A 57,671-nucleotide genomic window follows, 5' to 3' on the forward strand; every position below is an offset into this window, starting at 1 on the left:
CTGCAGCCAGTCCTGCGTGATCGCGGCAACAAGACCGCCACGGAGCGCTGCAAAAACCCCGCCACCAAGCGAACGAAGTCACAAGCGCGATGAGGCCCCAGATGGTCAGCACCAGCGCCGCGAGGCCGAGGATGATCGGGAGCACGATGCCGACACCGAAGCTGACGGCGGTGCTCGTGAAGCCGAGCTCCGACAGGGCGACGGCGTCGGTGCCCTCGCAGTTCACCGAGACCTCCTGGGTCGAGCTCACCATGATCTCGTGCACCTCGTAGTAGGCGACGCCGTCGACGGTGCCCGGCGAATAGGTGCGGTCGCCGGCTTCGACGTCGACATCCGTTCCGTTGATCGTGCAGGAGACGGAGTCGAGATCGTCCGCGGGAACGGCAAGAGTGTACGAGGACCAGGAGGAGGCCTCGAAGGAGTCGCTGCCGGGATCGAGGGGAGTGAGCTCCATGGAGCCGATGCCGGAGACCATCAGCGCGATGAACCCCGCGACGAACGGCATGACGAACAGCCCGACCCCGTTCGCGAGGATGCCGAGTATCCCGAACACCAATCGCTTGACACCGCGGCGCTTGCGAGGCGGCGCTGCGTACCCGTAGGACGACTGGTACATCATGTTCTCCCCCGTGGCCTTCTGCTCCGCATGGTCGCGCGGAGATGTCCGATGGTGCCTCGACGTGCCCGAGGCAGGTCGGGGCCGCCCGGCCCCGTGGCGGGACCGGTGATGGTCAGGACCGCACGCGCGCGATGATCCCCCAGATCAGCAGCCCGAACGCGAGGATTCCGAGACCGATCGGGATCACGAGGCCGACGCCGACGCCGATGAGCGTCCCGATCAGGCCGATATCGGAGACTGCGATGTCGCTGGCGCCGTCGCAGGTGATCGTGACCTCCTGGTCGTCGAGGACCTGGAGGCTGCCCACCTCCGTGTACTCGACACCGTCGACGGTCGTGGTCACGGAGGAGACGTCAGGCTCCCATTCGACGTCCGAGCTGCCGTCGACCGAGCATGACACCGAGGCAGCCTCGGAGGTCGGAACGGACACGTAGTACAACGAGGTCACCGAGGCGTCGAGGGTGGCGGGCGATCCGCCCGTCGACACCGGAGTCGACGACATCACGGCGAAGGCCGCGACGATGGCGCCGGCGACCAAGGGCATCACGAGCAGGCCGATGCCGTTGGCGATGATCCCCAGGATCCCGAAGATGATCCTCTTCAGTCCACGTTTCTTGCGCGGTTCCTGATACATGCCATAGGACGCCTGATACGCCATCTGTTCCCCCTCGATACGTCGTGGTCGATGTCCAGAAGACTACGGGGAGCACGGCGATCTCGAGATGGGGAGCACTGCCCATGCGGAGAGGAGTGCAGGCGGACAGGCCTCAGGCGGCGCCGCGCGTCTCAGGCGGCGCCGCGCGTCTCAGGCGGCGTCGCGGGTCTCAGACTTTGCCGCGGGTCTCAGGCGTCGCTGCGGGCCACAGCGACGGCCTGCTGCGCGATGGACAGCTCCTCGTTCGTGGGCACGATCATCACGAGGGTCTTCGAGGCGGGCGTGGAGATGACCCGGGCCTCCTTGCTGCGGGTCGCGTTCGCCTCGAGGTCGAGCTCGATACCCAGATCCTCGAGACCGGTCAGCAGACGCTCACGCACCATCGGCACATTCTCGCCGATGCCGGCGGTGAACGTCAGCACATCCAGTCCGCCGAGCACGAAGGTGTAGGAGCCCAGGTACTTGCGCAGCCGGTGCACGTACACGTCGGTGGCGAGGATGGCCGCCTCATCACCCGCCTCGACCGCTGTGGTGATGTCGCGGAAGTCGCTCATCCCGCACATGCCCTGCATGCCCGAGCGCTTGTTGAGGATGTCGTCGATCTCGGCGGGGCCGATGCCTGCACGTCGGTGCAGGTGGAAGTAGATGGTCGGGTCGATGTCCCCGGTGCGGGTGCCCATCACGAGGCCCTCGAGCGGGGTGAGCCCCATGGAGGTCTCCACGGCTCGGTCGCCGAGGACGGCGGAGGCCGAGGCGCCGTTGCCCAGATGCATCACGATCTGCCGCAGCTCGCTCACGTCGCGGCCCTGAGAGGCCAGGCGTTCCGAGACGGCCCGGGAGACGTACTGGTGGCTGGTGCCGTGGGCGCCGTAGCGGCGCACCTTGTATTCGGCGGCGATCTCACGGTTCAGGGCGTAGTTCGCGGCGGCCTCGGGGAGCCCGGTGAAGAAGGCGGTATCGAACACGGCGATGTGGGGCACGTCGGGGAGCAGTTCCTTCGCCCCGTCGATTCCGGAGACCGCCGCATAGTTGTGCAGCGGCGCGAGCTTGCCGAGGTCCTCGATGTCCCAGCGCACCTGGTCATCGATGAGCACGGGCTCCGCGTAGCGGGCGCCGCCCTGGACCACCCGATGGCCGACGGCGCGGATCCTGTCGTCGGCCAGGGACAGGCCTACGTCCGCGAACAGCGACTCGACGATCTTCATGCCGGCGGCGTGATCGGGCACCGGCCCCTCGACGCTGGACTCCTTCGCGCCCGCCGCGATGGACGCGGTGCCCTGCTCCTGGCCGACGCGCTCGACGATGCCGGCGGCGTCGACCGTTCCCGTGTCCGGGTCCAGCAGCTGGAACTTCAGGGACGACGAGCCCGAGTTGATGACGAGGACCCGGGCGTCGGCGGTGGAGTCGGCGGCACCAACGGCAACAGCGGCATCGGTGGTGGGGGAGGAATCGGTCATAGGGCTGGGTCAGCTCCTCAGCGGTGAGGTCGGTGGTCGGCGTCGGTGATCAGCGGGTCGGTGACCAGCGGATGGGTGATCAGCCGGTGGGTGAAGCGTGGGAGGTGGAGGAGGCGTCGGGTGCGGAATCGGCCTGGGCCTGGATGGCGGTGATGACGACGGTGTTGATGATGTCGTCGACCAGGGCGCCGCGGGAGAGGTCGTTGACCGGCTTGTTCAGACCCTGCAGGACGGGGCCGATGGCGATCGCGCCGGCGGAGCGCTGCACCGCCTTGTAGGTGTTGTTGCCGGTGTTGAGGTCGGGGAACACGAACACCGTGGCGCGGCCGGCGACGGAGGAGTCCGGGAGCTTGGTCTTGGCGACCGAGGCGTCCACGGCGGCGTCGTACTGGATCGGTCCCTCGACGTCGAGCTGCGGGTTCGCCGAGCGGACCAGCTCGGTGGCCTCACGCACCTTGTCCACGTCGGCCCCGGTCCCGGAGGTGCCGGTCGAGTAGGAGAGCATCGCGATCCGCGGGACCACGCCGAACTGCTCGGCGGTCGCGGCGGACTGCGCGGCGATGTCGGCGAGCTGCGCGGCCGTCGGATCGGGGTTCACGGCGCAGTCGCCGTAGACCAGCACACGGTCCTCGAGAGCCATCAGGAACACCGAGGAGACGATCTGCGCACCCGGCTTGGTCTTGATGATCTCGAAGGAGGGCCGGATGGTGTGCGCGGTCGAGTGGGCCGCGCCGGAGACCATGCCGTCGGCCTCGCCGAGCTGCACCATCATGGTGCCGAAGTACGAGACGTCCTGGATCTTCTCGCGGGCCTGCTCGAGGGTGACGCCCTTCTTGGCCCGCAGCCGGGCGTACTCCGCGGCGTAGCGCTCGACGTGCTCCTCGGACTGCGGGGACACGATCGTCGCCTCGGAGATGTCATGGCCCAGCTGGGAGGCCTTGGCGCGGATCTGGTTCTCGTCGCCGAGGAGGATCAGATCGGCGACGCCTCGAGCCAGGATCGCCTCGGAGGCGGCGATGATGCGCGGATCCTCGCCCTCGGGCAGGACGATGGTCTTCTTCTCCCCGCGGGCGCGGGCCAGCAGCTCGAACTCGAACATCATCGGCGTCACCACCTCGCTGCGGCTCACCTCGAGCGCTGCCAGCACGTCGGCGGTGGGGAGGTGCTCGGCGACGGCGCGGCGCGCGGCGTCCATCTTCTGCGGGCTGCCGACGCTCAGGCGGCCCCGTGTGCGGGCGACCTTCACGGCGGTGTCGAAGGTGGACAGGTCGGTGGCGATCACGGGCAGGTCCTGCTGGACGCCGGAGATCAGGCGCCCCACCTCCTCGGGCACGTCGTAGCCACCGGTCAGCACGATCGAGGAGAGGGCGGGGAAGGTGCCGGACTGCTGCGCCATGATCAGGCCGGGCAGCAGGTCGTAGCGGTCACCGGGAGCGATCACGGTGCAGTTCTCGGTGAGCCGGCTCAGCACGTTGGGCAGGCTCATCGCCGCGATCACCGTGCCGATGGCCACGCGGTCCATCCATTCCGGGTTGCCCTGGAGGAGGGAGCCGTCCACGGCGTCCTTCACCTCCTGCACCGTCGGCGCCATGATCACTGGATTCTCAGGGATCACCGAGACGAGGGCGCCGTCGGCCAGGGCCGCGTCGGACTTCGCGGACACGGCGGTGCGGATCGCCTCGAGGGAATCGGCCTCGGCCCGGTTGACGACCACAGCGATGGGGGAGGCGTGGTGACCGGTGAACTCGCTGAGGGAGACCGCGGCGAGAGCGGCGATCTGATCCGGACTGCGGTCCAGGCCCGACAGCACGATGACGACGGGGGCGCCCATGTTGGCGGCCACCTCGGCGTTGAAGCCCAGCTCGGTGGGATTGGCGAGGTCGTCGTAGTCGCTGCCGAGGACCACGAGCATCGAGAACCGCTCGGCCAGCTCGCGATAGCGGCTGAGGATGCGCTCATGGGCGGTGTCGGGATCGGACAGCACCAGCTGGTGGTCCACGCCGATCGCGTCGTCGTACTCCTGGTCCACTGCTGGATGGCTGGTCAGGAGGTCGACGGCATAGTCGCGCGCACGGTCGGCCTTGACGACGGGGCGGTACACCCCGACGCGATCGGAACGGGAGGCGAGGGCTTCGAGCAGACCGAAAGCCACCATCGACTTCCCGGTCATTCCCTCTGGACTGGCGATATACACACTCTGAGTCACAGGTGCCAGCATAGGCGCGAGCAGCGACCCGGCGTCGGGACCTCCGGCCCAGCGCCCTGCGCATCGTGTCCGTGGGCGTCCGGGCCCTGCGCACCCGGGCGACGTCGCACAGATCTCGTTCCTGCGGCCCACTGTTCCAGGCCGCATCCCAGGTGCGGCTCGTACGATGGCCCGCATGCTCCGCGTCGCCCTCCGCCCCTATTTTCTGGGGCTGCTCGCCCTGATGGTGGTGGCGACCCTTGTGTGCGGTCTGCTCGCCACCTGGCAGTGGGACCGCGCGCACCGGGCGATGAGCGACCAGGCCGCCGGCGCTCAGGAGCTGGGCGACATCCGCGAGGTGGTCGATATCGGCGGCGCCGTCACGAACGAGATCGTCGGCGACATCGTCACCGCGACCGGGCAGTTCGACGCGGAGGAGCAGATCATCGTGCCCGGCCGGTCGATCGACGGCCAGGACGCCGTGATCATCGTCGCCGCGCTGCACGTCCCGCTCGAGGACGGCACCGACGCCCTGCTTCCGGTGGCGCGCGGCTGGGTCGCGGCCGACGCCGTCACCGGACCCGACGGCGAGCTGGATCCCTCGCTCGCCCCGCCGGTGCCGGAGGGCGACGTCGTGGTCTCCGGACGCCTGGAGGCCAGCGAGGCCGCAGCCGGCGGCATCGAGGACGGCGTCGCCGGGGAGATCGCCACGCCCCTGCTGGTCAACGTCTGGGGCTCACCGATGTACTCCGGCTATCTCGCCGATGTGGACCCGATCGACGGCCTGAACCCGATGCCGGAGGCGCAGTCCGCGTTCTCCAAGGGACTGAACTGGCAGAACATCGGCTACTCGATGCAGTGGGTCCTGTTCGGGGCGTTCTTCCTCTACCTGTGGTGGCGCAGCGTGCGCAGCGTGCACCTCGATGAGCTCGAGGACCAGCGCGAGGCCATGCTGGAGTCCCTGGAAGGTGGCCCCGCGGCTGCGTCCGACGAGACGTCGTCGGAGGGGACCTCGTCCGACGAGCCGTCTCTCACCGAGAACTCGTCTGCGGAAGGCGCCGCCCTCCGGGGACCCTCCGCGCTGAGCTCCGCCACTCTGGGGTCCTCCGCCTCGAGCTCGTCGAACCCGAGCTCTTCCACCCCGGCCTCCTCGCAGGCCGCCCCTGCTTCCGACAAGGACGTGTGACCCGTGCCCACTACCCGCCCCCTGGATGAGGTCGCCGTCAGGACCTCCTTCGCCCGCTTCCGCGTCGCCTCGATCGTGGAGGGCATCGCCCTGCTCGTGCTCGTGTCGATCATGATCATGAGGTACGTCGTGTTCGGTGGCGATGCCCCGTTCACCAGCACGTCCGATACCTGGACCTCGATCTCCAAGTCCTGGTCACCGATCCACGGCTTGATCTACATGATCTACGTGGTCCTCGGCTTCGACCTGTGGGTGAAGATGCGCTGGCGCCTGCCGCGCATGGCGCTGCTGATGTTCTTCGGGGTGATCCCCGTGCTGTCCTTCTTCGGGGAGCGCTGGACGCATCAGGCCGTGGAGTCCGACCTCACGCACCGCCCCACCGTGCAGGACGGCGAGGCCGCCACCAGGAACCGCGAGGGCTGAGACCTCCTCGCGTGCGTCGCCCGCGTCGGCCTGCCCCGCCCAGGGAGGGTGGGCGCGGCGTCGCGGAGAACGGTCGGGAGGACGAACACGATCTCGGGCTCGACGTCGGGCTCGACGTCGGGCGTGACGTCCCGCGTGACGTCGGGCGTGACGAGTATTGCCTCCACCATGGACGGGCAGAGATGCATCGGAGTCGTGCGCGCCCGTAGACTCAGCCAGGTGAATGACACCGACCAGCGCCCCGTCCTCGTCGTCGACTTCGGCGCCCAGTACGCACAGCTCATCGCCCGCCGCGTGCGGGAGGCCCGGGTCTACTCCGAGGTCGTCCCGCATTCGATGCCGGCGACGGAGATCCTGGCCAAGCAGCCGCGTGCGATCATCCTCTCCGGAGGGCCCAGCTCCGTCTATGCCGAGGGCGCCCCGCGCCTGGATCCGGCACTGCTCGAGGCCGGCGTCCCGGTGCTCGGGCTCTGCTACGGCTTCCAGTCGATGGCCGCGGCTCTCGACGGCACCGTCGCCCCGACCGGAGTGCGCGAGTACGGCGCCACGCGGCTCGAGGCGCTCGACGGCTCCTCGCAGCTGCTCAGCGCGCAGGACCTCCAGCAGAACGTGTGGATGAGCCACGGCGACTCCGTGACCGCAGCGCCTGAGGGCTTCGAGGTCATCGCGACGTCCTCCGGCAGCCCCGTCGCCGCCTTCGAGAACACCGAGAAGCAGCTCTACGGAGTGCAGTGGCACCCCGAGGTCGGTCACTCCGACCGCGGTCAGGAGGTCCTCGAGAACTTCCTGCACCGCGGCGCCGGCATCGCGCCGTCCTGGACCACCGGCAACGTCATCGAGGAGCAGCTCGAGCGGATCCGTGCCCAGGTGGGCGAGGGCTCCGCGATCTGCGGCCTCTCCGGCGGCGTCGACTCCGCCGTGGCCGCGGCTCTCGTGCAGCGTGCCATCGGCGATCGCCTCACCTGCGTGTACGTGAACCACGGCCTCATGCGCCAGGACGAGTCCGAGCAGATCGAGCAGGCCTTCGGCGACTCCACCGGCGGCGCGAAGCTCATCATGGTCGACGCCGAGGAGCAGTTCCTCACCGCGCTCGCCGGGGTCACCGATCCCGAGACCAAGCGCAAGATCATCGGGCGCGAGTTCATCCGCACCTTCGAGCAGGCCCAGGCGGAGATCCTGCGCGAGCAGGGCGTCGTCGAAGGCGAGGGCGCTGAGGCGCATGCCGAACAGAAGGCGTTCCTGGTGCAGGGCACCCTCTACCCGGACGTCGTGGAGTCCGGCGGGGGCGACGGCGCGGCGAACATCAAGAGCCACCACAATGTGGGCGGGCTGCCGGAGGACCTCTCCTTCGAGCTGGTCGAGCCGCTGCGGGCCCTGTTCAAGGATGAGGTGCGCGCCGTCGGCTCCGAGCTGGGCCTGCCCGATGAGATCGTCTGGCGCCAGCCGTTCCCGGGCCCCGGGCTGGGCATCCGGATCATCGGCGAGGTCACCAAGGAGCGCCTGGACATCCTGCGCGCGGCCGACGCGATCGCCCGCGCCGAGCTCACCGCCGCCAGCCTGGACCGCACCATCTGGCAGTGCCCCGTGGTGCTGCTGGCCGATGTGCGCTCCGTGGGCGTGCAGGGCGATGGCCGCACCTACGGTCACCCCGTCGTGCTGCGCCCCGTCACCAGCGACGACGCGATGACCGCCGACTGGGCCAAGGTGCCCTACGACGTGCTCTCGCGGATCTCCACCCGCATCACCAACGAGGTCAACGAGATCAACCGCGTCACCCTCGACATCACGAGCAAGCCCCCGGGCACCATCGAGTGGGAGTGACATCCTGCTGACGCCTTCCCGGCAGCCCCGCACAGGGCCGCTGGGACTGCAGGGCGTGTGAGCCCGAGCGTGACGGAGCGTGAGCCCGAGCTCGTGCGAGAGCGAGCGTGGCAAAGGTGGGGGAATCCGAATCGGATTCCCCCACCTTTGTTACGTCGGCTACGGCGACGGCAGTGGTGGGGCCGGGGCCGTCAGGCCGTCGGCGGCTCGAGGAGGCGCGAGGGGTGCGCGGCGGCGGAGGAGTGCCAGGACTGCGTGCGCTCGTAGGTCTCCCAGCCCATCGACTCGTAGAGGCCGTCGGCCCCGGTGGGAGAGTCGTCGTCGACCTCGAGGTCCACATGGGTGCGACCGCGCTCGGCCGCGTCGTGGGTCGCGGCGCGCAAAAGGGACTTCGCGATGCCGTGGCCGCGAGCGCTGCGATGCACCCCCAAGTACTCCAGGTAGGTGCCCTCGCCGAGGGTGGCCGTCGCGGGCATCTTCGCCGCGACGAGCCCGCCGGCGGGGAGCCACTGCCCCTCGTGCTCGGTCTCGGCGATCCACCAGTGGTCCCAGGCGGCTTCGTCGGGGCTCTCGATGAGCCGCTGGACGAACTCGGCGAAGGACTCCCGGTAGGAGTTGAAGTGGTCGGCGAAGGACTCCTCGAGCATCCGGTGCACGGTGCGCACGTCCTGGGCCACGGGCAGCCCGGAGCTGTGGCGGTGGACCGGGCGCACGCGGGTGCCCTCCCGCGGTGCCGGGGTGGAGTCCGCCTCCCCAGCGGCGACGGGCCGACGCATGTGCAGCCAGGTGCGCACCATGTCGTAGCCGGCGGCGGCGAGCAGGCGGCCGCGGTCGCTGTCCAGCTCGTTGGCGTCGCAGGAGAGCTGGGTCGACTCCAGCCCACGGTGGCGGGCGAAGGAGCCGCCGACCTCGACCGCCCAGTCGAGCAGGGCGGCGGCGAGGGCGTCGCGATCCGCGACCTCGGTGTCGATCACGAACTGCACGTTGGTGCGGCCCGACGCGCGATCCTCGAGGGCGATCCAGGCGACCGGGGCGCGATCCAGGTCGGGGGAGCCGTCGCCGGTTCTCTCGACCACCACCAGCTGGCGACGCGACCAGGACTTCAGCCCCACCATGCGTGAGCGCAGCCCCTCGAGGTCGGCCGCGCCGTCCGGGGTGTGGCGACGGATGCCCGCCGTCACGAGCGCGGCGACCGGTTCGACGTCCGTCTCGAGCGGCAATCGTGTGGTCAGCCGTCCCTGGAGGGAAGGAGGCATCGTGGGCGGGAAATGATCGACGAGGAGCACCGGTTCATGGTGCCACGCGGGGCCCCACCAGGTCAGGAAAAGGGGCCGGGATGGGGAGAAGGGATACACGATCGAGAGGTTCATACCGGATCCCGGGGTGCTAGATCCCGGGTGCTTGATCCCGGGTGCTGGACCCCGAGAAGCCCGCCTCGGCGAACCAGGGCGGGCTTCTCGGGTGTGCTGCCGGGGGTCGGCGGCGAGGTTCCGGCGTCAACGTCCTGTCGGAGCGGTCGCCGGCAGGCGTCAGCGGTCCGTGGACCGCACCAGACCACCGTCGGCGTCGCGGCGGGGAGCTTCGTCCGCAGGCTCGACGGCCGGGATCTGGCCGGTGTGCGGATGCTCCTCCTGCGGCTCCGTGCCGGTGCCGGCGAGGTCCGCCGCAGCGTCCGTGCCCGGCTGCGCAGCGGCCTCGTCGGCCGTGTGCAGGGTGTCCCGCAGGGGCACCTGCCTGACGAACAGCGACAGCACCAGGGCGATGGCCACGAAGGGCAGCGCGGTCAGGAACACCATGTGCATGGCGTCGCCCATGCCCATCCGGATCGGGTCCACGAGGAACGCGGGGAGCTTCTCGAGGGCGGCGGGGTCGAGCACTGCGGACTCCAGCGCCGAGCTGTCGATCTCTCCGCCGGACTGCTGGAGCGCGGCCATCTGCTCGGCGGGGATCTTCTCGAGCTGCGCCTGGATGGAGGTGGCCATCTGCGCGGTCATCACGGTGCCCAGCACAGCGGTGCCGATCGTGGAGCCGATGTTGCGGAAGAACTGGATCGCCGCGGTCGCGACACCCAGCTCGCGCTGGGCCACGACGTTCTGCACGACCAGCGTGTAGACCTGCATCGACAGGCCCAGACCCAGACCGATGACGATCATCGCCGCCGTCAGCTTCAGCTGCGAATCGCCGTACTGCATGCGGGACAGCAGCCAGTAGCCGGCCACCAGGACGATGCCGCCGAGGACCAGGAACTCCTTGTAGCGGCCGGTCTTCGAGATGAGCAGACCGACCAGGATGGAGGTGACGATCATGGCCACTGACAGCGGGATGAGGATCGCGCCGGAGTTGGTGGCGGAGACGCCCATGACGCCCTGGGCGTAGACGGGGATGTAGATGATCGCGCCGAACATGGCCACGGCGATGGCGAAGGACGCCGCCACGGACAGCGCCACGATCGGGCGCAGCAGCAGGTGCATCGGCAGCAGCGGCTCGGCGACCCTGGTCTCGATGACCACGAAGGCGATGAGGAAGACCGCGGCGATCGCATACATGCCGATGATGACCGAGGAGTCCCAGGCGTAGTCCCCGCCGCCCCAGGTGGTCGCGAGCAGGGCGATGACCATGCCGGGCGTCAGGGTGAGCATCCCCAGGAAGTCGACCTTGCCGTGCTGGGTCTCCGTGCTGAGGTGCAGGAACCGCAGGATGAACGCGAAGGCGACGACGCCCACGGGGAGCATCAGGTAGAACAGCCAGCGCCAGCCGAAGTTGTCGGTGACGGTGCCGCCGAGGAGCGGCCCCACCACGGAGCTCACACCGAAGACGGCGCCCATCATGCCCTGGTACTTGCCACGCTGGCGGGGCGGGATGATGTCACCGATGATCGTCTGGCTCAGCGGCATGAGCGTGCCCATGCCGAGCCCCTGCACGGCGCGGGCGAAGACCAGGAACCAGAAGTCCGTGGCCATGCCGGCCAGGATCGAGCCGATCATGAACACGGCGAGGCCGCCGAGGTAGAACCAGCGGCGTCCGTACAGGTCGGAGAGCTTGCCGACGATCGGCACCGCGACGGCGGAGACCAGCATCGCCGCGGTGGCGATCCAGCTGTAGTGCTCCACGCCGCCGAGCTCGGCCACGATGCGGGGCATCGCGGGGCCGACGATGGTCTGGGACATCGAGGCGACGAACATTCCGAGCATGAGGCCGACGAAGACGAGCTTGCCCTGTCGGTCGAGGCCGGTGAAGGCCTGGGGGTCGGGGGTGCCGGGGCCGGATGCGCCGGTGCTGGATCCGGTGGTGCCGGGCGCAGGGGTGCCGGACGCCGCCACAGGGGTCGATGCTGTGCTCACTGAGCTCCTCGGAGGAACGGACGGAAGGATGGGGGAGATTCTCGGGCGGGAAGATCTCGTCCGACGGCCGCAGCGCATCCTTGAGCCTCGACCGGGCCACTCTAGCGAACTGTTGCATTGACTGCACTATTTTATCGAGTGCAGATCCTGTGATGTGCCGGACCTACGATGGGGGCGTGAACGCCTCCTCGTACCCTTCCGTCCCTCCCGACCCGCTCGTGGAGGAATCCGATGACGCCGGCGACGACCGACTCGGACTGCGGGAGACGAAGAAGCGTCAGACCCGCCTCGCGATGCACCGGGCGGCGGTCGAGCTCGTCGCCGAGCACGGCTTCACCCCGGTGACGGTCGAGATGATCGCCCGGAGGGCCGGGGTCTCCACCCGCACCTTCTTCAACCACTGGGTCACCAAGGACGCCGCGGTGCTCGGCGTGGTTCCCGGGGAGTCGCGGGAGATCGCCGCGAGCCTCCGGGCCGAGCTCGAGGTGCACGGGCCGCGCGACGCCCTGCGGCACGTGCTGCGCGACGTGCTCGCCGGCATCCCGGCGGACCCGGAGCTGCGCGACCTCAAGAAGCAGGTGATGAGCAAGGAGCCGCGGCTGCACACGATCTCCTCCGGCAACCTCATCGAGGTGCAGTCGGAGCTGGTCGAGGTGCTCACCGAGGCCATGGACGGGGAGGACGCCCGCATGCGCGCGGTCATCGTCGTGCAGGTGGGCTTCGCCCTCACTCGCAGCGCCTTCGGCTTCTCCATGTCCACGGGTATGGATTTGCCCTCGGCCTACGACCGCGTGATCGAGCTCTACGACGCGGGTCTCCAGGACGACTGACCGCGCCCGGAGCCCGTGCGGGTTAGCGCACCAGGCGACCGAGCCCGCTGTCCCAGCCGCGACCGTCGGCCAGGCGCTCGCCGACGACCCGCTCGAGCCGGGTGGTGCGCGGCAGCGCGGCGGCGTCGTACGGGGGCAGCGCGTGGAAGACGAAGAAGGCGGCACCGTCCGCGCCCGGTGAGGTCGAGACGATCTCCCAGCGGTCCACGAAGGCGCCGATGTTGGACTCCGTGCCGAGCTCCTCGACGAGCGTGCGGTTCATGAGCCACGAATCGCAGAGGAACTCGTGGCCGAAGGCGGGGGCATCCTGCGGGCGGCTGCGGTCCGCGGTGTCCGCCAGATCCCCGAAGTTCTCCGTGAAGAAGGCGGTCGCCCGGTCGAAGGAGTCCTCGACCGCGGCCGGGCCGAGCGATCCTCGTGCAGGGATATGGGTACCGATCACCCAGCGCTCCCGCGCGGTGCCCTTCTCGGCGCGATGGAGGTCGAACTGCAGGCGGCCGAGGTGCACGAGGCGGCCGCGCCAGTTCAGCGCCATCCAGCCCAGCTGGTGCAGGCCGAGGCGTCCGGTGCTCAGGCGGTGCACGCGCATCTGCTGGCCGAGGTCCGCGAGCACCTCCCAGGACTGCTCCGCGGTCAGCCCGCGGGCCTCGTGCCAGGCGCGCACGGTGCTCGTGCTCACGGCCAGGGCGAGGATCGGGATCAGGCCCTCCCCGGGCGCCAGACGTGCTTGCAGCGCCGTGTGTGCGACCTTCACGGCCTCGAGGTCGACGGTCGGGACGTCCAGCCCGGCCGCGGCACGCAGCTGGTTCGCGGTGGTGGTGATCGCGGCGAGGATCTCCGCGTCGGCCGCCGCCCGCCCGAGCAGCGGAGCGAGATCCTCATGGTCCTGCCCGGTGATCCCGAGCCGCTCCAGCAGAGCGGGGGCCGACGGCGCGGTGAGCATCGTCGCGACCGCCTCGGGGGAGAGCTCGTCGGAGGCTCGGACGGAGGCCGGCGGATCGCCGATGATCTGGGGGCGCGCGTCGCGGCGATCTGTCATGTGCCCAGAGTATCGCCCAGCGGACTCCGACTGTGATCTGGGCCGCTACGATCTCAGGGTCGAGACCACGGACCTGTCGGGCAGAGCCGACGGGGGAGGAGCACCATGATGAACACCCAGGACGGCGAGCAGACGCAGGCCGACGGACAGCCCGCCGAGCAGGCGACGGCGGAGCTCAGCGCAGAGGCGACCGCGGTACGCGACGCCTACGCCTTCGAGGGCGGTCGGATCCACCTCGGCGCGATGATCGAGGGCGTGGAGCCGAACCCCGCCGTGGCCGTGAACCTGGCGGTGGGGATGCTGAACCGCCATGGGCTGATCGCCGGCGCCACGGGCACCGGCAAGACCCGCACCCTGCAGGTGATCGCCGAGCAGGCCGCGCACGCCGGGGCCTCCGTGTTCGTCGCCGACATGAAGGGCGATCTCTCCGGCATCGCCGTGCCGGGGGAGGCGTCGGAGAAGCTCTCCGCGCGCGCCACGGCACGCGGCCAGGAGTGGATATCCCGCGCCGCCCCCACCGAGTTCTTCAGCCTCGGCGGCCAGGGCGAGGGCGTGCCGATCCGCACCACGGTGAGCACCTTCGGCCCGGTGCTGATGGCCAAGGTGCTCGAGCTCAACGAGACCCAGGAGAGCTCGCTGGGACTGATCTTCCACTATGCCGACACCCAGGGCCTGGGCCTGCTGGACCTCAAGGACCTGCGGGCGCTGATCCAGTTCCTCACCTCGGACGAGGGCAAGGACGAGCTCAAGGGCATCGGTGGGATCTCCACCTCGACCGCCGGCGTGATCCTGCGCAGCCTGACCTCCTTCGAGGCCTCCGGAGCGGACGTCTTCTTCGGCGAGCCCGCCTTCGACACCGAGAAGCTGCTGCGCAAGGCCGAGGACGGCACCGGGATCATCTCCTGCCTCGAGCTGCCGGGCGTCGCCTCACGGCCGGCGCTGTTCTCCACCTTCATGATGTGGATGCTCGCCGAGCTGTACCAGGACCTGCCCGAGGTGGGCGATGCCGAGGTGCCCAAGCTGGTGTTCTTCTTCGATGAGGCGCACCTGCTGTTCAAGGATGCCTCCAAGGCGTTCCTCGACCAGGTCGTCCAGACGGTGCGACTGATCCGTTCCAAGGGCGTGGGCATCTTCTTCATCACCCAGACCCCGAAGGACGTCCCCGGCGACGTGCTCGCCCAGCTCGGCAACCGGGTCCAGCATGCGCTGCGCGCCTTCACGCCTGACGACGCGAAGGCCCTCAAGGCCACCGCCAGCACCTTCCCGACCTCCGAGCACGACCTGGTCGAGGTGATCCCGGCGCTTGGCACCGGCGAGGCCATCGTGACCGTGATGAGCGAGGACGGCACCCCCACGCCCGTCGCGATCACGGCCGTGCGCGCGCCGGAGTCCTCGATGGATCCGGCCGGGGCCGAGGCCATCTCCGCCGTGGTGACGGCCTCGCCGCTCGCCGAGGAGTACGGGACGCCGGTGGATCGCGAGTCCGCCTACGAGATCCTCGCCGCGCGGGCCGAGAAGGAGGCCGCCGCCGAGGAGGAGGCCCCTGAAGCGCCGGAGGCGAAGAGGTCCGGCGGCTCCTCGAAGGACTCCTCCCGTTCCGCGAAGAAGGATGAGGGAGGCCTGTTCGGCAGTCCTGCCGTGAAGTCGTTCCTGCGCTCAGCCGGCACCGTGCTGGGCCGCGAGGTCACGCGCAGCCTGTTCGGGACCAGGCGCCGCCGCTGACCCCGACCGCGCGCCGCTGACCCCGACCGGGCACCGTTGACCCCGACCGGGCGCTGCTGATCCCGGCTGCAGGCTCCGGCAGCTCTGCTCGCCGTCCACGCACGACAGCCCCCGAGGTGGATCCTCGGGGGCTGTCGCGGATCATCGTGCCCAGCTCACCAGAAGTAGCCGCGCCCCGCGCAGTAGGTCGCGACCTGCTTCGGCGAGAGCCAGTGATGGGACGGAAGGGATGCGGTGAGGGTCGATCCGGCCGGATCCGCCACGCGCAGGGTGCGGGCATCGGCGTCGTACCCGTCGATCGTGACGAAATGGTAGATGTCCGAGGTGTTCCCGCCCCAGTTCGGGTAGTCCCCGGCGACCACCCACCAGTTGCACACCGTGGCGAAGCCGTCGTCGACGTTGGTGGTGGCGCGGTCCCACAGGAGGTCCGCATCGGCATCGCTCGCCGAGGTCCCGGCCATCCACTGATCGCGATAGGTGGCTCCGGCCAGGCGGTTCGTGAGCACAGGGGAGACGGAGCCGAAGTTCGTGCCGTTATCGGTGGTGCCGAGCTCCGCGGCGAGCGTGTCCAGGCTCGGCGGCGTCACCTTCGCGCTCAGGGCGATGGAGACAGCGGTGGGCCCGCAGTAGAAGAAGTTCGGCTGCTCCCGGTAGGTCGTCGGCAGCACCGTCTCACCCGCGGCCGTGGCGGCGGGGGCGAGCGCGGCGGTGCCGAGCCCGGCGGCTGCGGTGAGTCCGACAGCTCGGAAGAATGTTCGGCGGTCAGGTGCGGAGGTGGTCATCGGTGGCCCTTTCCCTGTGCGTCGTCGCGGTGCATCGTCCTGCGGATCTGCCGGATGTGACCGGCACCACGACGCTATGAGACGTCGGCCCGGAAGGGAAGACCGATCGGTCACCTGGCCCGTCCCGGTACGCATCGGCCGGTGCACAGGAGACGGACGACGGGCCCACGATCTGCTGAGATCGTGGGCCCGTCGGGTCACCGGCTCGTGCGAACGGGGAGGACTACTTCTTGCCCTGGTTCGCGACGGCCTCGGCGGCGGCCTTCGCGGCGACCGGGTCGAGGTACCGGCCACCCTTCTCGACGGGCTGGAAGTCCTCGTCCAGCTCGTACACCAGCGGCTGGCCGGTGGGGATGTTCAGGCCGGAGATCTCCTCGTCGGAGATGCCGTCGAGGTACTTCACCAGCGCGCGCAGCGAGTTGCCGTGGGCGGCGATCAGCACGGTCTTGCCGTCGACGAGGTCGGGCTTGATGCCCTCCTCCCAGTACGGCAGGAAGCGCTCGACGACGTCCTTGAGGCACTCGGACTTGGGCAGCTGGTCGCCGAGGTCCGCGTACTGCGGGTCCTGGTCCTGGCTGAACTCGGTGCCGAACTCGATCTCGGGCGGCGGGGTGTCGTAGGAACGACGCCATGCCATGAACTTCTCCTCACCGTACTTCTCACGGATCTCGGACTTGTTCATCCCCTGCAGGGCGCCGTAGTGGCGCTCGTTCAGGCGCCAGTCGCGCTTGACGGGGATCCAGTGACGATCCGCGGCATCGAGGGAGAGGTTCGCCGTCATGATGGCGCGACGTTGCAGGGAGGTGTGCACGATATCGGGGAGGATGCCGGCCTCCTTCAGCAGTGCGCCGCCGTTGGCGGCCTCGTCCCGGCCCTTCTCGGTGAGGGCCACGTCGACCCAGCCGGTGAACAGGTTCTTCGCATTCCAGTCGCTCTCGCCGTGGCGGAGCAGCACGAGTGTGTAGGTCATGAGGCCAGGGTACGCGGGGCCGCTGACCCACGCATATCGTGCTCATCGGCGGGGTCGATAGTGTCGGGGCCATGACTGCTCTCGCGACCGGCCGCTTCGCCGATGTCCCTCTCGTGCTGCTCGACCTGGACGGCACGATCGTCGACTCCGGGCCGGGGATCCTCGAGGCGCTGAGCCATGCCTTCGCCCGGTGCGGCGAACCTCTGCCGCCGCCGGCCGTGCTGCGCACCTTCATCGGGCCTCCGCTGGAGGACTCCTTCTGCGGCACGCTCGGACTGGGCCGGGAGCGCGCGGAGCAGCTGCGGATCGCCTACAGCGCCTACTACCAGCAGCACGGCCTGCTTTCCGCCGTCCCGTACCCCGGCATGCCGGAGCTGATCGGCGCTCTGGTGGCCGAGGGGCGAACCGTCGCCGTCGCGACCAACAAACCGGAGACCAGCGCCCGCACGCTCCTCGCCCACCAGGGCCTCGCCGAAGCCTTCGCGCTCATCGGCGGCACCGACCGGGCGGCGGGCCGAGAGGGCAAAGCGGCGGTCATCGGGAGCGTCCTGGAGCGCCTCGGTGCCACCGCCGATCGCCGTACGCCGAGCGGGATCGACGTCGTCCCAGCGGTCATGATCGGGGATCGCCTCCACGATGCCGAGGGCGCTGCCGAGCACGCTCTGCCCACTGTGCTCGTGGACTGGGGCTACGGCGGAGTCGTGGAGCGAGCCGTCGATCTGCCGCGGGCCCACAGCGTCGAGGCCCTGGGCGCGATGCTGCGCGGGTGACGCGGGTGACGCGGGTGACGCGGGTGACGCGGGTGACGCGGTGGCGGTGGCGACGCGGTGGCGGTGGCGAGTCGGCGGAGCGTCAGGCCTCGACGATGATCGTCACCGGTCCGTCGCCCACCATGCCGACCCGCATGTGGGCGCCGAAGCGGCCGGTGGCCACCTGGACGCCGCGCTCCCGGACCGCTGCGACGACCTGCTCCACGAGGGGCTCGGCCACCCCGGCCGGGGCGGCGGCGCTCCAGGAGGGGCGGCGGCCCTTGCGCACGTCGGCGTAGAGGGTGAACTGAGAGACCACGAGCACCTGCGCGCCGGCGTCGAACACCGAACGCTCGCCCTCGAGGATCCGCAGCTCGCAGATCTTGCGGGCGATCGTGGCGACCTGCTCCGGACCATCCTCATGGGTCACGCCGACCAGGGCCACCAGACCTTCGCCCGTGATCGCTCCGACCACCTCGCCGTCCACCTCGACCTGGGCACCGTCGACTCTCTGAAGCACTGCACGCATGCCCCGATGGTGGCACAGCGGAGGGTGACTCAGCACTGTGCTCCGGAGCGCTGTGCTCCCGAACCGTGCTGCGGTACAGCGCCGCAGGTCAGCGCGGCAGGATCGTGTCGATCCGTCGTTCCTGAGTGGGAGAGTCGTCCCCGCTGTCGCCGCTGTCGCCGCTGTCGCCGCTGTCCCCGCTGTCGCCGCTGCGGGGGAGCGGGATCGGCTGTGTCGAGGGGGGCGAGGGCGGCGGGCCATCCTCGGGCCACGTCGCGGGTGGATCCTGCGGTGCGAGCGTCGGCGCCGGGTTGCTGTGGGGAGCCTGCGCCGGGCCGGACTCCGTCGGCTGCGGCTGCGGCTGCGTCTGCTGCGGGGCCGGAGTCGCCTGCTGCGAGGCCTGCTGCGGAGGAGCTGAGTGCGGCTGCGGTGACGACTGAGGCTGAGGCTGAACGTACGGCTGCTGGGCAGTTGACTGCTGGTGCGGGCGCTGATCGACCGCCTGCTGCAGGGCCTGCTGAGGAGTCCGCTGGGGAGCCCGCTGCGGATGCTGCTGGAGATCCTGCTGAGGATCCCGCTGCGGGGCCTGCTCGCGGGCCAGGTTCTGCGGTGGCTGATGCTGCGGTGGCTGGTGCTGTGCGGGAGCGGAGGTCCCCGCAGGAGGGGCATGGCGGGCACTCGTCGGCCCGTGCGCGGTCGTCGAGCCCTGGGGTGCCGGGCCGCTCGGAGCACTCATCGCCGAGGGTCGGGCCGGGGAGGCGGCCGGGTTCGCCTGCTGCTGGGCGGCCAGGCGCCGGGACTCGGCTGTGCGTGCCAGGCCCACCCACTCCTCGGCCACCCGCACGATCGCCTCGGTGGCGGCTTCCCAGGATGCCTCCTGCTGGCGGTGGGGTCCGGTGGCCAGGGAGAGCACGACTCCAGCGGAGCGCAGGGCGAGCTCGGTGGGATCGACCCGATCGGAGAAGGTCGCGTGCCAGGTGCGGATGGCCTCCTCGACCCGCTCCTGCATGGCGCGGTCGATGCGGCCGGCATTGCCGTAGTCGGCGAGCACGCTGAGATGGGCGAGCAGGCAGGCGAGGTCGTCGGCCCGTCGGCCCGGACCCACGGTGTCGATGTCGAGCACGCCCACCACCTTGCCGCCCGCCACGAAGACCTGGGCTTCGTAGAAGTCGCCGTGCACCACGTCGTGCGGGCGCATGTCCATGCGCTGCTCGAGAGCGGCCAGGCCGTCCCGGATGGTGCGCACGAGGGCATCCAGCCGAGGCCCCAGCGCTGGGACGGAGGAGCTGACGATCCCGGCGTAGAAGTCCACCGAATCGGTCCATGGCGGCCGTAGCTGCACGGTGTACATCGAGGCAGGCAGCCGGTCCAGCAGGGCCACCAGGTCCTCGGCGGTGCATGCCGCGACGCCCTCATCGATGACGGCACGGGACAACGGCCTGCCGGGCAGCTCCTCGAGCACCACGAGACCGTTGTGGTGGGCGATCACCGCGGGCACGGGGACTCCGGCGGCCAGCAGGCGCTGATGGCGGTCCACGATCTCCTCGCTGCGATGAGGCTGCATGACCTTGAGGAACACGGCGTGGCCGTCCTGGCTTGCGCGCAGCACGGCGCGACGGCCGGGGCGGTAGGAGACGACGTCGATGGCGATCGGCGTCGTGGGGTCGAGGCCCAGCGTGACGCCCAGGTCGTGCAGGGTGCGGCCCACGACATCGGGGTAGCAGACCAGGGGCAGCATCGGCAGCCAGGGATCGTGGGGATAGCGCCACACACGCACATTGATGTCGCCATCGGTCATCACGAGCGTCTGCTCGGCGACATAGAGGTTCTTCTCGCGCTCGCCGATGTGGGCGCTCGCCCCGAACAGCTCCTCGCGGGCCGGGGCCTGGGGCCCGTCGAGCTCCGGCCAGGAGACCATCGTCCGGTAGAGCGCCTTCGTGCTGCGACCCGGACGGTGATCGACATGGTCCAGCTGCCAGCTGTGCAGCACGCCGCCGGAGTTGCCGACGGCTGAGCGGAGCAGCCCTCCGGCGCCGGGCCCGGTGAGAAGCTCCGAGCCGTCCTGCGTGTGTGACATAGGTGGTTTCAATCTGGTCCGAGAGGTCATCAGGCGACAGCGCCTACGATGCGTGCATGGCTGATCGTACCGATAACCTCACCAGCGGGAACCTCCTGGGTATCCCGGAGACCCTGCTGCCCGACGATTTCATCGACGTCCAGGTGACCGCGGAGCTCGCCGACGAGGACCCCCGGGTCATCGCCGCCCGCCACCCGGAGTCCCCGATGGTCTGGGCGACCCTGTCCCAGGACGCGCTCTCGGACGGCGACGACGTCGGCGCCTACGCCTTCGCCCGCACCGGCTACCACCGCGGTCTGGACGCGCTGCGCCGCGCCGGCTGGCGAGGCCAGGGGCCGATCCCCGCCTCCCACGCCCCCAACCGCGGATTCCTCCGCGCCCTGGCGATGCTGGGGGAGACCTCCCGCCGGCTCGGCGACGAGGAGGAGGCGGACAGGGTCACGGCCTTCCTGCGCGAGGCGGACCCCAGCCTGCTGGGCTGAGCATCCACAATGCCGAGCATCCGCGGAGCCGAGCATCCTGGGCGCTGAACGCTCCGCCGAGCTGAGCACTCCACGGATCCGACGGGCCGGATGAACCGGCTCGGACCATGCCGGGCCGCCCCACCGGGGCCGCCCGGCATGGCACAGCTCACCGTGCGGGACGTGTCCAGGCGATGCCCTGCCCACGCTTGGTACGATCCACGCGTCCAGATACCGCTCGCCCAGGAGTTGCCATGCCCGCCGTCGTGATCGTCGGAGCCCAGTGGGGAGACGAGGGGAAGGGCAAGGCCACCGATCTCCTCGGGGAGAACGTGGACTATGTCGTCAAGCCCAACGGCGGCAACAACGCCGGCCACACCGTGGTGGTGGACGGTGAGAAGTTCGAGCTGAAGCTCCTTCCCGCCGGCATCCTCTCGCCGCAGGTCACCCCGGTGATCGGCAACGGAGTGGTGGTCAACCTCGAGGCGCTGTTCGAGGAGATCGGCATGCTCAAGGCGCGCGGGGTGGACACCTCCCGCCTGCGCATCAGCGCCAACGCCCACATCGTCGCGTCGTACCACCAGACCCTCGACAAGGTCGCCGAGAGATTCCTCGGCAAGCGCGCCATCGGGACCACCGGCCGGGGCATCGGCCCGGCGTACATGGACAAGATCGGCCGCCTCGGCATCCGTGTCCAGGACCTCTACGACGAGTCGATCCTGCGCCAGAAGATCGAGGGCGCCCTGCGCCAGAAGAACGAGCTGCTGGTCAAGCTGTACAACCGGCGCGCCGTCGAGGTCGACCTGATCATGGAGGAGCTGCTCCAGTACGCCGAGCGCGTGCGCCCCATGGTCGTGGACACCACCGAGCTGCTGAACTCGGCTCTGGATCGCGATGAGGTCGTGCTCATGGAGGGCGGCCAGGCCACGTACCTGGACGTCGACCATGGCACATACCCCTTCGTCACCAGCTCGAACCCGACCGCCGGCGGTGCCTGCATCGGAACCGGTGTGGGTCCCACCCGCATCGACCGGGTGATCGGCATCGTCAAGGCGTACACCACCCGCGTGGGCGCCGGTCCGTTCCCCACCGAGCTCGAGGACAAGTGGGGCGAGTACCTGCAGACCACCGGGGGCGAGGTCGGCGTGAACACCGGCCGCCCCCGTCGCTGCGGCTGGTACGACGCGCTGATGATCCGCCACGCGGTGCGCATCAACGGCTTCACCGACATCGTGCTCACCAAGCTCGACGTGCTCACCGGGATCGATGAGGTCCCGATCTGCACCGGGTACGACGTCGACGGCGTGATCCACCGCGACATGCCGATGACCCAGACCGAGTTCCACCACGCCGTGCCGGTCTACGAGACCCTCCCTGGCTGGAGCGAGGACCTCTCGGAGGCGCGCACCTTCGAGGAGCTGCCGGAGAACGCGCGCAATTACGTGCTGCGCCTCGAAGAGCTGGCCGGGTGCCGCATCAGTGCCATCGGCGTGGGTCCGGATCGGGCCGCCACCATCGTCGTCCACGACCTGCTGCCGGCGACGACCCGCTGACGTGGCGACTCGTCGTACCGATCCGGAGGCCGGACGCGCCGCCCTCGCCTCGTGGGCCGCTGCGCCGGAGGCTCCGCGCTCCGTGCTCGCCCCGGCCGTGAGGCACACCCTCGAGCTCTTCGCCGAGGAGCACCCGGGCGGGGCCGTCGAGCTGCGGGTGCCGCCCTTCGCCGCGGTCCAGGCGATCCCCGGTACCCGGCACACCCGGGGCACCCCGCCAGCCGTCGTCGAAACCGATGCCGGGACCTGGCTCGCCCTCGTGACCGGAGATCTGACCTGGGCTGATGCCGTCAACGGCGGTCGGGTCCGAGCGAGCGGGGAGCGCAGTGATCTCACCGAGCTGCTGCCCCTGATCGGCCCCCGTCGTACTGTGCGCGCCGCCCGTGATCAGGAGTCCCGATGAGCATCCAGGTGGAGATCGCCGTGCAGGACCTCGCCGGACTCGAGGTCGCCGCACTCGGCGGAGCCGACCGCGTCGAGCTCTGCGTGGACCTCGCCCGGGGCGGGCTGACCCCGCCGCCCGAGCTCGTGGAGGACTGCGTCCGACGCGCCACGGCGCTGGTCGCCGCCCGCGATGCGAAGCCTCATTTCGAGGTCCATGTGCTGATCCGCTGCCGCGCCGGGGAGGACGACTTCCTGGGTCGGCCGGCGGAGTTCGCCTTCTCGCCCGATGAGGTCGAGCTGATGGCCCGCCAGGCGGAGGAGTCGATCACCGCCGGAGCCGCCGGAGTCGTGATCGGCGCCCTCACCCCGCAGGGTGCCCTCGACGTCCCCGCCCTCGAGACGATCCGCGACGCCGCGCTGCAGGCCGGGCAGTCCGCGGTGCGGGGCGTGACCCTCACCTTCCATCGTGCGGCCGACGCCCTGGCCGGGCGCGAGGAGCGCGCCGAGGCCGTGCGCACCCTGCTCGGTCTCGGGTTCCATCGCGTGCTGACCTCGGGCGGGGCTGCGAAGGCCCTCGGCGGCGCGGACGACATCGCCGCCATGGTCGAGGCCGCCGACGGCATCCTCGACATCTGCGCCGGGGGCGGGGTGCGCCCGGCGGACATCGCCGACCTCGCCCAGCGCAGCGGCGTCGCCGACGTGCACCTCTCGGCCCGCCGCCGCTCCGGCTCCCCGGTCGAAGCCGGAGCCCCCGATACCCCGACGGACCCGGCGATCATCGCCGCCGCGGTCGACGCTGCAGGAGGATTGTGAACGACACCCAGGACCCGCCGAACGACACCACCGACACCAGCGCCGACGACGGCGCCGGGGCCACCTCGGCGAGCATCGCCGCGGAGAGCACTGCTGGTGCCGCTCATGGTGCGGACACCGCTCATGCCGCTGGTACGGCTGACGCCGCTCGTGCGACTGATGCGGCTGATGCCGCTGACGCTGCTCCTGCGGATGACCCGACTGATGCCGCTGACGCTGCTCCTGCGGATGACCCGGCTGATGCCGCTGACACGGCCGACGAGAGCGAGGGGAGCACCAGCTTCTACGTCCGTCGCAGCCGGGTGCCCACACTCGGGTTCTGGGTGGCGCTCGCGATCGCCATCCCGATCGTGGTGGCCCTCGTGGTCTCACCCTTCCTGAACTTCGGCGACCTGACCGCGGTGGCCAACTTCGTCCTGGTCGCCGCAGTCTTCGTGGGGATCCCGCTGGCCGCCGTCGCTGCCGCGGTCGACGCATTCCGGCACCGTTCCTCGCGGCGAAGAGGTCGCTGAGCAGGGCATGCATCGCTCCTGACCGGCAGCTCGCCCGCAACCGGCCCGAGAGCCCGGACGAGAGATCGTGGGGAGCCCTCGCTGTGGCATCATGTCCACGTGGCACGCGGCGACGGAAAACTTTCCCATGACCTGCTCCCCGGGGAGAAGGGCCCACAGGATTCCTGTGGGGTCTTCGGCGTATTCGCCCCCGGCGAGGACGTCTCCAAACTGACCTACTACGGTCTCTACGCCCTGCAGCACAGGGGACAGGAATCGGCGGGCATCGCGACCAGCGACGGCTCCCAGATCCTCGTCTACAAGGACATGGGGCTCGTCTCGCAGGTGTTCGACGAGGCCTCGCTCGAGGCGCTCCAGGGGCATATCGCGATCGGGCACACCCGGTATTCCACGACCGGCGGCTCCGTCTGGTCCAATGCCCAGCCCACCCTCGGTCCACGACCCGAGGGCACGGTCGCCCTCGCGCACAACGGGAACCTCGTCAACACCGAGGAGCTCCTGACCCTGGTCGAGGAGCGCCAGGGCAAGCCGCGCAACGGCGAGCTCGCCCGCGGCAACACCACGGATACTGCGCTGGTCACCGCCCTCCTCGACACCGAGGGCAGTCTCGAGGACGCGCTGCGCGAGCTCATGCCGCGCCTCGTCGGCGCCTACTGCTTCACCCTGATGACCGAGACCACCCTCTATGCGGCGCGCGACCCCCAGGGGATCCGCCCGCTCGTGCTGGGTCGCCTGGACCGCGGCTGGGTCGTCGCCTCCGAGACCGCGGCCCTCGACATCTGCGGCGCGAGCTTCGTGCGCGAGGTCAAGCCCGGCGAGATGATCGTGATCGACGAGCAGGGTCTGCACAGCGTGCAGGTCATGGAGTCCAAGCCCAAGGGATGCGTCTTCGAGTACGCGTACCTCGCCCGCCCGGACACGAACATCGCCGGCCGCAGCGTCAACGAGGCCCGCACCGAGATGGGTCGACAGCTGGCCCGGGAGCACCCCATCGAGGCGGATCTCGTGATCCCGACGCCCGAGTCCGGCACGCCCGCCGCGATCGGATACGCCCAGGAATCGGGCATCCCCTACGGCCAGGGGATGGTCAAGAACGCCTACGTCGGCCGGACGTTCATTCAGCCCAGCCAGACCATCCGCCAGCTCGGCATCCGCCTGAAGCTCAACCCGCTGCGCGAGGTCATCCAGGGCAAGCGGCTGGTCGTCGTCGACGACTCGATCGTGCGCGGCAACACCCAGCGCGCCGTGGTGAGGATGCTGCGGGAGGCCGGCGCCGCCGAGGTCCACGTCCGGATCTCCTCGCCGCCGGTGCGATGGCCCTGCTTCTACGGGATCGACTTCGCCTCCCGCGCCGAGCTGATCGCCAACGGGCTCGGCCCCGAGGAGATCGCCCGCTCGCTCGGTGCGGACTCCCTCGGCTACATCTCCGAGAAGGGGATGGTCGACGCGACCGAGCAGCCCGCCTCGGCGCTGTGCACCGCCTGCTTCTCCGGGACCTACCCGGTGGCGCTGCCCGATCCCGTCGCCCGCGCGCAGGGGATCCTCTCATCGGGCGAGAACCACACCACCGCCGTCGGGAAGGACGCATGAACACCACGGACCCCACCGCCCCCGCCATCACCTATGCCGACTCCGGGGTGGACACTGCCGCCGGGGATCGCGCGGTGGAGCTGATGAAGGAGGCCGTCGCCGCCACGCACGGCCCCCAGGTGCTGGGCGGGATCGGAGCCTTCGCCGGCCTCGTGGACGTCAGCGCGCTGAAGGACTACCAGCGGCCGCTGCTGGCCTCCTCGACCGACGGGGTCGGCACGAAGATCGCCATCGCCCGCGAGATGGACATCCACGACACGATCGGCCGCGACCTCGTGGGCATGGTCGTCGACGACATCATCGTGGTCGGGGCGGCGCCCCTGGCCATGACCGACTACATCGCCTGCGGCCAGGTCGTGCCCGAGCGGGTCGCGGACATCGTGCGCGGCATCGCCGAGGGCTGCCAGCTCGCCGGCTGCGCGCTCGTGGGCGGCGAGACCGCCGAGCATCCCGGGCTGATGGCCCCCGAGGATTACGACGTGGCCGGTGCCGCCGTCGGTGTCGTCGAAGCGGATCAGCTGCTGGGCCCCGACCGCGTGCGGCATGGTGACGTCGTGATCGGGATGGACGCCTCCGGCCTCCACTCCAACGGTTTCTCGCTCGTGCGGGCCGTGATCGCCGCGCAGGGTCTCGCCCTGGACACGCATGTCGACGATTTCGGCCGCTCGCTGGGCCAGGAGCTCCTCGAGCCCACCCGTATCTATACAGCCGACCTCCTCGCCGTGCTCGGCGATGAGCGGAGCCAGGGCGCGATCCATGCGCTCAGCCATGTCACCGGCGGCGGGCTCGCCGCCAACCTGGCGCGGGTCATGCCGCGCGGACTCGCGGCACGGGTCGACCGTTCGACCTGGGAGCCGGCATCGGTGTTCGCCCAGATGTCCCGCTGGGGCTCGGTGCCCCAGCTCGATCTCGAGGGCACGCTGAACATGGGAATCGGCATGGTGGCGCTGGTCGGCGCCGACCAGGCGGACTCCGTCCTCGCGGTGCTGGCCGAGCGCGGTCTCGGCGCACGGGTCATCGGCGAGGTCATCGGCGAGGATGCGCTGCCCGAGCCGGGGACCCCGCTGGAGCAGGTCATCACGGGCGCCAAGGGCGTCGAGGGCGGCGCCGTGCTGCTGGCCTCCCAGCACCCCGGCTGGGCCTGAGCCCCTCCGTCCCGTCGAGTGGCGGGGACCCGTCATGCTGCCGGCCCTGCCGTGTAGCCGGGTCCCGCCACGTCGCGGGGCCCTGGCCGCTGTCTCCCGGGTCCGTCAGCACAAGAGCCCGCACCACGATCGAGGGCCGACCCCATGGGGTCGGCCCTCGATCGTGGTCACGGTTCCAGCTGCTGCCGTCCGAACCGGAAGCGGTCTCGGTGCTCTCGGCCCGCTGCCGGGTGGACATGCTCCGGATGCTGCAGGGTCGTCGCTCGCCGAAATGCTGTCAGCGTCGGTACGCGGACGGGGCGTCGTCGGCCCAGTCGTCGCTCTCCTCAGCCCGGTCCTCGCCGTCGGTGGAGCTTCCGCTCCGCTCGGACTGCAGCTCACGCTGCAGTGCCGTCAGGTCCGTCGGCGGGCTGTAGTACTTAAGGTCCCGTGCCACCTTGGTGTGCTTGGCTTTCTGTCGGCCGCGACCCATGGATCTGACCCCCTGTGCGTCGGCTGCCGGGTGTTCTTGTCGACCCGGAAGATGGCATTCATTCGGAATCCAAGAGTACATGCATGCACTCGCTTCCGGCGAACCCTGAGGTCCCGGACGTGCCCGACATCCCTTCTGAGGCGCCCGTCGGGCAGGTTCCACGGCTCCACATCGTGGTCACGCGGAGGGCAAGATTTTGCAATTGCCCTATAGTCACCGTCTAAGCTGACGACCTAGTGCCTGGGACGAGAGATCGAGACCCATCGGACCTCCTGCGGGAGTACGGATGAGATCGTCGAGGCCCTGAGGTGCGATTTGCTCGACGTTCCGCTGAAAGGCCGCCCGCACATGAATGGATCCCCGGATCAGCCGCACGAGGGTTCCGCCCCGAGCGCTGAGCTGTTGACGCCAGCGCAAGTCGCCAAGATGTTCCATGTCGACCCCAAGACGGTCACGCGCTGGGCACAGGCCGGCAAGCTCACGTACATGCGCACCCTGGGCGGGCATCGCCGATACAGCCGTGACGAGGTCGTCGAGCTGCTGCGGGAGAGCACCGAGGGCGAGTGACCCCGGACCGGGTCCTGGGCGACGGCTACACAGCTCAACAGCTCGACCTGGGAGCGGACTCCGAGGGACCGGTCATCGCCACCCTGATCCATCGCGAGCGGGCCGCGGCGGACACTGCGGAGCGCGACATCGACTCGGCGTCCAGACCGCCGATACTCGTGATGCACGGCTGGTCGGACTACGTCTTCGACCGCGGCCTGCTCGAGCACCTCGGCACCCGGGGGCACGACGTCTGGGCGTTGGACCTGCGCAAGTACGGCAGGAGCCTGCTGCCAGGGCAGACCCCCACCTCGATCGACCATCTCAGCCGCTATGACCGCGAGATCGGTCAGGCGCTGCGGATCATCGGGCCGGGCACGCCGCCCGTGCTCCTGGCCCATTCCACCGGCGGGCTCATCGCCGCCCTGTGGGCGCAGCGTCGGCCGGGCACGGTCCGGGCCCTCGCACTGAACTCCCCCTGGCTCGAGATGCACCTGGGGCCGGGCGCGCGGACGCTCGCCGACGGCCCCGTCAGGCTGCTCGCGGACAGGCTGCAGCACCGGCCGATCCTGCCGCCCGGATCCACCCACTTCGCCCGCACCACCCACCGCAAGTACGGCGGCCAGTACGAGTACGACCTCGACTGGAAGCCGGAGCGTGGTCATCGGTTCCCGGCGGACACGTTCGCGGCGGTGATCGACGGGCAGAAGCGGCTGCGCGCCGCAGGTCCGCTGCCGATCCCGGTGCTCGTGCTGCATTCCGCACGCACCCGGATCGGTGCGAAGTTCACCGAGGAGATGCGCCGCGCCGATTCGGTGCTGGACGTCCGCTCCCTCGTGCACGCCGCGCGCGGGCTCGGGCCCGACGTGAGGATCGAAGCGGTCGACGGGGCCCGGCACGACGTCTTCCTCTCCGACGCCGACGCCCGGGCCCGCTCCCTCCACTTCCTGGAGGACTGGCTGGAGACGATCAGCTCCTGAGCGCCTACGATGAGGTCGCTCCTGGGCACCGGGTGGACGGTGCCGTCGGCACCGGGAGTCGCAGGGGAGGAGCTGCCGGATGACCTCGGACCCACGACTGCTGCGCGATCAGGCGGGCGCACTGCGCCATGGAGCCGATCGGCTCACCCTGCTCCGTCTCCGGCTCGCGACGGTGATCGTCGAGACCACCCGGGCGGAGGACGTCCGCGTGCGGCGCATCGGGGGCGGGATCCACGAGCAGTGGTCGCGGCGGGAGTACGTGGAGCTCGGGCGCCTGGCGACCTCTCTGCGCGGGGCGGCGAAGCTGCTCGATGCGGTCGCCGTGGAGGGGGAGCGCACCAGCGGCCGCCGGCTGGGCGGGTACTCCGGGGCGGGCTTCCTGGGCCGCGGGGACGACGCGCATCGGCACGTCGGGGCGGTGTCCGGATTCGTGGGGACGACGCATGGCGCCAGCATCGGCGGCTTCCCCCTGGTGCCGGGGCTCGCCGGGGCGGAACCGGTGCATCCTTCGCACACCCTCGGGATCGCGACCCCGGACTACGACGACGAGGACTGATGGCGGGTACCTGAGCGCGCCGGTCAGCGTGCGGGGCGAGCGGCCTCGGGGAGCAGGAAGGACAGGACGGTGGACACGGCGCCGGCGAGCAGCGGCACCACCAGGGTGGTCACCAGCATCAGGAGCATCGTCGCGGCAGCGTCCGCCGCGCCGACACCGAACGCCACCAGCGCCGCCGCCCCGACAGCCTCCGAAATCCCCGCACCTCCCGGCGTGATCGGCACCAGGGCGATCAGCCGGCCCAGCGCGAACACCGCGACGCTCAGCAGCAGCGGCACCTCGGCACCGACGGCCCGGATCGCCAGCAGCAGGGCAGCCCACTGCAGCACGCGCGCCGCGCACGTCGGCGCCAGCAGCGCGACCGGGTGGCGGCGCAGCATCGTCACCAAGGCATCGCGCTGCACGAGGATCACGGTGGCGATCCGCTCCGGCACGAGATCACCGAGCCGAGCGATGATCCGGGCGAGGACCGACCTGCGCAGCAGGATCGTCAGGAGTGCCAGGGCGATCACGGCGCCCAGCAGCGCGATCACGGCCGCCGTGATCGCGCCGGGCAGCGCGATCCCTGCCGGGCCGCTCGCGGATCCGGCGGCATAGGCGCCGAGCCCGACCAGCGGGACGAGGAGCGAGGTGATGACCATCTCGACGAGCGAGGCCGCGACGATTCCGGTGAGGATCACGGGGATCGCGAGACCCGCACGGCGCATGATCCACCCCAGCAGTCCCAGGCCCAGGACGGAGCCGCCCGGCAGGGCGAGCCCGAGCCCGCTCGAGGCCGTGTGGCCGAGCAGCGCGGAGGGGTAGCGGGAGCCAGTCACCGCCGTGCGCACCGTGAGCGCCTCGAGGGCGAGGACGCCGAGGCCCAGCAGGGTGACGGCGGGGAGCGCCCAGGCGGGGGCCGCGGTGAGCGTGCGCACGATCTGCGACCAGCTCGCACCGCTGGCCCAGGGGAGGGCGAGGGCGAGCACGACGACGACCAGCAGCAGCGACAGGGAACCGGTGACGATCTTCCCGACCGGGATGCGGGGCCGGACGTCGAGGTCGACGTCCGCGGGGATCCAGTCGGGCGAGTCGCCGGAGCTTGGGTCCGGGGACCTATCGGGGACAGGTTCCGGGGTGGTCGGGGAGCCGTCGGAAGCCGCTGACATGCGGTGATTCTCGCATGCTTCCCGGAGCGATCTCCCAGGCCCCTCCACGTATCGTGGAGCCATGTCCTTCGTGATCTCGCTCCTTGTCGTCCTGCACCTCCTCTGCTGGGCCGTGGCGCTCGGCACCTGGGTCGCGGCCGCCCGCACGCGCGTCCCGAACCCGGGGATGCCCCACGCCGTCGCCGGAGCCCTGGTGCTCGGCATCGTCCTGGCCGTCCTGGTCTCGATCGACGGCGATGCGAACCACATGAAGCTCGGCATCAAGCTGCTGGTCGCCGTGGTCGCCACCGTCTTCGCCTACATCGCGAAGAAGAAGGGGCCGGAGACCTCGTCCCTCGTCTGGTTCGGCATCCCGACCGCGATCGTCGCGAACGTCATCATCGCCGTCCTCGTCTGATCCACCTCCCGGTCGAGGCAGGGCGGTGCACGTCGCCGAGCCTCCTCCCCATCCTGATCCGTTGTCCACACGGGGCCCGGCGGCGTTCGCGCTGTCGGGTCCCGTGCCTATCCTGGGGACCTCATGAGTTCACTCTTCGACGACCTCTCGCTGCCCGACTCCTTCCGCCGCCTCGACGGCGTGACGGTCACGCCGTCGACCCCCGGCGCGGGGCCGACGGGCACGGACCGCGATGCGCAGCGCCCGCCGCTGGACGAGGCGCCGTCGCCGGAGGATGCACCGCTCGACGACGACGCACCGCCGGAGGAGGACATCCCCCCGGAGGACGACGCCCCGCCCGAGGAGGAGCCGCTCTCCGGAGCGGCACGGTCAGCGGGCGATGAGCGGCGGATGTCGCAGGCGCCGGCAGACCTCGACGAGGTGCCGCATCCTGCCGACCGGGTCGAGCCTCCCGTCGCGCCGCGTCGCACCGGGGGATGGGGTGCCGCGGATCCGGCGGTCCTCAGCGAGCTGACCGAGGGGCTCAATCCTGCCCAGCGGGAGGCCGTGGAGCACCGCGGCAGCCCGCTGCTGATCGTCGCGGGCGCCGGATCGGGGAAGACCCGGGTGCTCACCCGCCGCATCGCCCATCTGCTGCGCGCCGGTGAGGCGATGCCCGGCGAGATCCTCGCGATCACCTTCACCAACAAGGCGGCCGCCGAGATGCGCGAACGCGTGGAGGAGCTCGTGGGGCCCGTGGCCCGCAGCATGTGGGTCTCCACCTTCCACAGCGCCTGCGTGCGGATCCTGCGCCGCGACGCCCAGGCCGCCGGGCTGAAGAGCTCGTTCACGATCTACGACAGCGCCGACTCGCTGCGGCTGATCACCACGATCGCCAAGGACCTCGAGCTCGATACGAAGAAGCACGCCCCCCGCGGGATCGCCTCGCGCATCTCCTCGCTGAAGAACGACCTCACCGATCCGATCGACTTCGCCGACCAGGCGGAGAGCTCGAAGAACCCCTTCGAGAAGACGCTCTCGCGGATCTACACGAACTACACCGAGCGTCTGCGCCAGGCCAACGCCGTCGACTTCGACGACCTGATCGGCCTGACCGTGACGCTGCTGCGCGAGAATCCGGGGATCCGTGAGGGCTACCGGCGCCGATTCCGCCACCTCCTGGTCGACGAGTACCAGGACACCAACACGGCGCAGTACCAGCTGGTGCGGGAGCTCATCGGGGAGGACCCGCGGGCGGATCTCACCGTGGTCGGCGACTCCGACCAGTCGATCTATGCGTTCCGCGGAGCGACGATCCGCAACATCGTCGAGTTCGAGAAGGACTTCCCCTCGGCGGCGACGATCGTGCTCGAGCAGAACTACCGCTCCACCCAGAACATCCTCAGCGCGGCGAACTCCGTGATCGAGGAGAACGAGGGGCGGCGCAAGAAGAACCTGTGGACCGATCAGGGGGCGGGCGACAAGATCACCCTCTACGTCGCCGACGACGAGCAGGCCGAGGCCAGGTACATCGGCCGGCAGATCGATGCCCTGGTCGACGACGGCCGCTCCGCGGGGGACATCGCGATCTTCTACCGCGCCAACGCCCAGTCCCGGGCGCTCGAGGATCAGCTGATCCGGATCGGGCTGCCCTATCGGGTGGTGGGCGGCACGCGCTTCTACGAGCGCCGCGAGATCAAGGACGCGATGGCGTACCTGCGGGTGCTCGCCAATCCGGCCGACGAGATCAACCTGCGCCGGATCCTCAACGTCCCGAAGCGGGGCATCGGCGACCGGGCCGAGGCCGCGATCGCCATGCTCGCCGAGCGCGACCGCCTCAGCTTCGGCGAGGCGCTGCGCCGGGCGGACGACGCCCCGGGCATCGCCACCCGCTCTCTGAACGCGGTGCGCACCTTCGTCGCGATGCTCGATGATCTGCAGGAGATGGCCCGGCGCGGCGACGGGCCGGCGGAGCTCCTCGAAGCGATCCTGCAGAGCTCGGGCTATTACGCCGAGCTGCAGGGGAGCGATGACCCGCAGGACGAGTCCCGGCTGGAGAACCTCGCCGAGCTGGTCAGCGTCGCCGCCGAGTTCGAGGCGCAGACCGAGGCGGCCGACGCCGCGGCCAGCGAGTTCGAGGCTCTCTCCGAGGATGCGGACGACGCTGAGGGCTTGGAGGGTGCGAAAGACGCAGACGACGCGGACGACGCGGACGACGCAGAGTCTGCGGAGGATCCAGCAGGCACGTCGGGCGAGGATGCCACGGCTCCTGAGACCGATCCGGCGCCCCCCGGCTGGGACATCGCCCCGGACGCGGCACTCACCGCCCCGGAGGATCCTGAGGCGACCCTCGTGGATCGGTTCCTGGAGAAGGTCGCCCTGGTGGCTGATGCCGATCAGATCCCCGGCTCCGAGGACCAGTTCGTCACGCTGATGACCCTGCACACGGCGAAGGGACTGGAGTTCCCGGTCGTCTTCCTCACCGGCATGGAGGACGGCACCTTCCCCCACAACCGCACCCTGGGGGACCCGGATGAGCTGCAGGAGGAGCGACGCCTGGCCTACGTGGGCATCACCCGTGCCCGCGAACGGCTCTACCTGACACGGGCCCAGATGCGCGCCATGTGGGGCCAGTCCCAGTTCATGCCCGGGAGTCGTTTCCTCGACGAGATCCCCGAGGAGGTGCTCGACGTGGCCCGCGCGGGATCCAGCCTCAGCGGTGCGGGTCTGGGCGGATACGGACACGGCGCCGGATCCGGCGGGAGCAGCTTCGGGGGCGGCTACCGCTCCGGGAGCCAGCGCGGTCCGTCGTTCAGCGGTGGCATCGGCGGAGGCCGCAGCGATGTGAAACGGCCCAGCCTCGGATCCGGCCGCAAGCCCACCGCGGTATCGGACCTCCCGCAGCTCACCGTCGGGGACCGCGTCACGCATGACTCCTTCGGAATGGGCTCAGTCACGGAGATCGCCGGCCAGGGGGAGAAGACCCAGGTGGAGGTGCAGTTCAAACCGCCCCACGGCACGAAGAGGCTGCTGCTGCGCTACGCCCCGCTCACGAAGCTCTAGGCGGGGCTCACAGGCCTCCCAGGCCTCCCAGGCCTCCCGGGCCTCCCAGGGCTTCCGGGGCCACCGGGGCCACCGCGCTGCCTTGGGGGTCAGGGGAGTCCGACGAGCTCGGAGGCGCGGACGGCGCGACCAGCTCGACCTCGATCCCCTCCGGGTCCTCGGCGTACCAGGCCGCGTGGTCCGGACCTCCGGCATGCGGGAAGGCGTCGCTGAACAGCTCGCGCCAGCCGTGCTCCGCCGCGCTGTCCCGGATCGCCTCGAGCGCGGCCCGGGTCTGCACGGAGAGCGCGATGTGGTTCATCCCCGGGGCACGGCGCTCGGAGCGCTCTCCCACCACATCCGGGGACTGCTCGAGCACGATGTACGAGCCGTCGCCGTGGCGCCAGATGCGACCGGTCTCCCACCCCTCCACGTGCTCCGCCGCCCAGCCGAGAGTCGTCAGCAGCCAGTGCCAGGCGGGCTCGGCAGCAATGAGGTCCGCGGTCCACAGCTCCAGATGATGCACGCCGGCACCAGCGGCAGCGCCAGTGCCAGTGCCAGGCCCGGCGTCGGCGCGGGTGTCGGCAACGGCGACCGGGGCGAGGGCGTGGGGTGACTGCGACGCCTCGGCCACCAGGTCACGGGCCAGGATCTCGGTGGTGGATTCGATGGTTCCCGCAGAGTACGCAGCGGTGACGCCCGTCGGACGGTAGCCGAGGTGTTCCCAGAATCCACCCGCCCTGTCCGCGTTCGTGGCGACCACACCGGCTCGCAGGCGTCGGATCCCGCCGTCGGCGCGAAGCTGGGCGAGGGCGCTGTCGTGCAGCAGGCGGCCCAGCCCGCGCCCGTGCGCCGTGGAATCCACGAGCAGCAGCCCGATATGGGCAGTCGCCGGCTCCGGCCAGTGGACGATCACGTCGCACAGCCCGCGCACCGTGCCCTCCCCGTCGCACAGACCCAGTACCCACTTCGCCAGGGGATCCACCTGGGGCGGCCGGGCCGTGAGGATCTCTCGCGCATCGCCCTCCGCCACCTCCCGTCCCCGCACCGCACGGGCGTACTCGGGGGAGCGGAGCAGCAGCGCGTGCACAGCGTCGGCATCATCCACGGTCAGCTGTCGGATCGTGAAGGGCATGCGGGCAGTCTAGAGCGGAGCGGCGGATAGGCAGCCGGGCCGCTCGACGGGAGAGGCCTACGCGGAGACCCGGATCAGTGCCCGTGCGCCGCGCTCCATCTCCACCACGGAGTGGTTGACGGCCGTGTAGGTGCCGGGCTCCTCGAAGACCATCTCCACGAACCCGCCCTGGGCGGCCGAGAGGTCCAGCACCTGGGAGCCGCCAGCGGTCTCGGAGTCCGGGCGCAGCAGGTACTCGCCCTCCGCGAACACGGTGTCGAACACCGCGCCGACCACATGGAACGAGATCCCCCGGGACGGGCCGCCGGCCACCACCCACAGTCGTACCCGTTCGCCGACCTTCGCGACGAGCGGCTCCTGCACGTACTGGGTCGCGTGCCCGTTGAACACGGTCGCATCGGGACGCTCCGCCGCGATCTTCGCCGAGCTCACCGGGAGGGCACCCTCATGCATCGCCGCCTCGGCTCCCGGGGCTCCGGGAGGAACCAGATAGTGCTCGGACTGCACGAGCACGTACTCGCGGTCCGCGGCCGCGAGATCCGACGGCGGCACGATGAGCGCGCCCATCATGCCGGCGGCCATGTGCACACTCATCGGCATCGTCGCGCAGTGGTAGAGCCAGGCCCCGGCATGATCGGTGGTGATCGCGTACTCCAGGCTCTCGCCCGGCAGGATCGTGCGCATCACCCCATCCGGGGAGACCCGACCGGCGTGCAGATCCAGCGAATGCCCCATCGACCCCCGGTTGACCAGGTCGACCGTGAGGCCGGCACCGAGCTCCGAACGGATCACCGGACCCGGCACCGTGCCGCCGAAGGTCATGGCATCCATGACGACGCCGGGGGCGATCTCGGCCGCGACCTCGGTGATCTCGAGGGTGAGCCGCTGCGCGGCGCCGCTGCTCTCCGGAAGGCGGGCATCGCACACCGCATGCTCGGCGCCGGAGAATGCCTGCAGATCGAGGGGAACCCGGGTGAGGTCGTCGACCGCGGCGGCCGGAGCCCCGGCATCACCCGGCGACGACGAGCCGCCGATCACGGTGACCTGCAGGACCATGCCCATCGCCCGATGCCCGACGATCGAGCACCAGCCGTCGACGTCATGGCCGATCACCCCGGCGTCAACCGTGGCCGTCTCGCCCGGGAGCAGGCGGCCGGAACCGACTCCCGAGGCGAGCACCAGATCATGCACGTCGTGCTCATCGTCGTTGTGCAGCTCGATCACCAGGGAGTTCCCGGCCGGGACCTCGAGCACGTCGGGCGTGAAGCGCATCTCCGCCATGCTCACGGCGATCGTCGTGGTCTCGCCGGTCGGCGCGACGGGCCCCTGCGGTGCCCGTGGTGTCCCGGTCTCCGCATCGACTGCTGCGTCGCGTCGATCCAGGGAGCCGCCGAGCGCCGTGACGCCGAGCACCGAGCCGAGCCCGATCAACGCACCGGTCAGGGCCCGGCGATCCACCGGTCGGGCGGCCGCGGCCCCACCGGAACCGGTCGCGCTCGAGCGGCCGACGGGGACCGACCCCGCAGAGGCTCCCGTCGGTGCGCTTCCCGTGGTGGGCGGGCCGACGGGGACCGCGCCGCCCGTCGGTGCCCCGATGCCCGGCGTCGGCAGCGGCTCGTGGCGCAGCCGGAGGCTGCTGCGCACCATCAGGATCATGAGCACCACGAAGCAGACCAGCACCGCGAAGGACAGCAGCGCGACCAGCACCCGGGACAGCGACCCGAAGTCCGCGGCCCGGGCGGTGCCCAGGGTCAGGGCGGAGAAGAGGGCGTCGGCGCCCGCACCGCCCGCCGGGGCGAGCACGAGCAGCGCCACCGCCAGGTTGTAGGCGGCCACGCGCGGCACCGCGAACCTGCTCATGATGGCGAGCGAGGCCTTCAGCACGCGCGGTCCGCCGCCCATGGTCACCGGCAGCAGATAGCTCATCGCCCCCAGCAGCACCTGCAGCAGGAATCCCGCCACGAAGGGCACGGTGAACTGCTGGATGTCGGCGGCGAGCAGCGAGCTCGGCAGCAGCTCGCCGCCGGATCTCCACCACGTGGCCAGCAGGGCGAGCAGGGTCAGAGCGAACCAGAGCACGCCGGCGGCGATCGAGAGCATCGGGAACCGAGGGAGGGGCACCTGCCGCTCCTGCCGCGCCGAGCGCACGGCCACCCGCACCAGCGCGGCGGCGAGCCAGAGGAACGAGACGAGGTAGACCCCCAGGAACGAGACCCCCAGGAGCGTCGAGCCGACGAGCGCCCCGGCGACCGCACCCAGGACGCCGCCGAACATCCCCAGCAGACCCGCGGCTGCTCGGCGGGCGAGGGGCAGCTCGATGCGCGTGCGCAGCACCGTCGGCCACAGGGTCAGCAGCGTCCCGGACACCGTGATCCCCACGAAGCCGAGCACGTTGACGACCTGATGGGCGAGCAGCAGACGACCCTGCCAGGGCTCGCCGGGACCGAACGCTAGCGCCACCCCGATCCCCGCCCCCACCGGCAGCAGGGAGGCGGCCCCGATGTACGCCTTCACCGTGAACTCGAAGCGCGGGGCGATGGCCGCCTTGACCTGCAGACCCAGGGAGGCGGCGTACCAGACCAGCGTCGCCGAGACCATCACGGCACCGAGGAGCACGAGCCACGGCCAGCCCGGCAGCATCCCGGCGATCGTCACCACCACGCCGGTGGTGAGCAGGTAGCTCCGCGCCACCTGCCGAGCCCGGGACTCAGCCGCCATCCGGGTCTTCAGCAGCGCCTCGGTGAAGTGCTGTCCCCACACCATGATCGAGGTGGTGATCAGGCCCAGGGTCACCATGTGCACCAGGAGCCACCGCGCCTGCGGGATCCACTGATGGACGAGCACCACCACGATCAGGGCGAGCATCCACCACATGATCGGTCGGCTCGCTCGGCGATGCCATGCGCTGCGTCCCGTCGCAGGCCGCTGGGGCCGCGATGTCACGGAGGGGAGAGAGGAATCAGGCACCCGTTCAGGCTACGACGAGGTGGAGGTCCGCAGCAGGGCCGAGGTCCCGGCGACATGACGCGGGCACGGGATGTCCGCAGGGCAGAGCGCCCCGTGTCCGGCCGTCAGCGGGGCAGCCGCTCCTCGGGCAGGTCCGGGTCCTCGAGATCGTCTGCCGCAGAGTGCTGCCGGTCCCGGGCGAACTGGGCGTAGAGGCCGCTCGCCAGAGCGATCAGCACGATGATGCCCACGACGATGAGGACGGCGCTGAAGGGGATCGGCAGGCCAGCCGCGTACAGGACGCCCCAGATGACGAGCAGCGAACCGCCGATGAGCAGGGCGTCGCGGACGGCGCGCGCGATACGGCCGCCGACGCCGGCCTTCTTGGCGCGGGCGCCGGCACGCTCGGCGGTGCGGCTGGCGACGACGGCGTAGATCTTGGCCTCGTCGCGGAAGGATCGGGTGGGGGTCTCGGTCCGAGGTGCGGGACGAGGCGCGGACGGGGAGGACGAGCGCGTCGCCGTCGACGGCTGGCGACGCTCCTCGTCGCGTGGCCGGTCATCGGCTCGGGAACGGTGGTCACCGAGACCGTCGTCCCGGGGCCGGTCGTCGCGAGATCGATCATCAGGAGACCGGTCATCACGGTGCCGGTCGTCGGCCCGTCGTGCGGCGGGCTGTAACGTGTCGTCGCTGCTGCGCCCCTGATCCAGAGCCCTGCTCGCGGCCCGGGCATAGCCGCCGGCGCGGGATGTGGCCCGCTGCGCGGCCTCCCGCGCACCGGGGGCCTGCTTCTTCGCGGTGTTCCGAGCGGCCTTCGCGTAGGTCTTCCAATCGGCCATGGCGTCTCCTCGCCTCAGCGGTCGTCGCGCGGACGATCGTCCTCGCGCCAACGTATGTCCCCGCCGCCTCGCGGAGCGGCCTGCGGGCGGGAGCTGCGAGCACGCCGGTCGTTGTAGTACGACAGACCCACGTTCAGAGCCAGGGTGATCCCGACCGACAGCATGAAGCCGGCGAACGTGGATCGCACCCCGAGCAGACGCAGCACGATGAACAGCACCCCGATCGCGATGACGCTGAAACCAATGTGCTCACGCACTCGCGTGGCCAGGCTGCGGGATCGTCGGTTCATCCCGACATCCTATCCGTGTGAGCTGAACAACCCGTGGGATGTCGCATCGCCCCGGTCTGCGACGTGAGACAGCGCGCACCCGGGTCGCCAGGTGACGACAACGGTGGCGGACGGGATACCCTGACTGCGTTCCCAGGGGTGGCATCGTGGCCGCAACGGCCTGCCGCCCTCTGCCGATATCGAGAGGAATGCAACCCCGTGGACCTGTATGAGTACCAGGCCCGCGATCTCTTCGAGAAGCACGGCGTGCCCGTGCTCGGAGGAGTCGTCGCGGAGGACCCTGCCACTGCCAAGGCCGGAGCCGAGAAGCTCGGCACCCCGGTCGTCGTCGTCAAGGCCCAGGTGAAGACCGGTGGCCGCGGCAAGGCCGGTGGCGTGAAGATCGCCAAGTCCCCTGAGGAGGCGGAGCAGAAGGCCTCCGAGATCCTCGGCATGGACATCAAGGGCCACACTGTGCATCGCGTCATGGTCGCCGCCGGCGCCGACATCGCCGAGGAGTACTACTTCTCGCTGCTGCTGGACCGGGCCAACCGCAACTACCTGGCCATGTGCTCGGTCGAGGGCGGCATGGAGATCGAGCAGCTCGCCGTCGAGCGCCCCGAGGCGCTCGCCCGCGTGGCTGTCGACCCCAACGTCGGGATCGACGAGGCCAAGGCGAAGGAGATCGTCGACGCGGCGAAGTTCGACGCCGAGACCGGTGCGAAGGTCGCCCCCGTGCTGCAGAAGCTCTGGGACGTCTACCGCGAGGAGGACGCCTCCCTGGTCGAGGTCAACCCGCTGGTCAAGACCGGCGCCGGAGACATCGTCGCGCTGGACGGCAAGATCACGATCGACGAGAACGCCGGTTTCCGTCACGAGGACCACGCGGCCCTCGTGGACACCGCCTCCGAGGACCCGCTGGAGACCAAGGCGAAGGCCCTGGACCTCAACTACGTGAAGCTCGACGGCGAGGTCGGCATCATCGGCAACGGCGCGGGACTGGTCATGTCCACGCTCGACGTCGTCGCCTACGCCGGTGAGTCGCACGGCGTGAAGCCCGCCAACTTCCTGGACATCGGTGGTGGCGCCTCGGCCGAGGTGATGGCCAACGGCCTCGACGTGATCCTCGGCGACGAGCAGGTCGCCGCAGTGTTCGTGAACGTCTTCGGCGGAATCACCGCATGCGATGCGGTCGCCAACGGCATCGTCGGCGCGCTGAAGAAGCTCGGCGACTCCGCGACCAAGCCGCTCGTGGTCCGTCTCGACGGCAACAACGTCGAGGAGGGTCGCAAGATCCTCGCCGACTTCGCCCACCCCCTCGTCACCCAGGCCGACACCATGGACGGCGGCGCCGCGAAGGTTGCCGAGCTCGCCGCCGCAGGAAAGTGAGCAGGACCCGACATGTCTATCTTTCTCGATGAGAACAGCAAGGTCATCGTCCAGGGCATGACGGGCTCGGAGGGCATGAAGCACTCCCAGCGCATGCTCGACTCCGGCACCGCCATCGTGGGCGGCGTGAACCCCCGCAAGGCCGGCCAGTCGGTCTCCTTCGAGGGTGGCACCGACGTGCCCGTCTTCGGCTCTGTCAAGGAGGCCATGGAGGCCACCGGCGCGAACGTCTCGGTGGTCTTCGTGCCGCCGAAGTTCGCCAAGGATGCCGCCCTCGAGGCCATCGACGCCGCGATCGAGCTCCTGGTGATCATCACCGAGGGCATCCCGGTCAAGGATGCCGCGGAGTTCTTCAACTACGCGCAGTCCACGGGCACGACCCGCATCATCGGGCCGAACTGCCCGGGCGTCATCACCCCCGGTGTCTCGAACGCGGGCATCACTCCGTCGAACATCACGGGCACCGGCAAGCTGGGCCTGGTCTCCAAGTCCGGCACGCTGACCTACCAGATGATGTACGAGCTGGCCGACATCGGCTTCACCACGGCCATCGGCATCGGTGGCGACCCGGTCATCGGCACCACGCACATCGATGCGCTCGAGGCGTTCGAGAACGACCCCGAGACCGTCGGCGTCGTGATGATCGGCGAGATCGGCGGCGACGCCGAGGAGCGTGCAGCGGCGTACATCAAGGAGAACATGACGAAGCCGGTCGTCGGCTACGTCGCGGGCTTCACCGCTCCCGAGGGCAAGACCATGGGCCACGCCGGCGCCATCGTCTCCGGCTCCGCGGGCACCGCGCAGGCGAAGAAGGAGGCCCTCGAGGCCGCCGGCGTCAAGGTCGGCAAGACGCCGACCGAGACCGCCGACCTGATGCGCGAGATCGTCAAGGGTCTGGCCTGAGGGTCCGCCCCCTGGACGATGTCGGCTGAGACCGTCGCGTCCGCCACCAGAGCCTGAGCGCAGGGCTCGATCGCAGTGCCCCGGATCCTCCCCAGGATCCGGGGCACTGCGCATTCCACCCCGCAGACTAAGCTGGTGGGAGTCTGCCGTACGCCTACGAAGGAGGGGACCCGTGAGTGGAGATCTCATCGACACCACCGAGATGTATCTGAAGACGGTGTTCGAGCTCCATGAGGCGGGGATCGCGCCGATGCGGGCCCGGATCGCCGAGCGGCTCGGCCACTCCGGTCCCACGGTGTCCCAGACGGTGGCCCGCATGGAGCGCGACGGGCTGCTCCACCTCGACGGCCAGCGCCGCATCCGGCTCACCGCGGAGGGCACCGACGTCGCGACCGATGTGATGCGCAAGCACCGATTGGCCGAGCGGCATCTGCTGGACGTGATCGGGCTCGACTACGCCCTGGTCCATGAGGAGGCCTGCCGGTGGGAGCACGTGATGAGCCTCGAGGTGGAGCGCCGGCTCGCGGAGAAGCTCGAGCCTCCTTATGTCGACCCGTACGGGAACCCGATCCCCGGTCTCGCTGCGCTCGGCATCACCGAGACGCAGGACACCCTGGACGGTAAAGACCCTGTCAATCCTCCCCGCGAGCTGCTCGAGTCCGTGGCTGACGGGGAGACGATCGAGGTGACCCTGCGCCAGATCGGTGAACGGGTGCAGAGCGACGTCGAGCTCCTCGGTGAACTTGCACGTCACGGCGTGATTCCGGGAGCTCAGATCCACGCCGAGCGCCTCGCGGCGACCGTGGTGCTGCGGGGCCCGTCCGGAGGCGAGGTGGCCGTCTCCGAGATCGTGGCAGGTCAGCTCCGCGTGACACCGATCCAGGCCGGGTAAAGGGCGCGTCAAGCTCTTCCCCAGACCTTTCTGTCGAGCTGACCGGGACGCCGGGTGCCCCCTAGTCTCATAGGCGTGCCGAGGCGTCCGAGCCGCGGCATTCCTCCTGGAGAGCCCCACCGCGCACCAGGTTCGGAGTGGGACGCTGCTGAGCGCGGGGGCATCTGCCCAGGGGCTGGGAGCCGAAACGTGTCGAACACTGTGAACAACACCCACCGCCGCAGCATGCGGACGGTGACCCCTGTGGTCCGCGCCGGTCGCGCGACCGCCGGTGCTGCGATGGCCGCCGCGATGCTCTTCGGCGGCGCAGCTGCAGCCACCGCTGAGCCGCAGGCCGAGGCCCCCGCCGCACCGCAGGCCGGCCCCGCCGTCATCGCTCCCGTGGCCGCCCCGGCCGTCGCGATCCCCGTCGCCGGCGTCGCAGCGGACGTGCAGTCCGCCGATGCCGCTGCGGACGTCGAGACCGCGGACTCCACGACCGAGGCCAAGACCGCAGCCCCTTCCTTCGCTCCCGCCGGTGGGTCGATCTCCGTCGAGGTCGGTCCCACGGAAGAGGAGATCGCCGCCGCTGAGGCAGCTGCTGAGGAGGAGCGCGCCGCGGAAGAGGCCGCCCAGGCCGAGGCCGAAGCCGAAGCCGCCGCCGAGGCCGAAGCCGAAGCCGCCGCCGAGGCCGAGGAGCAGGACCAGCAGCAGGCCGAGACCCGCGACGAGGACGACGGCGCCGATCGCTCGAACGAGCGCTCCAGCACGTCGAACGACTCGGACGAGTCCAGCAGCTCTGACGAGTCCACCGAGTCCAGCAGCTCCGACGAGTCCACCGAGTCCAGCAGCTCGAACGACTCCAGCAGCTCGAATGACTCCGACAGCTCCGACCAGTCGAACGACTCGAGCGACAGCTCCTCCGAGCAGAAGAAGGAGGAGAAGTCCGCTCCGGCACCGTCCGCCAGCAAGGGCAGCTCCATCCTCGCCACCGCCCGTTCGGGCATCGGCACGCCGTATGTCTTCGGTGGCACGTCGACGTCGGGCTGGGACTGCTCCGGCTTCGTGCAGTGGGTCTACGCGCAGCACGGCATCGACCTGCCGCGCGGCGCGAACGCCCAGGGCGCATCGGGCACCGTCATCCCGCGCTCCGAGGCCCGCCCCGGCGACCTCGTGTACAAGCCGGGCCACATCGGCATCTACGCCGGCGGCAACAACTTCGTCGATGCCGGGAACTCCCGCGTCGACACCACCGAGCGCAACATCTACTCGGGCAGCTGGACCTTCGTCCGCATCGGCAGCTGACCCGTTCAGCGCTGATCGCGACCCCGTGCCACTGAAGTGGTGCGGGGTCGCTCCCATTCTCGGGCCATGTGCTGGGCGCTCCCATGGCGCACCGGTACCGTGTCGGGGTGTCCTCCGCCCGTGATCTCCTCGCCGCCCTCCTGCTGACCGGAGCCCTGCTCCTGGGTGCCCTCTGGCTCCCGGGGGTCTGGATCGACCGGAACGTCGTCGAGCAGAGCGGCTTCCTCGCCGTCACCGAGCCGCTCGCCGCCGATGAGGCCATCCAACGCGATATCTCCGACAGCGCCGTGGAGACTGTTCTGGACGACGACAGGATCCCCGGCTGGGCCGCGGATCAGCTCGCGCCGCTGATCCAGGACCAGGCCCCGCGGCTCACCGGCACGGAGATGTACGCGACGCTGTGGGACGACACCATGCGGGACCTGCACGAAGGACTGTTCTTCGACGGGGCGAGCGCGCTCGAGGTGGACCTCTCCCCGGTCATCGAGGAGATGCTCAGCGCCGTCGACGGGTCGCTGCCGATCCAGATCCCTCGCCCCGAGAACGCCACCATCACCCTGGCCACGATCCCCGACGTCCCTCTGCTCACGACCTTGCAGCTCGTCGCGCCCTGGTTCTCCTGGGCGGGTCCTGCGGCGCTCGTCCTCGCGGCGCTGGCGCTGCTCATCGCCGCCCATCGGCGGGCCCTGCTCGCGCTGGCCGGCGTGGCCGGGATCATCGCCGGTGCACTCACCTGCCTGCTCGCCGGCGAGATCGACACGCTGGTGCCGAACTCGATCGATCAGGCGGCCTTCCTCGGCCCGATCGTGCAGGCCTTCGAGACGCAGTTCGCGGCCGATGTGATGCCCCAGGGCGTGATCGTCCTCGGCGCCGGCGCACTGGTCGCGACCGTCGGGCTCGTGCTGGTGGGCGTGCATCGCCGGGACTGACGGCGGTCACCATCGCCGAGGAAGCGCGCCGGCAGCGATGCAGGCGCCTGCACCGTCGGCGCTCGGCTCAGCAACGTCCAGCAATTTTCGTGGTCCTGCGGTCCTGCGGTCCTGCGGTCCCGCGTTCCCTCAGCCCCGCGTTCGCTCAGCCGCTCGTTCCCGTGGTCGGGTCAGAGGAGGCCGAGCCGCTGGAACGCCGTGACGACGCCGTGCTCCGAGGGGCCGGGCACCTCGAAGCGGGCGGCCTCGCGGACCTCGTCGCGGGCGCCCTCGATCGAGATCCCGGTCCCGGCCGCACGCAGCATGCCGAGGTCGTTCAGCCCGTCGCCGATCGCGACCGTCGCCGAGACGTCCAGGCCGACGTGCTCGGCCGTGCGGAGCAGCCCGTCGGCCTTGTCGACCGTGCGCAGATGCAGCTCCCCGGAGCTGGTGTCCTCGGTGGTGATCGAGTTGGGCAGGGCGCCGACCTCCGGGCCGATCTCCGCCGCCAGCTGCTCGACGGGCACACGGGACTCCCATAGCGAGATCTTCGCGAAGGAGCAGGCTCCGAGATCCTCGGGGACGCGGACGGCGTCGACGATGTCGCGGGGCCCGTTCCCGATGCCGGCGCGGGAACCGGCACCGGCACCGGGGTCGGCACCGGGCCCGGCCTCGGAGCCGGAACCAGGCGCAGGAGCCTCCACCCGGGCACGGATGCGCTTCGCGGCCGACGCCGAGCACCACAGCGCGTCGGGAGCCTCGAGCGCGAAGGCCACGTCGTGGCGCAGGAGAACCTCGACAGCGCGCCGGCCCAGAGCGGCCGGGAAGCGCTCGTCGTGCAGCACCTCCTCCCCGATCCGGACGTGGCCGCCGGCGGACGAGATCACGCCGTCGAAGAGGGCGGCGACCTCGGGGGCGACGATCGAGGCGGGTCGGCCCGTGCTGAGCAGGATCAGGTGCCCGTTCGCGCGTGCCTCGGCCACCGCCTCGGCATGTTCGGCGGGGGCGACGCCGTGCTGGGCGAAGGTGCCGTCGAAATCGATGAACACGCAGCGGCGGTCGGCCACAGAGGTCTCCTCAGGAACGTCGTGATGCGGAGGGGCCAGCCTAGTCGGTGCCCTGCCGGATCAGAGCCGACGGTGTGCGCTGACCAGCACGGAGATGGTGACCGGGAACACGGCGGAGGCCTGGTCGCCGTGGGGCTCGTCGGGGCGTCCATCGACGCCTCCATCCAGGGCTCCGTCGAGGTCTCCATCAAGTGCTCCGTCGAGGGGCCCGCCGAGAGCCGTGGCCAGTGCTGCGGTCAGGGGTTCCTGCTCCACGTGGCGGGCGCTCGGCGTCATGGCGATCAGGTCGCGGATCCGGGCCTCGTCCACGCTCACGCGGTAGGTCAGCTCCCGCTGGGCAGTGGTGGCGAAGAACGGATCCAGAGCGGCGTGCAGGCGCTCCTCCTTGCGCGGGTCCACGCTCACCATCTGCGGGACGATCTCGCGCAGCTCGGCGAGATGTGCGCCTGTGGGGCGGACGACGACGAGCCGGCCCTGCGGGCGCAGCACCCGGGCGAACTCGGCGGGGTTGCGGGGGGCGAAGACGTCCAGGAGGAGGTCCGCGCTCTCATCGGCCAAGGGGAAGGGGGCGAACACGTCTCCGGTGTACACGGCGGCGCGCTGGTGGGCGCGGGCGGCGAAGCGCAGCGATCTCGCGGAGGTGTCGAAACCGAGGCCGCGGGCGGCGGGGAAGCGGTCCAGCAGCCCGGCGAGGTAGTAGCCCGGCCCGCACCCCGCGTCGAGGATCGTCGGGGCCGGGGCCGGGGCCGACAGGTCGGCCGGTGCAGGGTCCTCACCCAGGGCGGGCACCTCCTGCTGCGCGAGGTCGCCGATCCCGTCGAGGAGCGGCTCGTAGGTCCCGGTGCCCAGGAAGCGGTCGCGCGCGCGGGCCATCTCGTCGTCGTCGCCGCTGACCGCGCCGCCACCGCCCAGCAGCGACACGTAACCGGCGCGGGCGAGGTCGAAGGAGTGCCGGCGGGGACACTGCAGCGCGCGTCCGTCCGCGACCAGAGCACCCTCGCAGGCGGGGCAGCGCAGGACGTCGAGGAGCGAGATCAGAGCGCTCGGAGCGGCAGGAGAAGTGGTGGGCACGCCGTCAGGGTAGCGGGACCTGGACCCTGTCACGCACCCACGTACTGCCGCAGATGGGTGGCCGTGAGCGACGACGCCTCCGCCACCAGCTGCGCCGGGGTGCCCTCGAACACGACCTGGCCGCCGTCAACTCCGGCGCCCGGCCCGAGGTCGATGAGATGGTCGGCATGGGCCATGACCGCCTGATGGTGCTCGATGACGATGACCGTCTTCCCGGAGTCGACGAGACGGTCCAGCAGCGTGAGCAGGTTGCCCACGTCGGCCAGGTGCAGTCCCGTGGTGGGCTCGTCGAGCACGAGGATCCCGCCCGTGTCGCCCATATGGGTGGCGAGCTTGAGCCGCTGGCGCTCCCCACCCGAGAGCGTCGTCATCGGCTGACCGATGGTCAGGTACCCGAGCCCCACCTCGTCCATGTGCCGCAGCAGCTTCGCGGCCGCGGGGACCGCGGATCCCTCGGTGGTGAAGTGCTCCAGGGCCTCCTCGACGGACATCTCGAGCACGTCCGCGATGTTCGCCGTGCCCAGGCGGTACTCGAGCACGGCGGCCTGGAAACGTCGGCCCTCGCACTCCTCGCAGGGGGTCGAGACGGTCTCCATGAAACCCAGCTCCGTGAAGATCACGCCGGCGCCCTTGCAGACCGGGCAGGCGCCCTCGGAGTTGTTCGAGAACAGCGCAGGCTTCACCCCGTTGGCCTTCGCGAAGGCCTTGCGGATCGGCTCCAGGAGGCCCGTGTAGGTCGCGGGGTTGGAGCGTCGGGAGCCGCGGATCGCGCCCTGGTCGACCACGGTCACCTCGACGTCGCGGGGGAGCGAGCCGTGCACGAGCGAGCTCTTGCCGGATCCGGCCACTCCGGTGATCACGGTGAGCACCCCGAGCGGGATGTCGACGTCGACGTCGCGGAGGTTGTGCTGGTCCGCGCCACGGATCGCCAGGGCCCCGGTGCTCTCGCGCGTCTGCTCCTTGAGGGTCACCCGGCGATCGAGGTGGCGTCCGGTCAGGGTGTCCGAGGCGCGCAGTCCGGCCACATCGCCCTCGTACTGGAGCTCGCCGCCATGGGAGCCCGCGCGCGGACCGAGGTCGACGGCGTGGTCCGCGATCGCGATCGTCTCGGGCTTGTGCTCGACCACCAGCACGGTGTTGCCCTTGTCCCGCAGCGCCAGCAGCAGCTGGTTCATCGTGGCGATGTCATGGGGATGGAGCCCGATCGTGGGCTCGTCGAAGACGTAGGTGACGTCGGTCAGCGCGGAGCCGAGGTGCCGGATCATCTTGGTGCGCTGGGACTCGCCGCCGGACAGGGTCCCCGACGGGCGGTCGAGGGAGAGATACCCGAGCCCGATCGTCACGAAGGAGGACAGCAGGGCGGCGAGGTTCGTCAGCAGCGGCGAGACCGTCGGCCCCAGATGTCGCTCGCGCAGCCCCTCGACCCAGGTGGCCAGGTCGGTGATCTGCCAGGCGGTGACGTCCGCGATCGAGACGCCGTCGATCCGGGAGGTGCGCGCATGTTCCGCGAGCCGGGTGCCCTCGCACTCGGGGCAGGTCACGAACTTCACCGCCCGGTCCACGAAGGCCCGGACGTGAGGCTGGAGAGCATCACGGTCCTTGCTGAGGATCGACTTCTGGATCTTCGGGATCAGGCCCTCATAGGTCATGTTCACCCCGTCGATCTTCACCTTCGTGGGCTCCTTGTACAGGAAGTCGTGGAGCTGCCTCGTCGTGAAGGACGCGATGGGCTTGTCGGAGGGGAAGAACCCCGAGGACGCGAAGATCTTCACGTACCAGCCGCCCGCGGCGTAGTTCGGGATCGTGAAGGGGCCTTCGTCCAGCGACAGGCTCTCGTCGTACAGCTCGGCGAGGTCCACGTCGGAGATGTGCCCCATGCCCTCGCAGCGCGGGCACATCCCGCCCACTCGCGAGAAGCTCGTCTTCTCCGCGATCGTCTTCGCTCCCTTCTGCACGGTCATCGCGCCGGCGGCCGTGACGCTGGGGACGTTGAAGGAGTAGGCGCCCGGCCCCCCGACGTGCGGCTCGGCGAGCGTGGAGAACAGGGTGCGCAGGTAGGCGTTGGCATCGGTGACCGTGCCGACGGTGGAGCGCACGTTCGCCCCCATCCGCTCCTGGTCCACGATGATCGCCGTGGTCAGGCCCTGCAGATCGTCCACGTCGGGCCGTGCGAGCGAGGCCATGAACCCTTGGATGAACGAGCTGTAGGTCTCGTTGATCATCCGCTGCGACTCCGCGGCGATGGTGCCGAAGACCAGGGAGCTCTTGCCCGACCCGGAGACGCCGGTGAACACCGTCAGGCGCCGCTTGGGGATGTCCAGCGAGATGCCGCGCAGATTGTTCTCCCGTGCGCCCCGGACTCGGATGACGTCGTGGGCGTCAGCGGGGGCGCTGCGAGGGGTGGCGGTGGTCATCGGTCCTCCGAGGATCGCTGGGTCGACGTTCGCTGGGTCGAGCGTCGCTGGGTCGAGTGTCACTGGGCCCGGGTTCGCTGGGTCCAGGTTCGCTTCCGGTCCGTTCCTGCAGTCCTCGATACTATCGTTGAAAACACCGTGGAGACTTAGCGGGACCCTGACGACCAGTGATGCCGTCGAAGCCCCAAAGGAGGAGTGCATGCGCCCGATCGATCTCGCGCGAGAGCATGGGCTCTCCGCCCAGGCGGTGCGCAACTACGAGGGTGACGGGGCGCTGCCGGAGGCGGGCCGCACGAACTCCGGGTACCGGACGTACACGCCCCGTCATCGAGAGGCGCTGCGCGCCTTCCTCTCGCTGAAACAGGCCATCGGCCACCACCCGGCCCTGGCGATCATGCGGGCCGTCCACCGGGACGATCTGGACGCCGCGCTCGAGGGCGTGGGCAGGGCCCATGAGCAGCTCCTGCGCGATCGCGCCACGCTGGCCGTCGTCGCTCAGGCCGCGCAGGATCTCAGAGCCGCGCAGGATCTCAGAGCCGACGGGGCCGACGGGGCCGACAGAGCCGACGGGGCCAACGGGGCCGACGGGGCTGATGGCGCTGATGGCGTCGACCGAGCCGACGGAGCCGCGGGTGAGGGGAGCGGACGGCAGGGGTCCACGCGTCGCGTGCTCGGCGTCGGAGAGCTCGCCGCTCGGATCGGGGTGTCGCCGGCGACGTTGAGGCATTGGGAGCGCGAGGGGCTGCTGTTCCCCGGACGGGTGAGCGCCAGCGCACCCCGGCTCTACGGCCCGCAGCAGGTACGCGACGCCGAGCTGGTGCATCTGCTGCGCCGGGGCGGGCACGGGCTGGGGGATATCGCCGTCGTGCTGGAGCAGATGCGCGGAGGCGCGGGTGACTCGTCCCTCCACGACGCGCTCTCGACCTCCCGTGCGCGGGTCGCGGCCCGTGGCCTGGCGCTGCTGCGGGCGTCCTCGGCACTGGCCGCCTACATCGACCTGGAGGAGGGCTAGCCTGGGACGGTGACCGACACTACGCATTACGACATCGCCCTGATCGGCTCCGGCTCCTCGAACTCGTTCCCGGGTCCCGACCTCTCCGACCGCAGCATCGTGCAGATCGACCGAGGTGTGGGCCCGGACCACGTCTTCGGCGGCACCTGCCTGAACCTCGGGTGCATCCCCACCAAGATGTTCGTGCACACCGCGAACCTCGCCGCGACGCCGGCCGAGTCCGGCCGCTTCGGCCTCACCTCGACGCTGCAGGGCGTGGACTGGCCGGCCATCCGAGACCGCATCTTCGGGCGCATCGACCCGATCGTCCACGGCGGCGAGGAGTACCGCCGGGATCACGAGGACAACGCCAATCTCACGCTGGTGCGCGGCACCGCCACCTTCACCGGGGCGAAGACGCTGCGCGTGCTCGACGCCGACGGCGGCGAGCGGATGATCACCGCCGACACGATCGTGCTCGGAGCAGGTTCGCGGCCCGTGCTCCCGCCCATCGACGGACTGGCCGACGCCGCCCCGCACACCTCGGACACGATCATGCGGATCGACCAGCTCCCGGCGTCCCTCGCCATCCTCGGCTCCGGCGTGATCGCCGTGGAGATGGCGCACGTGTTCGCCTCCCTCGGGGTCGAGGTCACGCTGATCGCCCGCTCCGAGCGAGTGCTGAGAACGGCCGACGCCGACATCTCGGCCCGCCTCACCGAGATCCTCGGCGAGCGCCTCCACCTGGAGACCGGATTCAGCACCACGTCCGTGCGTCGCACGGCGGCCGGGGTGGAGCTGCGCGGCCGCCGCGACGGCGCGGACGCGGTGCTGGAGGCCGAGGAGCTGCTGGTGGCCGTCGGCCGACGACCCAACTCCGACCTGCTGGACGTCGAGGCCGCCGGCATCGACACCACCGAGGACGGCCGTGTGGTGGTCGACGAGTACCAGCGGGTGCAGAGCGGGGGGGAGGTGCTCGAGGGCATCTGGTCGCTCGGGGATCTCTCCAGCGCGCATCAGCTCAAGCATGTCGCGAACCATGAGCAGCGGATCGTGCGGCACAACGTCCTGCACCCGGAGGCGCTGCGCCGGTCCGACACCATGCCGATCCCCAGCGGCGTTTTCACCCACCCGCAGGTGGCGTGGGTGGGCATGGACGAGGCCGCGGCCCGCGAGAGCGGCCGGGAGGTGAAGGTCGCCGTCCAGGAGTACGCCTCGATCGCGTACGGCTGGGCGATGGAGGACACCACCGGGTTCGCGAAGATCATCGTGGATGCGGAGACGACCGAGATCCTCGGCGCCCACATCATCGGCCCCGAGGCCACCACGCTGATCCAGCTGCTGATCCAGGCGATGAGCACCGGGCAGACCGCCCGCGACATCGCGACCACGCAGTACTGGATCCATCCGGCGATGCCGGAGCTGGTCGAGAACGCCCTGCTGCAGCTGCTGGACTGACGCGAACGAGAACGGGGCCGGATCTGCGTGAGCAGATCCGGCCCCGTTCTCATCTGGGCGCTACGAGTCGCGGAGCCTCAGCCCTGCTCAGCGCCGGGGAGGCAGGACTTCAGAGGATCGTGGTCGATCTCCGGAGCCTTGCTCTTCTCCGGTGCGGTGGTGGCCTCCGCGGACTCCTCCGTGGTCTCGGCGTCGTCCGTGGTCGGAGTGTCCTCCGTGGCGGACTCCGACGGGTCCTCCTCGCCCTCGGCCGGGGGCGGGGCCCCGGTATCGGCGGGCTCGTTCGAGCCGGGCTCGGTCTCGCCGAGCACGGAATCCGGCGAGTCGTCCTTCATGGAGTCCTCGATCGAGGCGGCAGTCCATTCCTTGAGGTAGTCCCAGTCCGGGTTGCCGGAGGGCGTCACATCCTGCGTGATCGGGTACGACGTGAAGCCGCCGTCCTTGACGCGCAGGGCGAGGTCCACGAAGGCGTTGAGGTTCGCGACCGGGATATCGGTCTGGATGTTCTCCTCGGTGGCGGTCACCAGGCCCGGGATCGACATGGCCAGCGTCGTGGGATCCGATTCCTCGGTCACGGCGCGCACCATGCGCTGCTGCCGGCACATGCGGTTGAAGTCGTTGGAGCCCTCGCGGGAGCGGGCGTACCACAGCGCATGGAACCCATCGAGCTTCTGCTGCCCGGCCTCGATATGACCGGTGACCGGGTACTTCCCGCCCGTGGCCTGATTGACGCCGCCGCCGATGGGGATGCGTCGCTCCACGACGAGATCGACCCCGCCGATGGCGTTGACGAGGTCCTCGAAGCCCTGGAGGTTGACCATCGCGTAGTAGTCGCTCTCCAGGCCGAGGGTCTCCTCGACGGCCCAGGTCGTCGCGGTCAGTCCGGGGTTGGAGTCGCCCGGGAAGAGATCCGGGTGATCCTCTGCCCAGGTCCACACCGCATTGATGAGGTCCTGGTTCCTGCCGAAGTAGTCGAATCCGTCCGGGAACTCCTCCGCCGCCGGCGTGCCCTCGGGGAAGTGGACCTTCTCGAGGTTCCGCGGGATGGAGAACAGGGCGGTCTGCCCGCTGGACGTGTCGATCGACGCCATCATGATCGTGTCCGGACGGGTACCGGTGCGGTCCACGCCGGAGTCCTGGCCGAGCAGCAGGATGTTCACGCGCTCCGTGTTCGCCCACGGATCCTTGCCCTCGACGAAGGGATGTTCACGGCCGTCGCCGCCCGCGAACACCGATTCCGAGCCGAGCAGTCCCTGAGCGGCCCAGAGCGACTGGAAACCACGGCCGAACGGCATCGCCACCGCCACCACCATCAGCGCGGCCAGGGCCAGGGCCAGATAGCGCTTGGCCCCCTCGAGCCGCTGCAGCTTGGTGTGCGCGAGGTTCGCGAGCACGATCTGCACCGCCCATACCAGCCCGACCAGGCCGATCGTGGCCGTGATGGCGATCAGCACGGAGCGATGGGTCAGCAGCATCATGCCGGTGCGCAGCGGGTCGCCGATCACGAGGAACGCCGCCACGAGGACCACGGCCAGGCCGAGGAGCGCCAGCAGGATCCAGCCGAGCCGTCGGCGGTGGGTGGTGATCAGCCCGGAGCCGGGGAGGATCGTCGTCAGGACGGTCCACAGCGCGACCTTGGGCAGTGATCCGTCGTCGCCGGAGCCCTTCGGGTCGTGGCCGTCGTGATCGGGCTTGTCGTCGTCTGGTCCTGCTGGGGGAGTTCCGCCGCCGTCGGAGCCCGAGGAGCCTGCGGCACCTGCGGCACCTGCGGCACCTGCGGCACCTGCGGGAGCGCCGGAGCCTGCGCGGCCGTCGTCGACCCCGGTGGGGGTACGGCCGTCACGGGCGGAGCCGGTGAGCTCTTCGCTGGTGCTTCCGGTGTCTGTGTCTGCGTCCGTGTCTGCAGCGCTCTCTGCGCCGGCCGCCTCGGGTGCACCGGTGCCTCCGGCCGCTCCGAGTGCACCGACGCCGACGGCCGCAGCGGCCACCGGTGCTCGCCGTTCCTCGGTGCCGCTCGTGGTCTCCGTTGCGTCGGACGCGGCGGCTTCGGGGGCCTCCGTCGAACGGTCAGGCTCTGTCGTCGTCGTCGGGCGCGCGCGACGAGCGCCCGACGGGAACGTGCGGGCCTCGGAGAAGGAGTACGAGCGATCCGCCGGGGCCGCAGGGCTCGCGGTGCTCGCAGGATCGGACGACGCAGTGTTCTGGGCGTCCTGCTCGGCTGGAGCCGACGTCTGGGTGCTCCAGGCGTCGTGGTGCGCGGCGTCGTCGTCGGAGGACGGATCCTGCGCACGTGCTGCGTCGGAGGGCTCCTCGGGGAGCTGGAACGCGGCACGGCGGCCGCGCGGGCGCCGCGGCGGTCGGTCGATCGGTGCGGCAGAGGCCGACGGCACGACAGGGCTCTCGGGACCAGTCGACCCGCCCGGAACTGCGGGAGCGCCCGGTTCAGAAGGGGCACCAGGCCGTGCTGAGTCCCCAGACCCCGAGGGCGCAGGAGATGCGTCAGGCGCAGCGGGCGTCCTGGAGGCTGAGGGCGCAGGCGTCGTGGCGGCCGCGGCGTTCGTGGCCGGGGGCGGGACCGCCGGCAGGGGAGTGGTGGCGGGTTCCGCCCCGGTGGGGGGCCCGGACCGCTCCGGGGTGCTCGATGCCGGGGAAGAGCCGGGCACCGGCGCGTCGCTCGCGGCGGACTCCGAGGGCTCTGCCGATGGTGCCGAGGGCGCGCCGCCCGGCCACATGCGCTTCGGGCTCGCGGCACCGAACGCGCTCTCGCGGTTCCTGCGCGCTTCGTCTGGCGGCATGGGCGTGGACTCGACGCGTCGGACCGGCTCCTGATGTCTGCCGGATCGACGGCGTCGTCGCCGAGAGGCCGAGGAAGGATCCGTCATATGCTCCATTCTAGATTCTCGAGGACGAATCGTCCCCCATGCGCCTGTGAGAACCTCGTGGAGGTCGATCCGCCGCCGGAGATCCGTAGCATGGACCCATGCGCCTGATTCACACTCCGTCGACGGACCTCACCTACGACGACTGCTTCTTCCTTCCCGCACGCTCCGCGATCACCTCCCGATTCGATGTCGACCTCGGCAGCGATGACGGCACGGGAACCACGATCCCGCTGATCGCCGCGAACATGACGGCCGTCTCCGGCCGACGCATGGCCGAGGTCATGGCCCGGCGCGGAGGCCTCGCCGTCCTGCCCCAGGACCTCTCCCCGGAACGTCTGGACTCGATCATCCGGTCCGTGAAGCAGCGGGACCACGTCGTGGACCATCCGCTGACGCTCACCGTGGACGGCACCCTCGGCCAGGCCGCGGACCTGCTGCCCAAGCGGCCCCACGGCATCGTCGTGGTGATCGACGACCAGCGCCGCCCGCTGGGCACGATCTCTGCTGAGGAGATCGCCGGACGCGACTCCTTCTCCGCCGTCGGCGACGTGGTGAGCACCGATGTGCCCGTCCTGCGCCCGGCGGATCTGCAGGTCACCCCTGCGGAGCTGCACGCCCGCATCGCCGCCACCCACCACGAAGCCGCGATCGTCGTCGACGACGAGGCCGAGGGCGGCGCGCTGCGGGGCGTCCTCACCGCCACCGGCGTGCTGCGCTCGACCATCTACCGTCCCGCGGTCGACGCGGACGGCGGCCTGCGGATCGCGGTCGCGGTCGGCATCAACGCCGATGTCGCGGCGAGGGTGGGGGAGCTGGTCGAGGCGGGAGCCGATGTGATCGTGCTCGACACCGCCCATGGCCACCAGGACAAGATGCTCGAGGCGCTGCGCATCGCGCGCGGCGTGATCGGGGACCGCGCGTCGACGTCGGTGCGGCTGGTCGCGGGGAACATCGTCACGGCGGAGGGCACCCGTGAGCTCATCGAGGCCGGAGCCGACATCGTCAAGGTCGGCGTGGGACCGGGCGCCATGTGCACCACCCGCATGATGACGGGCGTCGGCCGCCCGCAGTTCTCCGCTGTTCTCGAGTGCGCCGCCGAAGCGCGCCGGCTGGGTGGGCACGTGTGGGCCGACGGTGGGGTGCGCCATCCCCGCGACGTCGCGCTCGCGCTCGCCGCCGGCGCCTCCAACGTCATGATCGGCTCCTGGTTCGCGGGGACCTACGAGTCCCCGGGGCAGATGCGCACGGACGAGAACGGGCGGCGCTACAAGGAGAACTTCGGCATGGCCTCCAAGCGCGCCGTCTCGCATCGCACGGCCCACGAGGACGCCTTCGCGCGTGCCCGCAAGGGCCTCTTCGAGGAGGGCATCTCCACGTCCCGCATGTTCCTCGCCGAGGGCAAGGGCGGCGTCGAGGATCTGCTCGACGAGATCACGGCCGGCGTGCGGTCCTCCTACACCTACGCCGGGGCGAACAGCACGCCGGAGTTCCGCGAGCGGGCCGTCATCGGTCTGCAGGGCGCGGCGGGCTACGCCGAGGGCCGGCCCGTGTCCAGCTCCTGGAGCTGAGAAGCGCTGATCCCTCCCGGAACCGCCGCGTTCGCGGACCTCGGCCAGCGGCCGCTGTCCGCGGGCGTGGCGGTTCCGATCAGCGCAGGCCCGGTAAGATTCCTGCCATGACAACTCTCGTGATCGGTGGCGCTGGATACATCGGGTCGCACGTGGTGCGACTCCTCGTGGAGCAGGGGCAGAAGGTGGTCGTGGTCGACAACCTCTCCACCGGGATCCTGGATCGCACCAAGGGCGCCGAGCTGGTCGAGCTCGACATCACCGAGTCCGGCGCGAGCGAGAAGCTCGCCGACCACCTGCGGGCGTCCGGAGCCGATTCGGTGATCCATTTCGCCGCGCACAAGCAGGTCGGTGAGTCCGTCGCGAACCCCGAGATGTACTGGCACGACAACATCGGTGGACTGGCCAACGTGCTGGCCGCCTGCGCGAGCGCCGAGGTGCGCGACGTGGTCTTCTCCTCGTCGGCAGCCGTCTACGGGGTGCCCGATGTGGATCTCGTGACCGAGGACCTCACGCCGCAGCCGATCAACCCCTACGGCGCGACCAAGTACGTCGGCGAGTGGATGCTGGCCGACTCCGAGCGTGCCCACGACATGCGCACCGTGGCCCTGCGCTACTTCAACGTGGCCGGTGCCGGCTGGCCCGAGCTCGCGGACACCGCCGTGATGAACCTCGTGCCGATCGTGCTGGACCGCCTCGAGCAGGGCAAGGCCCCTGTCGTCTTCGGGGACGACTACGACACCCCCGACGGCACGTGCATCCGTGACTACGTCCACGTGCTCGACCTCGCCCATGCGCACATCGCGGCGTTGGACTACCTGCGTGGCGAGGATCGCCCGCATCGTGTGTTCAACGTCGGCACCGGCGAGGGCTCGAGCGTGCTCGAGGTGATCGAGGCGATCGCCCGCGCCAAGGGGATCGAGATCGTCCCTGAGCTCGGGAGGCGGCGCCCCGGCGACCCGGCCCGCCTGATCTGCTCCGGTGACCGCATCGCCCAGCAGCTCGGGTGGAAGTCCGAGCACGGCCTGGACGACATCGTCCGCTCCGCCGTCGAGGCCCGCTCGCAGAGCATCGCCCCCGACGTCGAGGCCTACCCCGAGGCCTGATCGGGCCGAGCCGTTCGCTCAGGTGAGGTAGCGGTAGATCGGATCGCTGGGGTCGACCCGTTCGATCTCCATGTTCGAGGCGGCCATGCGGGACATGAGCGGTTCGAGGTCCGCCCGGTCGCCGATCTCGAGCCCCACCAGAGCAGGCCCCTGCTCACGGTTGTTGCGCTTGATGTAGTCGAACAGGACGATGTCGTCGTTCGGCCCCAGCACCCGGTCCAGGAATCGGCGCAGCGCTCCCGGTTCCTGCCGGAACGTGACCAGGAAGTAGTGCTTGAACCCCTCGTGCACGAGAGAGCGCTCGATGACCTCGTGATACCGGGAGACATCGTTGTTGCCGCCGGAGATCACCACGATGATGTCGCCGGTCCCGGAACCGTCGGACGAGTCGCCCGCTGCCGGGGAGACCTGCTCCCGAGGGTCGCGGTCCAGGGAGTCCTGCTCCCGGGGTTCGAGGTTCGGGGAGTCCGGGCCCGCGGGTCCCTCATCGAGGGCCCGACGTGCAGAGTCCTGGTCGGCAACGGCGCGGGCTGCGGCGGCCTGGTCCGCAGAGTCCTGGTCCCGGTACCCGAGATGCTCGATCGCCCCGGTGGCGACGGACGTCGCG

General features: G+C 70.4%; 50 protein-coding genes (1 of these 50 running past the window's edge). 28 read left to right on the forward strand and 22 right to left on the reverse strand.

Features of this window, described 5'->3' with window-relative positions:
• From ABD093_RS14130 to pta, 4 genes are all read right to left on the reverse strand, one after another.
• Positions 1-619, reverse strand: a 619-nt coding sequence (locus tag ABD093_RS14130; RefSeq protein WP_343925346.1) for a hypothetical protein, incomplete at its 3' end; no start/stop codon positions are given.
• Positions 620-731: 112 nt separating this feature from the next.
• Positions 732-1,277, reverse strand: coding sequence for a hypothetical protein (locus ABD093_RS14135; RefSeq protein WP_193117771.1), 546 nt, complete (start codon positions 1,275-1,277; stop codon positions 732-734).
• 185 nt (positions 1,278-1,462) lie between these two features.
• On the reverse strand, positions 1,463-2,731 hold the full coding sequence (locus ABD093_RS14140) for an acetate kinase (RefSeq protein ID WP_193117772.1): 1,269 nt from the start codon (positions 2,729-2,731) through the stop codon (positions 1,463-1,465).
• 79 nt (positions 2,732-2,810) lie between these two features.
• A complete protein-coding gene (gene pta / locus ABD093_RS14145) occupies positions 2,811-4,949 on the reverse strand; it encodes a phosphate acetyltransferase (RefSeq protein WP_377802314.1) in 2,139 nt (712 codons plus the stop codon).
• A 163-nt stretch (positions 4,950-5,112) separates the two neighbouring features.
• Between pta and ABD093_RS14150 the strand changes: the two genes are divergently transcribed.
• From ABD093_RS14150 to guaA, 3 genes are all read left to right on the forward strand, one after another.
• A complete protein-coding gene (locus tag ABD093_RS14150) occupies positions 5,113-6,102 on the forward strand; it encodes an SURF1 family protein (protein ID WP_193117774.1) in 990 nt (329 codons plus the stop codon).
• Between the two features lie 3 nt (positions 6,103-6,105).
• Entirely contained in the window at positions 6,106-6,525 is a 420-nt protein-coding gene (locus ABD093_RS14155; protein ID WP_343925351.1) for a DUF3817 domain-containing protein, read from the forward strand.
• Positions 6,526-6,744: 219 nt separating this feature from the next.
• Positions 6,745-8,346, forward strand: a complete 1,602-nt coding sequence (guaA, locus tag ABD093_RS14160) for a glutamine-hydrolyzing GMP synthase (protein ID WP_343925353.1) — start codon at positions 6,745-6,747, stop codon at positions 8,344-8,346.
• A gap of 191 nt (positions 8,347-8,537) precedes the next feature.
• On the opposite strand, the gene ABD093_RS14165 is transcribed toward guaA, so the two are convergent.
• Positions 8,538-9,716, reverse strand: coding sequence for a GNAT family N-acetyltransferase (locus ABD093_RS14165; protein ID WP_343925355.1), 1,179 nt, complete (start codon positions 9,714-9,716; stop codon positions 8,538-8,540).
• 159 nt (positions 9,717-9,875) lie between these two features.
• Positions 9,876-11,687 carry an MDR family MFS transporter gene (locus ABD093_RS14170; protein ID WP_343925357.1) on the reverse strand — a complete coding sequence of 604 codons (1,812 nt, stop codon included), beginning with the start codon at positions 11,685-11,687 and terminating at the stop codon, positions 9,876-9,878.
• A gap of 176 nt (positions 11,688-11,863) precedes the next feature.
• Between ABD093_RS14170 and ABD093_RS14175 the strand changes: the two genes are divergently transcribed.
• Positions 11,864-12,517: a TetR/AcrR family transcriptional regulator gene (locus tag ABD093_RS14175; RefSeq protein WP_319021583.1), complete on the forward strand. Its 654-nt coding sequence runs from the start codon at positions 11,864-11,866 to the stop codon at positions 12,515-12,517.
• A gap of 22 nt (positions 12,518-12,539) precedes the next feature.
• Here ABD093_RS14175 and ABD093_RS14180 read toward each other — a convergent pair whose 3' ends face one another.
• Entirely contained in the window at positions 12,540-13,556 is a 1,017-nt protein-coding gene (locus tag ABD093_RS14180; RefSeq protein ID WP_343925359.1) for an acyltransferase domain-containing protein, read from the reverse strand.
• Positions 13,557-13,661: 105 nt separating this feature from the next.
• On the opposite strand from ABD093_RS14180, the gene ABD093_RS14185 reads away from it, so the two are divergent.
• Entirely contained in the window at positions 13,662-15,278 is a 1,617-nt protein-coding gene (locus ABD093_RS14185; protein WP_343925361.1) for a helicase HerA-like domain-containing protein, read from the forward strand.
• A 155-nt stretch (positions 15,279-15,433) separates the two neighbouring features.
• Here ABD093_RS14185 and ABD093_RS14190 read toward each other — a convergent pair whose 3' ends face one another.
• On the reverse strand, positions 15,434-16,060 hold the full coding sequence (locus ABD093_RS14190; protein WP_343925363.1) for a C39 family peptidase: 627 nt from the start codon (positions 16,058-16,060) through the stop codon (positions 15,434-15,436).
• Between the two features lie 223 nt (positions 16,061-16,283).
• Positions 16,284-17,030, reverse strand: coding sequence for a phosphoglyceromutase (locus ABD093_RS14195; RefSeq protein ID WP_193117781.1), 747 nt, complete (start codon positions 17,028-17,030; stop codon positions 16,284-16,286).
• Positions 17,031-17,101: 71 nt separating this feature from the next.
• Here ABD093_RS14195 and ABD093_RS14200 point away from each other — a divergent pair, with 71 nt between their 5' ends.
• Positions 17,102-17,800, forward strand: coding sequence for an HAD hydrolase-like protein (locus tag ABD093_RS14200; protein WP_343925366.1), 699 nt, complete (start codon positions 17,102-17,104; stop codon positions 17,798-17,800).
• An 82-nt stretch (positions 17,801-17,882) separates the two neighbouring features.
• On the opposite strand, the gene dtd is transcribed toward ABD093_RS14200, so the two are convergent.
• Both dtd and ABD093_RS14210 read right to left on the reverse strand, forming a co-directional pair.
• Positions 17,883-18,308, reverse strand: coding sequence for a D-aminoacyl-tRNA deacylase (gene dtd / locus ABD093_RS14205; protein ID WP_193117783.1), 426 nt, complete (start codon positions 18,306-18,308; stop codon positions 17,883-17,885).
• Positions 18,309-18,396: 88 nt separating this feature from the next.
• On the reverse strand, positions 18,397-20,364 hold the full coding sequence (locus tag ABD093_RS14210; protein ID WP_193117784.1) for a phosphotransferase: 1,968 nt from the start codon (positions 20,362-20,364) through the stop codon (positions 18,397-18,399).
• Between the two features lie 56 nt (positions 20,365-20,420).
• Here ABD093_RS14210 and ABD093_RS14215 point away from each other — a divergent pair, with 56 nt between their 5' ends.
• The 7 genes from ABD093_RS14215 (at position 20,421) to purM (ending at position 26,822) form a co-directional block, all read left to right on the forward strand.
• Complete coding sequence (locus ABD093_RS14215) at positions 20,421-20,846, forward strand: DUF3151 domain-containing protein (RefSeq protein ID WP_193117785.1); 426 nt, start codon at positions 20,421-20,423, stop codon at positions 20,844-20,846.
• 233 nt (positions 20,847-21,079) lie between these two features.
• Positions 21,080-22,378 (forward strand): adenylosuccinate synthase, encoded by a 1,299-nt coding sequence (locus ABD093_RS14220; protein WP_193117786.1) that lies wholly within the window; start codon positions 21,080-21,082, stop codon positions 22,376-22,378.
• Between the two features lies 1 nt (position 22,379).
• Positions 22,380-22,781 carry a sterol carrier family protein gene (locus ABD093_RS14225; RefSeq protein ID WP_193117787.1) on the forward strand — a complete coding sequence of 134 codons (402 nt, stop codon included), beginning with the start codon at positions 22,380-22,382 and terminating at the stop codon, positions 22,779-22,781.
• Positions 22,778-23,575: a copper homeostasis protein CutC gene (locus tag ABD093_RS14230; RefSeq protein ID WP_193117788.1), complete on the forward strand. Its 798-nt coding sequence runs from the start codon at positions 22,778-22,780 to the stop codon at positions 23,573-23,575. The genes ABD093_RS14225 and ABD093_RS14230 overlap by 4 nt, the downstream gene beginning before the upstream one ends.
• Positions 23,572-24,087 (forward strand): hypothetical protein, encoded by a 516-nt coding sequence (locus tag ABD093_RS14235; RefSeq protein ID WP_193117789.1) that lies wholly within the window; start codon positions 23,572-23,574, stop codon positions 24,085-24,087. The genes ABD093_RS14230 and ABD093_RS14235 overlap by 4 nt, the downstream gene beginning before the upstream one ends.
• 99 nt (positions 24,088-24,186) lie before the next feature.
• A complete protein-coding gene (gene purF, locus ABD093_RS14240; RefSeq protein ID WP_193117790.1) occupies positions 24,187-25,677 on the forward strand; it encodes an amidophosphoribosyltransferase in 1,491 nt (496 codons plus the stop codon).
• Positions 25,674-26,822 (forward strand): phosphoribosylformylglycinamidine cyclo-ligase, encoded by a 1,149-nt coding sequence (gene purM / locus ABD093_RS14245; RefSeq protein ID WP_193117791.1) that lies wholly within the window; start codon positions 25,674-25,676, stop codon positions 26,820-26,822. The genes purF and purM overlap by 4 nt, the downstream gene beginning before the upstream one ends.
• 277 nt (positions 26,823-27,099) lie before the next feature.
• Here purM and ABD093_RS14250 read toward each other — a convergent pair whose 3' ends face one another.
• Complete coding sequence (locus ABD093_RS14250) at positions 27,100-27,294, reverse strand: DUF3073 domain-containing protein (RefSeq protein WP_193117792.1); 195 nt, start codon at positions 27,292-27,294, stop codon at positions 27,100-27,102.
• A 348-nt stretch (positions 27,295-27,642) separates the two neighbouring features.
• Here ABD093_RS14250 and ABD093_RS14255 point away from each other — a divergent pair, with 348 nt between their 5' ends.
• From ABD093_RS14255 to ABD093_RS14265, 3 genes are all read left to right on the forward strand, one after another.
• Positions 27,643-27,861 carry a BldC family transcriptional regulator gene (locus ABD093_RS14255; protein ID WP_193117793.1) on the forward strand — a complete coding sequence of 73 codons (219 nt, stop codon included), beginning with the start codon at positions 27,643-27,645 and terminating at the stop codon, positions 27,859-27,861.
• Positions 27,858-28,820 (forward strand): alpha/beta hydrolase, encoded by a 963-nt coding sequence (locus tag ABD093_RS14260; RefSeq protein ID WP_193117794.1) that lies wholly within the window; start codon positions 27,858-27,860, stop codon positions 28,818-28,820. The genes ABD093_RS14255 and ABD093_RS14260 overlap by 4 nt, the downstream gene beginning before the upstream one ends.
• A gap of 79 nt (positions 28,821-28,899) precedes the next feature.
• On the forward strand, positions 28,900-29,376 hold the full coding sequence (locus tag ABD093_RS14265; RefSeq protein WP_193117795.1) for a hypothetical protein: 477 nt from the start codon (positions 28,900-28,902) through the stop codon (positions 29,374-29,376).
• 23 nt (positions 29,377-29,399) lie between these two features.
• Here the strand turns inward: ABD093_RS14265 and ABD093_RS14270 are convergent, their stop codons facing one another.
• Complete coding sequence (locus ABD093_RS14270; RefSeq protein ID WP_193117796.1) at positions 29,400-30,524, reverse strand: lysylphosphatidylglycerol synthase transmembrane domain-containing protein; 1,125 nt, start codon at positions 30,522-30,524, stop codon at positions 29,400-29,402.
• Between the two features lie 61 nt (positions 30,525-30,585).
• On the opposite strand from ABD093_RS14270, the gene ABD093_RS14275 reads away from it, so the two are divergent.
• Entirely contained in the window at positions 30,586-30,921 is a 336-nt protein-coding gene (locus ABD093_RS14275) for a hypothetical protein (protein WP_193117797.1), read from the forward strand.
• Positions 30,922-31,044: 123 nt separating this feature from the next.
• Positions 31,045-33,963, forward strand: coding sequence for a UvrD-helicase domain-containing protein (locus ABD093_RS14280; RefSeq protein ID WP_343925374.1), 2,919 nt, complete (start codon positions 31,045-31,047; stop codon positions 33,961-33,963).
• Between the two features lie 7 nt (positions 33,964-33,970).
• Here ABD093_RS14280 and ABD093_RS14285 read toward each other — a convergent pair whose 3' ends face one another.
• The 4 genes from ABD093_RS14285 to ABD093_RS14300 all read right to left on the reverse strand — a co-directional run bounded on the left by ABD093_RS14285 (position 33,971) and on the right by ABD093_RS14300 (position 39,152).
• Positions 33,971-35,077, reverse strand: coding sequence for a GNAT family N-acetyltransferase (locus ABD093_RS14285; protein WP_343925376.1), 1,107 nt, complete (start codon positions 35,075-35,077; stop codon positions 33,971-33,973).
• A 57-nt stretch (positions 35,078-35,134) separates the two neighbouring features.
• On the reverse strand, positions 35,135-37,942 hold the full coding sequence (locus ABD093_RS14290) for a multicopper oxidase domain-containing protein (protein ID WP_343925377.1): 2,808 nt from the start codon (positions 37,940-37,942) through the stop codon (positions 35,135-35,137).
• Positions 37,943-38,148: 206 nt separating this feature from the next.
• Entirely contained in the window at positions 38,149-38,862 is a 714-nt protein-coding gene (locus tag ABD093_RS14295) for a hypothetical protein (RefSeq protein WP_343925378.1), read from the reverse strand.
• Between the two features lie 14 nt (positions 38,863-38,876).
• Positions 38,877-39,152, reverse strand: coding sequence for a hypothetical protein (locus ABD093_RS14300; protein WP_193117801.1), 276 nt, complete (start codon positions 39,150-39,152; stop codon positions 38,877-38,879).
• 198 nt (positions 39,153-39,350) lie between these two features.
• Here ABD093_RS14300 and sucC point away from each other — a divergent pair, with 198 nt between their 5' ends.
• From sucC to ABD093_RS14325, 5 genes are all read left to right on the forward strand, one after another.
• Positions 39,351-40,520, forward strand: coding sequence for an ADP-forming succinate--CoA ligase subunit beta (gene sucC, locus ABD093_RS14305; RefSeq protein WP_343925380.1), 1,170 nt, complete (start codon positions 39,351-39,353; stop codon positions 40,518-40,520).
• Between the two features lie 12 nt (positions 40,521-40,532).
• The gene (sucD, locus tag ABD093_RS14310; RefSeq protein WP_343925382.1) at positions 40,533-41,423 is read left to right on the forward strand and encodes a succinate--CoA ligase subunit alpha; all 891 of its coding nucleotides are present in this window, start codon (positions 40,533-40,535) and stop codon (positions 41,421-41,423) included.
• Positions 41,424-41,595: 172 nt separating this feature from the next.
• Complete coding sequence (locus ABD093_RS14315; RefSeq protein ID WP_193117804.1) at positions 41,596-42,315, forward strand: metal-dependent transcriptional regulator; 720 nt, start codon at positions 41,596-41,598, stop codon at positions 42,313-42,315.
• 189 nt (positions 42,316-42,504) lie between these two features.
• Positions 42,505-43,599: a C40 family peptidase gene (locus ABD093_RS14320; protein ID WP_319021585.1), complete on the forward strand. Its 1,095-nt coding sequence runs from the start codon at positions 42,505-42,507 to the stop codon at positions 43,597-43,599.
• A 107-nt stretch (positions 43,600-43,706) separates the two neighbouring features.
• Positions 43,707-44,528: a hypothetical protein gene (locus ABD093_RS14325; RefSeq protein WP_343925385.1), complete on the forward strand. Its 822-nt coding sequence runs from the start codon at positions 43,707-43,709 to the stop codon at positions 44,526-44,528.
• 170 nt (positions 44,529-44,698) lie between these two features.
• Here the strand turns inward: ABD093_RS14325 and ABD093_RS14330 are convergent, their stop codons facing one another.
• From ABD093_RS14330 to ABD093_RS14340, 3 genes are read right to left on the reverse strand one after another with little or no spacing between them, the layout of a single operon-like run.
• Complete coding sequence (locus ABD093_RS14330) at positions 44,699-45,574, reverse strand: HAD hydrolase family protein (RefSeq protein WP_193117806.1); 876 nt, start codon at positions 45,572-45,574, stop codon at positions 44,699-44,701.
• A gap of 60 nt (positions 45,575-45,634) precedes the next feature.
• Positions 45,635-46,645 carry a putative RNA methyltransferase gene (locus tag ABD093_RS14335; RefSeq protein WP_343925387.1) on the reverse strand — a complete coding sequence of 337 codons (1,011 nt, stop codon included), beginning with the start codon at positions 46,643-46,645 and terminating at the stop codon, positions 45,635-45,637.
• A gap of 29 nt (positions 46,646-46,674) precedes the next feature.
• Positions 46,675-49,059 (reverse strand): ATP-binding cassette domain-containing protein, encoded by a 2,385-nt coding sequence (locus ABD093_RS14340; protein WP_193117807.1) that lies wholly within the window; start codon positions 49,057-49,059, stop codon positions 46,675-46,677.
• A 199-nt stretch (positions 49,060-49,258) separates the two neighbouring features.
• Between ABD093_RS14340 and ABD093_RS14345 the strand changes: the two genes are divergently transcribed.
• Both ABD093_RS14345 and ABD093_RS14350 read left to right on the forward strand, forming a co-directional pair.
• On the forward strand, positions 49,259-50,071 hold the full coding sequence (locus tag ABD093_RS14345; protein WP_193117808.1) for a MerR family transcriptional regulator: 813 nt from the start codon (positions 49,259-49,261) through the stop codon (positions 50,069-50,071).
• A 9-nt stretch (positions 50,072-50,080) separates the two neighbouring features.
• Entirely contained in the window at positions 50,081-51,508 is a 1,428-nt protein-coding gene (locus ABD093_RS14350; RefSeq protein ID WP_193117809.1) for a mycothione reductase, read from the forward strand.
• Between the two features lie 77 nt (positions 51,509-51,585).
• Here the strand turns inward: ABD093_RS14350 and ABD093_RS14355 are convergent, their stop codons facing one another.
• Complete coding sequence (locus ABD093_RS14355; protein ID WP_343925390.1) at positions 51,586-53,898, reverse strand: LCP family protein; 2,313 nt, start codon at positions 53,896-53,898, stop codon at positions 51,586-51,588.
• A 202-nt stretch (positions 53,899-54,100) separates the two neighbouring features.
• Between ABD093_RS14355 and ABD093_RS14360 the strand changes: the two genes are divergently transcribed.
• The 3 genes from ABD093_RS14360 to galE all read left to right on the forward strand — a co-directional run bounded on the left by ABD093_RS14360 (position 54,101) and on the right by galE (position 57,064).
• Positions 54,101-54,337, forward strand: a complete 237-nt coding sequence (locus tag ABD093_RS14360) for a hypothetical protein (RefSeq protein ID WP_226850291.1) — start codon at positions 54,101-54,103, stop codon at positions 54,335-54,337.
• A gap of 151 nt (positions 54,338-54,488) precedes the next feature.
• Positions 54,489-55,958 carry a GuaB1 family IMP dehydrogenase-related protein gene (locus tag ABD093_RS14365; RefSeq protein ID WP_193117810.1) on the forward strand — a complete coding sequence of 490 codons (1,470 nt, stop codon included), beginning with the start codon at positions 54,489-54,491 and terminating at the stop codon, positions 55,956-55,958.
• A 107-nt stretch (positions 55,959-56,065) separates the two neighbouring features.
• Positions 56,066-57,064, forward strand: coding sequence for a UDP-glucose 4-epimerase GalE (gene galE / locus ABD093_RS14370; protein WP_193117811.1), 999 nt, complete (start codon positions 56,066-56,068; stop codon positions 57,062-57,064).
• An 18-nt stretch (positions 57,065-57,082) separates the two neighbouring features.
• On the opposite strand, the gene ABD093_RS14375 is transcribed toward galE, so the two are convergent.
• Positions 57,083-57,671: the 3' end of a pyridoxal-phosphate dependent enzyme gene (locus ABD093_RS14375; RefSeq protein WP_343925393.1), read on the reverse strand. It continues 902 nt past the right edge of the window; the window shows 589 of its 1,491 coding nt (coding positions 903-1,491); its start codon lies beyond the right edge, outside the window — the gene reads right to left on this strand; the stop codon is at positions 57,083-57,085.

The organism is Brachybacterium tyrofermentans, from assembly GCF_039526165.1.
Taxonomy (GTDB): Bacteria; Actinomycetota; Actinomycetes; order Actinomycetales; family Dermabacteraceae; genus Brachybacterium; species Brachybacterium tyrofermentans.

What these genes read in the sequence shown, in the direction of transcription:
- ABD093_RS14135 (WP_193117771.1), bottom strand. Translation starts at nt 1,277, where the DNA reads ATGGCGTATCAGGCGTCCTATGGCATGTATCAGGAACCGCGCAAGAAA.
- ABD093_RS14140 (WP_193117772.1), bottom strand. Translation starts at nt 2,731, where the DNA reads ATGACCGATTCCTCCCCCACCACCGATGCCGCTGTTGCCGTTGGTGCC.
- pta (WP_377802314.1), bottom strand. Translation starts at nt 4,949, where the DNA reads ATGCTGGCACCTGTGACTCAGAGTGTGTATATCGCCAGTCCAGAGGGA.
- ABD093_RS14150 (WP_193117774.1), top strand. Translation starts at nt 5,113, where the DNA reads ATGCTCCGCGTCGCCCTCCGCCCCTATTTTCTGGGGCTGCTCGCCCTG.
- ABD093_RS14165 (WP_343925355.1), bottom strand. Translation starts at nt 9,716, where the DNA reads ATGAACCTCTCGATCGTGTATCCCTTCTCCCCATCCCGGCCCCTTTTC.
- ABD093_RS14180 (WP_343925359.1), bottom strand. Translation starts at nt 13,556, where the DNA reads ATGACAGATCGCCGCGACGCGCGCCCCCAGATCATCGGCGATCCGCCG.
- ABD093_RS14185 (WP_343925361.1), top strand. Translation starts at nt 13,662, where the DNA reads ATGATGAACACCCAGGACGGCGAGCAGACGCAGGCCGACGGACAGCCC.
- ABD093_RS14190 (WP_343925363.1), bottom strand. Translation starts at nt 16,060, where the DNA reads ATGACCACCTCCGCACCTGACCGCCGAACATTCTTCCGAGCTGTCGGA.
- ABD093_RS14195 (WP_193117781.1), bottom strand. Translation starts at nt 17,030, where the DNA reads ATGACCTACACACTCGTGCTGCTCCGCCACGGCGAGAGCGACTGGAAT.
- ABD093_RS14200 (WP_343925366.1), top strand. Translation starts at nt 17,102, where the DNA reads ATGACTGCTCTCGCGACCGGCCGCTTCGCCGATGTCCCTCTCGTGCTG.
- dtd (WP_193117783.1), bottom strand. Translation starts at nt 18,308, where the DNA reads ATGCGTGCAGTGCTTCAGAGAGTCGACGGTGCCCAGGTCGAGGTGGAC.
- ABD093_RS14210 (WP_193117784.1), bottom strand. Translation starts at nt 20,364, where the DNA reads ATGTCACACACGCAGGACGGCTCGGAGCTTCTCACCGGGCCCGGCGCC.
- ABD093_RS14215 (WP_193117785.1), top strand. Translation starts at nt 20,421, where the DNA reads ATGGCTGATCGTACCGATAACCTCACCAGCGGGAACCTCCTGGGTATC.
- ABD093_RS14220 (WP_193117786.1), top strand. Translation starts at nt 21,080, where the DNA reads ATGCCCGCCGTCGTGATCGTCGGAGCCCAGTGGGGAGACGAGGGGAAG.
- ABD093_RS14230 (WP_193117788.1), top strand. Translation starts at nt 22,778, where the DNA reads ATGAGCATCCAGGTGGAGATCGCCGTGCAGGACCTCGCCGGACTCGAG.
- purM (WP_193117791.1), top strand. Translation starts at nt 25,674, where the DNA reads ATGAACACCACGGACCCCACCGCCCCCGCCATCACCTATGCCGACTCC.
- ABD093_RS14250 (WP_193117792.1), bottom strand. Translation starts at nt 27,294, where the DNA reads ATGGGTCGCGGCCGACAGAAAGCCAAGCACACCAAGGTGGCACGGGAC.
- ABD093_RS14255 (WP_193117793.1), top strand. Translation starts at nt 27,643, where the DNA reads ATGAATGGATCCCCGGATCAGCCGCACGAGGGTTCCGCCCCGAGCGCT.
- ABD093_RS14265 (WP_193117795.1), top strand. Translation starts at nt 28,900, where the DNA reads ATGACCTCGGACCCACGACTGCTGCGCGATCAGGCGGGCGCACTGCGC.
- ABD093_RS14270 (WP_193117796.1), bottom strand. Translation starts at nt 30,524, where the DNA reads ATGTCAGCGGCTTCCGACGGCTCCCCGACCACCCCGGAACCTGTCCCC.
- ABD093_RS14275 (WP_193117797.1), top strand. Translation starts at nt 30,586, where the DNA reads ATGTCCTTCGTGATCTCGCTCCTTGTCGTCCTGCACCTCCTCTGCTGG.
- ABD093_RS14280 (WP_343925374.1), top strand. Translation starts at nt 31,045, where the DNA reads ATGAGTTCACTCTTCGACGACCTCTCGCTGCCCGACTCCTTCCGCCGC.
- ABD093_RS14285 (WP_343925376.1), bottom strand. Translation starts at nt 35,077, where the DNA reads ATGCCCTTCACGATCCGACAGCTGACCGTGGATGATGCCGACGCTGTG.
- ABD093_RS14290 (WP_343925377.1), bottom strand. Translation starts at nt 37,942, where the DNA reads ATGCTCGCCCTGATCGTGGTGGTGCTCGTCCATCAGTGGATCCCGCAG.
- ABD093_RS14295 (WP_343925378.1), bottom strand. Translation starts at nt 38,862, where the DNA reads ATGGCCGATTGGAAGACCTACGCGAAGGCCGCTCGGAACACCGCGAAG.
- ABD093_RS14300 (WP_193117801.1), bottom strand. Translation starts at nt 39,152, where the DNA reads ATGAACCGACGATCCCGCAGCCTGGCCACGCGAGTGCGTGAGCACATT.
- sucD (WP_343925382.1), top strand. Translation starts at nt 40,533, where the DNA reads ATGTCTATCTTTCTCGATGAGAACAGCAAGGTCATCGTCCAGGGCATG.
- ABD093_RS14340 (WP_193117807.1), bottom strand. Translation starts at nt 49,059, where the DNA reads ATGACCACCGCCACCCCTCGCAGCGCCCCCGCTGACGCCCACGACGTC.
- ABD093_RS14345 (WP_193117808.1), top strand. Translation starts at nt 49,259, where the DNA reads ATGCGCCCGATCGATCTCGCGCGAGAGCATGGGCTCTCCGCCCAGGCG.
- ABD093_RS14365 (WP_193117810.1), top strand. Translation starts at nt 54,489, where the DNA reads ATGCGCCTGATTCACACTCCGTCGACGGACCTCACCTACGACGACTGC.
- galE (WP_193117811.1), top strand. Translation starts at nt 56,066, where the DNA reads ATGACAACTCTCGTGATCGGTGGCGCTGGATACATCGGGTCGCACGTG.